This is a genomic window from Paraburkholderia sp. GAS41 (assembly GCF_050436545.1).
In the GTDB taxonomy this organism is placed as follows: domain Bacteria; phylum Pseudomonadota; class Gammaproteobacteria; order Burkholderiales; family Burkholderiaceae; genus Paraburkholderia.
In genome coordinates, this window is record NZ_JBNDMK010000034.1 from 1 (window position 1) to 57,671 (window position 57,671).

The following is a 57,671-nucleotide window of genomic DNA, read 5'->3' on the forward strand; positions in this document are numbered from 1 at the left end:
GCGGGGCTCGACAACGATCTCTTCTACATGGACAAGACCATGATGGTCTTCGGCGATGCGAAGAAGGTGATCGAGGATATGGTGAAGTCGGTCGACTGAGAATGAATTCAGGGCCGCGGAACGCGGCCCTGAAAGCGTCGTGATCTCAGCGCTGTTTCACCTCGACATGCCGTAGAAAATCCGCGAGTCGTCTGCCTTCCCGATCCGGGAACGGTTCGAGTACCTGCAGCTCACGGATTTCTTCAACGTCGAAATTGCGGAACTCTTCGCGCAACTCACACCACGCGCCGATGGTCCAGCGCGCACCCCAATACACGAGCCCGAGCGGCCAGACGCGCCGCTCCGATTGCGCGCCTTTGCGGTCGCGATAGGCAAAGCTCACGACCCGTCTGGCGTCGATGGCGAGATGCAGCGCATCGACCTTCTCCGCAAACTCACCCTTGATGTGAAACGACGGCGCGAAGATCGGCAGCCGGTCGAGGGCCGCGCGCTTGTCGGCGGGCATGGTCGAGGCGATCTTCGCCAGCGCGCCGCGCGCCCCTTTGGCGAAGCTCGCGCCGCCCCACGTTTCGAGCATGCGCGCGCCGGCAGCGAGCGCGGAGAGTTCGTCGATGGTGAAGGTGAGCGGCGGCAGGCTCGCCGAACGGTTCAGACGATAGCCGATGCCCGCTTCCCCTTCGATCGGCACGCCCGACAACTGCAGGTCGCGCACATCCCGGTAGACCGTGCGAGGCGAGATATGCAGCCAGTCGGCAAGTTGTTGCGCGGTCGTCAGACGCCGGCCGCGGAGCAGCTCGGCGATCTGGAACAGGCGGTCGGCACGGCGCGTCATGGTGGGCGTCTGTTGAAGGAAGCGGGAGATTCAGTGTTGTGGCCGGGGGCGCGGTTTCGGGCGCCCCGCGATGGGCTGGGTTGGTGTTCGGCTAGGCCCGCGATCGTCCCGGCCCACGTTCGGCCGGGCCCGAACTCGGGCGGTTTCGCGATCATAGCGCTGTGCGATGTCAACGGGCGCTAAACAGGCGGTGCAGTCCAGTGCGTCGTTGCATTGCGCCGCATCGCACCGTATCGCATTACACCCGCCCCGGCGCGCCCGGCAATGCATCAGGCATTTTTCGGCGAATGCAGTCCGATACGGTTACCTTCGGTATCAGTAAAGAAGCCGATATAGCCGATATCCTGCGGCAGCTCGATGACAGGCCCTTGCACCTTGCCACCGGCCTTCTCGACGCGGGCCAGCACGGCATCCACATTGGGCTGCGCGTTCAGATAAACGACGACGCCGTCGGCGGAAGGTTTGGCCGTGGGGCTGTGAATGACGCAGCCGCCGGTGGCGGGCTCGGCGTACTGGAAGATCCCGATTGGCTGGCCGCCGACATTTTCACGCCGAAGCACGGTGGCAAACGCGGTCTCGTAGAAACGCACGGCGCGCTCGAAGTCGGTGGCGGGGATTTCAAACCAGGAAATGATGTGGCTTGCGGCTTCTGACATGACACTCTCCTTGGGGCTGTGATTGGGCCCGTGATGCCCGAGGTGGCTTCGGGGCGGCCTTGGCGATGCGCCGGCTGGCGTGATCAGGAGTGTGCGGCGGAGCTACTGACAACGTTCTGTCAGTAGCCTTTGTGCTGGCGAAACCGTGTTGCACGCGCGGACTAAGCGCGAGCGCTTAAGGGCGACGAATCGCGCCCGATGGACTCTCGCAATGAAAAAAGGCTGCGGACATGACGCCGCAGCCTCTCGATCAACCAACGTGCAACCGCGCTACATCAAGCCGCCGGCGTATCGTTCGCCGGGCGTTGCCTGACGCTGCCAGCAATCAGGTCGAAGCGGAACAGGCGGCATTCCAGCGCACCGTTGAACAACGGCGTCTTGGTCGATTCGCGCAGGCGCAATTGACCCGGCAGCTTACGATCCGACGTCAGGATGAACGCATACCAGCCGGTGAAGCGCTGTTTCAATGCATCGCCGAGCGACTTGAAGAATTCGCTATCCGGCGCCTCTTCCTGAGCGCGGCGGAAGCTGTCGTCATCGCGGCTTTCACGCCCGGTCTCGCGGAGTTCGCCGCGCGCGTTGCGGCCGCGCACTTCGATCCGCTCACCGTACGGCGGGTTGGCCACCAGAATGCCCGGCGCCGACGACGGCGGCGCCATGCCGCGTGCGTCCACCTGCTTGAGCGAGACCGACGACAGTCCGGCGCGCTCGAAATTCGCGCGTGCCTTGATGAGCATGTCACCGGAAATGTCGCTGCCGAAAATCTGCAGATCGGCACGGGAAGCGCGTGCGGCGTGCTTCGCGTCCAGAGCCGCGGCTTTCAGCGTCTGCCAGGTTTTGGCTTCGTACTGCTTGAGCTTTTCAAAACCGAAGCGGCGCTCCGCACCCGGCGCGATGTTCAGCGCCACTTGCGCTGCTTCCGCGAGGAACGTGCCGCTGCCGCACATCGGATCGTACAGCGGCGTGCCGGCCGTCCAGCCGGTCAGGCGCAGGATGCCCGCCGCGAGGTTCTCGCGCAGCGGCGCAGCACCCTTGTCGAGACGCCAGCCGCGCTTGAAGAGCGGCTCGCCCGAGGTGTCGAGGTACAGCGTGCAGTCGGTGGCGGTAAGAAAGGCAAATACGCGCACATCCGGCGCAGCGGTATCGATGTTCGGGCGCGCGCCGCTCACTTCACGCAGCCGGTCGCAGATCGCATCCTTGACACGCAACGTGGCGAATTCGAGGCTGCGCAGCGGCGACTTGATCGCCGTCACGTCGACGCGCAGCGTCTCATGCGCGGAAAACCACTGCTCCCAACGCTGGTCGAGCGCGAGTGCATAGATGTCCTGTTCGCTGCGATACGGCCGGTGGGCGATTTTCAGCAAGACACGGCTGGCAATGCGCGAATGCAGGTTGGCCGCCATGCCGGCAGCCCAGCCGCCGCGGAGATGCACGCCGCCCGGGACCTGCGCGCCCGCGGTGAACGGCGCACCATTCAGGTGGCGCGCGGCGATTTCGGCGAGTTCGGCAGCCAGCGCGGCTTCCAGGCCGCGAGGGCAGGGGATGAAAAAATCGAAGGACATTGAAGTTGCCGGGAGGCGTTGAATAAGGCGCTATTGTACGCGGTCGGGGTGCGCCGGCCGGGCTTCCCGCGCCAATGCTGGATCAATGGCCTTCGCGCGAGGCATTCACCGGCCACAGAAGATCCAGCGGGCGCCGCCACACCCGGCGCCAGAATGCCCCGCGCAAGGAGCGCACGTGGTTGCGCCGCAGATCGCGTGAGCGCACGGCCATATGGAACGCGAGCGCGAAACTGACGGCCACGTTCAGGATGGCCATGCTGCACACTCCGGCTATGGCCCACCAGAACTCCGGCAAATCCAGCGCGCCGCTGCCCAGCACGCCGAGCGCCACACCGATCGAGCCCGCGCTCAGCGTGACGTGCCGGACCTCGAAGGTGAAGGCGAGCGCGGTCAGGACGGCGGGTACGAGGCCGAGCATTAGGCCGAGGGTGATATTGCCCACCACGCCGGCCACGTTCGAGCGGCAGAAGCGCGCGAGCCGGGCGGCACCCAGGGGGCCGAGCGTGATGCGCAAGCGACGGTTGTAGGCGAGCGCATCGGCGACCCGGTGCAGCACGAACCAGTTGTCGGCCCAGCCGGCGATCAGACTGGACGACCACAGCAGCACCCCGGTCAGCGCCGCATAGAACGGGGTGGGCCCGATCAGCGAGAACGAGTGCAGCGTCGCGTGGGCTTTCTCCGGCGAGATGATGTTGGCGTGAAAGAGCGTGTGCCACAGCAACTGCACACCGAGACACACCGGGAAGACCAGCATCACGTTGCCGAGCACGGCCGCGGCCTGCGTGCGAATGAGCGCGAGCACCGAGCTCACGAAACTGTTCACGCCTTCTGGCGTACCCGCGCCGTCGAGCTCACGCGCGATAGTCGGCGCCGTCATGGCGGGCTGTTTGGTGGCGAGCGAAAAATGCAGGAAGTGCATCAGCAGGAAGCTGGCTGCGTAATTGATGCCGGCGAGCAGGCCTTCCAGCATCGACTGGAGATGCAGGCCGGTGACCGCGAACTTCACGCACACCGTCACCACGGTGACGAGGCCGCCGCCCGCCGCCATGCGCAGCATTTTCAGATACTCGGCGCGGTCACGTGCGATGTAGTGTTCGCCCGTGTCGGCGCTGTATTCGACCACCTTGCGTGCCAGCAAGGAGAAGTTGCTGCGCATCAGGTGCGCGACGCTCTGGCTCGCATGGTTGGCGCTCACCAGTTCGGCGACGAGGCGCGAGCCGGCATGCAGGTCGTCGAAGGCCATCCACGCATCCAGCAGGTGCTCGGCGCGCTGGATGCGCATGCGCATGCGTTCGACCTGAAACACGATGTCGACGCTCACGCCGTTGCGGTACAGATGGTTGAAGACGTTATCCGTGGCGATGCGGCATTCGTCCAGCAGCACACGTAGATAGTTGACCTCATGCAGCAGTTTGCCGGACGGTGCGTTTTCTGCCTCTGCCTCTGCCTCTGACTCTGCCTGTGCATCGGCCTCGGCCTGATGGGCGGTTTCCACAGCCAGCATCGCACGGGTCAGGCGATAGAACGGCTGCTTCTCCATGGCCACGCGCACGTCGGCGTCGCCCAGGCGGCTGCGCACCGTTTGCGATAGTCCCGTCGAGCTGATCTGGCAAGTCAGGTTATGCAGGGCGGCGAGCAGATCGAGCGAGAAGGGCACGCCCTCGCGCGGCTTGCCGGTGTCCGGCTGATACGTGAACAGATCGCGGATGCGCGTGAGCAGATCGGTGGGCAACGCGGCGATCCATTGTGCATCGTGTGCTGTGGTGAACATCAGCGTGAAGATTGCCGACAGGTCGCGTCGGTTCGGGGCGGGCGGAATCAGTGAGGATTCCAGACGTTCGAACAGCGCGCCGAAAAAGGCCGAATGCACCGGCATACCTGCGTCGCACAGCAGGGAAATACCGTCGCTCTCGCGTAGCAGCGCGCGCAGGATGCCGGCCACGTTGGCCTTCCACGCCGGGTTGCGATCCAGCACATGCAGCAGATAGCGCAGACGCTTGTGCTCGGGTTGCCGGCGCGCCTCGTCGACGGACGGCTCCTGCGCCACGGTCTGCACGGCGCCGCTGCGGTGGATCCAGTGCGCCAGTTCGATCAGCCATTCGCTGCGCTCCGCATACGGGGCGTTCTGATCGGCGATGGCCAGCAATGCGTCGAGCTGGTGTCCGCTATTGCGTGAGGCGCGCCACTTTTTTATGAAGGTCTGAATGGAACGGAACATGGCGTGTTCAGTGCGAGGCGAGTCGCGGTCCTGTTGCGGAAGCCCTCAGGATCGCTAAACAGGGAGAATTCCGCAAGCTGGCCGGATGGGACAGGCCGGCTGGGCATCAGCGGATATCGGGTTCGCGAAGCGGGCGCAGCTTGAGTGACGCCAAAAGGTACGGTTGAGGCGCTGATGCAGGCAGCCAGGCTGCCTGCACGGCGACGCTGGCAACCATGCCGACGGATCAGCCGTTCACACCGATCGGCGTGAGACCGAAACTGGCTGCAAGTCCTCCCGCACCATCAAGCGCCGCGCTCGGACCGCTTGGCAGCGGGCAAGGCACGGCAGCCGGCGCCATCCGCGCCGGTACGCCCGAGGCGTTTTTCGCCGGTGTGCCGGTGGGTACTCGCGCAGCCGCGGCGGCCATGGCCTCGATGCTGGCGGCGATCTGCGAGGAGATCTGCTGCACGGCCTGGCGATGACCGTCGACCAGCGCATCGTAGCCCGCCGTCACGGGCGCGCTGATGGTGCTGCGGCAGGTCATGACGGCTTCGCTGCGCACCGCGCGCACGCTCCACACGGCATCGATCAAGGCATGCGAGCCCGGCCACGACTCGAAGCGCTGCACGTTGACGCTGACGCGGTACACCGGCGTGCTTTCCGGATACGCTGTGCCGTAGACGTCGATCGTGCCCAGTTGCTGCGTGAGATCCGACGACAACGCGCGGCGGATCTCGTCGCCCGGCAGCGAGGCCCAGCGTTCCTGCTCGAGGATCTGCACCTGGGTCGATCCGTTCTGTACGACGAGCTGGTTTTTCTGAACCTGCGACGGCACGCCAACCGGCGCCACTTCGATCAGCAGCGCCGACCCGGCAGCGCTGCGCGTGGTGGTGGCCGCATTGTCGGCGCCGAGGGTGTAGAAATGGCTCGGCGGCGACGAAGAGCACGCCGCGAGCGCCAGCAGTCCGGCACATGCGCCGAGGCACGCAGCGGCGCGGGCAAGCCCGCGCGGCGAACGAGGGGGCCGGGCAAACATCATGGTTGATCTCCTGGTTTTCCGCGCAACAGCGATTCCGGATGGCGTTCCAGATAGTCCGACAGCGCATTGAGCGACTGCAACGTATGGGTCAGTTCCTGCAGCGCCTGATGCACATCCGATTGCAGCGGCGAGTCCTGTTGCAGCGTGGCCTCGGCTGTACCGAAGGTCTGCTTGGCGGCCGCCAGCGTATCGCGCGCCTGCGGCACCACCTCGGTGTTCAGGCGGGTGAACAGCTGATCGGCGTTCTTCAGCGAGCTGTTCAGGTTAGCGCCGATCTGGTCGAACGGCACCTGATCGAGTTTCTTCGCGATGTCGGCCACCTGCAGCTGCAACTCGTCGAGCGTGTTCGGGATCGTCGGCAGCTCGAGCGGATCGCTGTGGACATCGACCGTAGCGGGCGCCGCCTTCGGGAAGATGTCGAGCGCGACATACAGCTGGCTCGTAATCAGGTTGCCCGTGCGCAACTGGCCACGCAAACCGCTCTTGACGAGCCGTTGCAGCAGATCCTGCCCGGCGACGCTGCCCGGTTCCGGCGCCGCGTCGCGGAAGCGTTTGCCGAGGCGATCGGGGTACAGGTTCATCGTCACCGGCATGGTGAAGTTGCGGGTCTTCGGATCGTAGTCGATGCCGATGTTGGTCACCTGGCCGAGCACGATGCCGCGGAAGTCGACCGGCGCGCCAATCGACAGCCCGCGCAGCGACTGGTTGAAGTTCATCACCACGCGCAGCGGCACACCGTCCGGCTCGCGGATCGCGTCGGTTTCATCCGAACCGAGGCGGAAGGTCATGTTGTTCGGCGCCTGTGCACCGACCGGCTGCCCAGGCGGTGACTGGAACGACAGGCCGCCCACCAGCACCGTGGCGAGCGATTGCGTATTCAGCTTGAAGCCGCTCGAATCGAGCCGCAGGTCGACGCCGCTCGCATGCCACCAGCGCGTGTTGACGCCGACATACTGGTCGTACGGCGCGGCGACGAACACCTGCATCGTCACGCCGGTGCCGTCCTTGTCGAGCGAGAAGCCCACGACCTGGCCGACCTGCACGCGGCGATAGAAGATCGGCGAGCCGATATCGATCGAGCCGAGCGAATCGCCATGCAACGTGTAGCGGTGACCCTTCTGGTCGCCGGTGATGGGTGGCGGCGTTTCGAGTCCGACGAAATCCTTCTGCGTGTCCTGTGACCGGCCGGCGTCCACGCCGATGTACGCACCCGAGAGCAGCGTGCTGAGGCCCGACACGCCGCTTGCGCCGACCCGCGGACGCACGACCCAGAAGCGCGTGTCCTTGACGGCGAAGTTTTCGGCTTCCTTGGTCAGCTGGACCGCGATCAGCACGTGCGAAAGATCCTTCGACAGCGTGATGTTCTTCACGAGGCCGATGTTGACGTCCTTGTACTTGACCTGGGTTTTGCCGGGTTCGAGCCCTTCCGCGGTGGTGAAGCTGATGCTGATTTCAGGCCCCTTCTCGGTCACCGACTTGATGACGAGCGCAATGCCGATCAGCGCCGCGATCAGCGGGATCACCCAGACCAGCGACGGCAACCAGTGGTTGCGCGGCTCGATCTCGGGATCGGGCAGGTTGGGCGGCAGCGTGGGTCCGTTCGAATCGTTGCGCGGCGCGCTGGGAGCGGGCGTCGGTCCTTGCGGGCTAGTCATGTTTGGGGTCCTGAGAATGTTGGGAGCTGCCTTGCGTGTCTGGCGTGTCTTGCGGGCCGGCCACGCGTTTCGCCTTCTTCCTGACCGTGCCGTCGCCGCCTTCCACGGTGTCCCAGATGAGCCGTGGGTCGAATTGCATCGAGGCGAGCATGGTCAGAATCACCACGGAGCCGAACGCAATGGCGCCGGGTCCCGCCGTGATCACGGCGATCGACTTGAAGCGCACCAGCGCAACCGTCAGCGTGACGACGAACACGTCGAGCATCGACCAGCGGCCGATCCGCTCGACCATGCGGTACAGCTTGGTGCGCTGCATGGGGCGCCAGCGCGAGCGGCGCTGGGCCGTGACGGTGAGGAGCACGAGCACGCTCAGCTTGAGCATCGGCACCATGATGCTGGCAATGAACACGATCACGGCGAGCGGCCAGTCGCCCGAGGTCCAGAAGTACACCACGCCGCTCATGATCGTGTCGTCTTCCGAACCGAGCAGCGACGACGTGTGCATCACCGGCAACAGATTCGCCGGAATATACAGCAAGGCAGCGGCGAGCAATAGCGCCCACGTGCGCATCAGACTGTCCGGATTGCGCCGATGCAGCCGTGCGCCGCAACGCGAGCAATGTTGCGGCGTAATCGAGCGGATACGCGGTTCGACGCGGCCGCAGGCGTGACAGGAAACCAGGCCCGCGCGTAACGCGGTGACGTATTTCATCGTGCGGTCATCCCTGGGGAGGTGCGGAGGGCTGGCCTGCGTTATTCGTGAGCGTCGCGGCGACCGCGGCAGCGGCGCTGTCGGCGGCGGTGCGCGGCAGGGGCCTGGCGCGCCGCGCATGCAACTCGTCGGCCATGTCCCACAAGGTGCGCGGGTCGAACATCACCACCACCGCGAACATCAAGGTGAGTGCGCCGAAGGCAAAGAGCGCCGCTTCGGGGATCACGCGGGCGAGGCTCACCATCTTCACGATGGTGATCAGCACGCCCAGCATGAACACCTCGATCATGCCCCACGGCCGCACGAACTGGATGGCGCGCAAGACCTGGTTGAAGGCCGGCGGCACGTAGCCCGAGCGGATCGGAATCAGCACGTAGAGCAGCGCGACGAGCTCGGTCAGAGGGAACAGCGTGGTGGCGCAGAACACCATGACCGCGACGATCTGCATGTCCTCGTTCCATAGCGCGACGAGCGCACCGAACAGCGTGGTTTGCGAGGTAATGCCGTTGGCGTCGAGTTCGAGAATCGGATAGGCCTGAGCGATCAGAAAGGTGAATAACGCAGCGAGCGTCATGGCACTAATGCCGTCCAGCCGCCGATGCGAGTTGCGATACAGCGTTGCGCCGCAGCGCGGGCAGCGCGCGACCGAGTGGGCGTCGAGCAGGCGCGGCTTCTGGAAAAGGGTGTCGCACTCGTGGCACGCGATCAGGTTGTCATGTTCCATACGGCTGAAGGGCAAACGACGTGAGCGGGGGCGTGCAACGCAGGCTTGCACGGAGGGACTGGCGAAAGCCTGGAGCAATAGTACCAAAGGTCTCCTCCCGTGCGTGCTTTGGTGGGCGCGGTACTCGTCAGACAAGCGCACAGCCTCCTCGAAAGGAAGCGCAGCAGGAATCCAGGAATTCAGGCATCCGGACACTATCGGACATTTTCATGCCCCATTTGTTCAATCGCCATGTTGCGCTGCGTTTCAGAGCGTGAGACGCTTCGCGGAAGTCCGGCTGCCGGCTTTTTCGGCTTGGGGTAGCATGGCGGCCTCGGCATGCGTCGCGGCAGGCCGGCCGTTCCGGCGGCAAGGGCCGCAACGGCGACCACGGCTTCACGCAATTCGCATAGGAGATGGACTGCCGGCTTTGCCGCGGGGTGTCATCCGTTTGCGCTGCTAACCTCTCAGCTTGCGTTGACCTTTTATGGCAAACACCTCAACCTTCGGCGCTCGCGAGTCCTACACGCGAACGGCCATTGCGTTTCACTGGCTGATTGCGCTGCTGATCGTGTGCGGCTTCGGGCTTGGCTGGGTGATGACGGATATCCCGGGCTTTACGCCCGCCAAGCTGCGCTACTTCTCCTGGCATAAGTGGATCGGCGTGACGGTGTTCGCGCTGTCGGTGCTGCGCATCCTCTGGCGCGCGACCCACGGCGCGCCGCCGTTACCGCGCCGCATGGCCGCGTGGCAGCGCGTCGCCGCCCACCTCACGCACGTGCTGCTCTACGTGTTGATGATCGCGATTCCGGTGTCCGGTTATCTCTATAGTTCCGCGGCCAACGTGCCGGTGGTGTATCTGGGGCTCGTGCCCCTGCCGCGCCTGATCGCGCCCGATCCTGTACTCAAGGTCGTGCTGAAGAATATCCACATCACGCTCAACTACACATTGCTCGTCCTGTTCGTCCTGCACGTGGCGGCGGCGCTCAAGCATCAGTGGCTGGACCGCGACGGCCTGCTGTCGCGCATGATCCCTTTCATCAAATAAGGACCAACATGAAGGTTTCGTTTTATCGCTACATGCTGGCGGCGTTCGCTGCCGCATCGCTGAGCGCGGCGGGCAGCGCGCTGGCCCAGGTGGATGTCGCGAAGAGCACGATCACCGCGACCTCGAAGCAGATGAACGTGCCGGTCGACGGCAAGTTCAACAAGTTCACCGCACAGGTCTCGTTTGATCCGGCGAAACCGGCCGAAGGCAGCGCGCAGTTCAGCGTCGACGTGGGCAGCTACGATCTCGGCGACGACAGCTACAACGAACAGGTGCGCGGCAAGGACTGGTTCGACGCGAAGACGTTTCCGCAGGCAACCTTTGTATCGAGTGCGATCGCGCCGGCGTCCGGCAACCAGTTCAAGGTGACCGGCAAGCTGACCATCAAGGGCAAGTCGCAGACGGTGGTGGTGCCTGTCACGGTGACGCAGCAGGGCGCCACGCAGGTCTTCGACGGCTCGCTGCCGATCAAACGCACGCAATTCGATATCGGCACGGGCGAGTGGAAAGACACCTCGGTGGTGGCCGACGATGTCGTCATCAAATTCCATATCGTAGCAGCACACAAGTGACGCGTTCTGCGGTGACCGACACCGCAGCCGCACGCCGAACCCGAACCCGAACCCGCACCGCGCCTCGCGCGGTGTGTTTTCCTGAAAGGAGCATGACATGAAAAAAACTCTACTGATCGCTGCTGCCGCTTTGACTGCCTCTGTTTCGTTCAGCGCCGTGGCGGCTGACACGTATATGCTCGACCCGACGCACACCTATCCGAGCTTCGAGGCGGATCACTTCGGCGGCCTGTCGGTGTGGCGCGGCAAATTCACCAAAAGCTCGGGCACGGTGACGCTCGACCGCGCGGCAAAAACCGGCACCGTCGACGTGACCGTCGACCCTTCTTCGGTCCAGACCGGCAACCCCAAGCTCGACGAGCATTTGCAGTCGGACGCATTCTTCGACGTCACGAAGTATCCGTCAGTGACCTACAAAGGTACGGATATCAAGTTCGACGGCGACAAGCCGGTTGAAGTGGTCGGCAGCCTGACGATGCATGGCGTCACCAAGCCGCTGAACCTGACGGTCGATTCGTTCAAGTGCATGCAGCATCCGGTGCTCAAGCGCGAAGTGTGCGGTGTGGAAGCGAGCGCGCATTTCAACCGCGCGGATTACGGCATGGACTTCGGCAGCAAGTATGGTTTCAGCATGGATACCAAGCTTCATATCCAGGCGGAAGGCATCAAGCAATAAGGCTGGACGATGCGACGCCGCGGCGTTGAGACGCGCGGCGGGCATCGGACTTGCGCGAGGCGCGGATGCAACGCGGGTGCAGAGCGCCGATGCGGAGCGCGGCGGTAAACGACAAAGGCCGGTTCGACTGAACCGGCCTTTGTGCTTTTTACTGCTCGTGACGCTTCGAAGCTACCTCGAACCTCAGACCTGTGCGCCTGCGTTCGGGTCGTTCGGATCGTGGCGTTCCTTCTTGTCCTTCAGCAGATCTTCGCGCTTCACGCCGAGCCACATTGCCAGCGCGGCGGCAACGAACACCGACGAATAGATACCGAACAGAATACCGACGGTCAGTGCCAACGCGAAGTAGTGCAGCGTCGGACCGCCGAACAGGAACATCGACAGCACCATCATCTGCGTACAGCCGTGGGTGATGATGGTTCGCGACATCGTGCTGGTAATCGCGTGGTTGATGACTTCGATCACCGTCATCTTGCGTTCGCGCCGGAAGGTTTCGCGAATCCGGTCGAAGATAACCACGGATTCGTTCACCGAATAGCCGAGCACCGCGAGCACAGCGGCTAGCACGGACAGCGAGAACTCCCATTGGAAGAATGCGAAGAAGCCGAGAATGATCACCACGTCGTGCAGGTTGGCGATCACGCCGGCCACGGCGTACTTCCACTCGAAGCGGAACGACAGATAGATCACGATGCCGGCCACCACGCAGGCGAGCGCGAGCAGGCCGTTGGTGACGAGTTCCTTGCCGACCTGCGGGCCCACGAACTCGACGCGCTGCAGTTGCACCTGGGCGTCTTCACCCTTCAGCGCGCCCATTACCTGATCGCTCTGCTGGGCGGAGGTGAGGCCTGCCTTGACCGGCAGACGGATCAGCACGTCACGCGAGGTGCCGAAATTCTGCACCTGGGCGTCCGGGTAACCGAGTTTCGCGAGCGTGCCGCGTACCGGTTCGAGCGGCACGGTGCCCGGATACTGGACCTCGATCACGGTACCGCCGGTGAACTCCACCGACAGATGCAGCCCACGATGCAGCAGGAAAAACACGGCAGCGATAAACGTCAGCAGCGAGATCGCGTTGAACACCAACGCGCGCTGCATGAGCGGCAAATCTTTGCGAATGCGGAAAAATTCCATGGTCTTGTTCTCCGGGACTCAGCGGGATGAACCCGGTTTCTGCGGCGTGTTGTCGGGGCTGTTGCGACGTCGCACCGTCGGCTTGCCGGCGGCGGCGCGGGTCTGCGCCGTGGCCTTCGGCCGGGCAGAGGCGGCGCTGACGGCGCGTGCCGTGTCGGTGGCGGCGTCTTCGCTGCCGAGATACGCGGCAGCGCCTGCACCTTCGACCGCTGCCGGCTTCCACACCTGGCCGATCGCCAGCGACTTCAGCTTCTTCTTGCCGCCGTACCAGAGGTTCACGAGACCGCGCGAGAAGAACACCGCGGAGAACATCGAGGTCAGAATGCCGATACAGTGCACGATCGCGAAACCGCGGACCGGACCCGAGCCGAACGCGAGCAGCGCCAGACCGGCGATCAGCGTGGTCACGTTCGAGTCGAGAATGGTCGCCCACGCATGCGCGTAGCCGTTCTGGATGGCCAGTTGCGCCGGCGCGCCGTTGCGCAGTTCTTCACGCACCCGCTCGTTGATCAGTACGTTCGCGTCAATGGCCATGCCGAGTGCCAGCGCAATAGCGGCGATACCCGGCAAGGTCAGGGTGGCCTGCAGCATGGATAGCACCGCGACCAGCAACAGCAGGTTGACCGACAGCCCGATCATTGAGATCACGCCGAACAGCATGTAGTACGCGATCATGAAGACGGCGATGGCGGCAAAGCCCCAGATCACCGAGTGGAAGCCCTTCTTGATGTTGTCGGCACCGAGGCTCGGGCCGATCGTGCGTTCCTCGATGATGTCCATCGGCGCCGCCAGCGAACCGGCGCGCAGCAGCAGCGCGAGGTCGGCGGCGCCTTGCGGCGTGGGCTGACCGGTGATCTGGAAGCGGTCGCCCAGTTCAGACTGGATCGTCGCGACGGTCAGCACCTGGCCCTTGCCCTTTTCGAACAGCACCATCGCCATCGGCTTGCCGATGTTGTCGCGCGACACGCTTGCCACGGCACGGCCACCAGCCGAGTCGAGACGGATGTTGACCGACGGACGCTGATGTTCGTCAAAGCCCGCCGAAGCGTCGATGATGCGGTCGCCGGTGAAGATGACCTGCTTTCGCAGCAGCACCGGCACCTGGTTGCCCTCGGTGAACAGTTCGTCACCCGGCGGGACCGGATCCGACGGATTCGGATGGAGGTTCACCGGATCGGCGAGGCGCGCTTCGAGCGTTGCCGTGCGGCCGATGATGTCCTTCGCCTTCGCCGTGTCCTGCACGCCAGGCAGTTCGACCACGATGCGGTCGGAGCCTTGCTGCTGGATCACCGGTTCGGCCACGCCGAGTTCGTTGACCCGGTTATGCAGCGTGGTGATGTTCTGCTTGAGCGCCGCGTCCTCGACGCTTCTCTGCACCGCCGGCGCAAAGGTGCCGACCAGTTGCAAGCCGCCGTCCGGCGCCGTCTGGGTCGCCCACTGGAGTTCGCCGATGCTGCGCGAGAGTTGCTTACTCGCTGCGGCCGCGGTGTCCTTGTCGGCGAAATTGATCACCACCGTCTGGTTGACGCGGTTCACGCCGCCGTCGCGGATGTTGTTGTCGCGCAGCAAGGTACGCGCGTCCGAGGCGTCGGAGTCGAGCTTCTTGTTCAGCGCGCCTGCCATATCCACCTGCAGCAGGAAGTGCACACCGCCGCGCAGGTCGAGGCCGAGGTACATCGGCAGCGCGTGCAGGGCGGTCAGCCAGCGCGGCGACGCGCTTTGCAGGTTCAGGGCGACGATGAAATTAGGATCGGTCGGGTCGCTGTTCAGCGTTTTCGACAGCAGATCCTTCACGCGCAATTGCGTGTCGGTATCCGACAGACGCACGCGAATGTTCGCGTTGGTCGACGAGTTGTCGAACGTCACGTCGGAAGCGGTGATCTGATTGGCAGCCAGCGCGGCTTCGATTTGCGACAGTGTCGACGAATCGAGCTTGACCGTTGCCTTGCCGCTCAACACCTGCACCGCCGGCGCTTCGCCGAAGAAATTGGGCAGGGTGTAGATGAGGCCGATGGCAAGCGCCACGACCATCACGACATATTTCCAGAGGGGGTAGCGATTCATGGAGTGGTCCAACGGGAAGGTTGGCTTGGAAGCGATGCGTCCGGCGATGAGCGCGGGAGGCGCGACGTACCTGTTGGCATGGATGACATGGCAGGCAGGCCGGCTTGAGTTCCGCGAGGCCGCGCCGGACGCGAGAGAGCAGGCCTTACAGCGACTTGATCGTGCCCTTCGGGAGAATCGTCGTGACCGACGCCTTTTGCACGGTGATTTCCGTGCCTTCGGCGATTTCGACGCCGACATACGCGTCGCTAACCTTGGTCACCTTGCCAACGATGCCGCCATTCGTGACTACCTCGTCACCCTTCGCCATGGCGGAGAGCATGTTGCGATGTTCCTTCTGACGCTTCATTTGCGGGCGAATCATGATGAAGTACAGCACGCCGAACATCAGGATCAGCGGCAGGAAGCTCATCAGGCTCGATTCTGCACCACCTGAGCCTTGAGCGAAGGCGTTTGAAATGAACGACACGTTGGTCTCTCCGTTATAACGATCAAAAAAATCAGCCGGTTATTCTACCACCGGCATTTGGTACGACGGCATGGCAAATGGGCTTGCCGATCAAGCGGTTAAAGCCCGCTCGGGTCGTGCCGGAATGTAATTGTAATATTTGAGACGTTAGGCCGACGGACCCTTCTGGGGAATCCGGCGGCGGGGCATATAGTAGGTCTAATTTGCAATCTTCAAGGGGCCCCTCTTCTAAGGGTTTTCGCGGGGTCCCCTAGTTGGCCGGGTCGACACCTCTTGCCCGGTTGGCGTGGAAACGCGTGCGGAAGGCTTCGAATTCGTGTGCCTCGATGGATGCGCGGATTTCGCTCATCAGCTCGAGGTAGTAGTGCAGGTTGTGGATCGTGTTGAGTTGCGCGCCCAGAATTTCGCCGACGCGATGCAAATGATGCAGGTAGCCGCGGGTGAAATGGCGGCAGGTATAGCAGCCGCAGCTTTCGTCCAGCGGCCGCAGCGAGGTCTTGTGGGTCGCGTTGCGGATCTTGATATCGCCAAAGCGCGTAAAGAGCCAGCCGTTGCGGGCGTTACGGGTGGGCATGACGCAGTCGAACATGTCGACGCCGGCCGCCACGCCGGCGACCAGGTCTTCCGGCGTGCCTACGCCCATCAGATAGTGCGGTTTGTCGGCCGGGAGCTTCGGACCGATGTGGTTGAGCACGCGCATCATGTCTTCCTTCGGCTCGCCAACCGACAGGCCGCCGATGGCGAGACCGTGGAAGTCCATCTCGGCCAGACCCGCCAGCGACTCGTCGCGCAGGTCTTCGAACATGCCGCCCTGGACGATCCCGAACAGCGCATTCGGGTTGCCGAGGCCGTTGAATTCGTCGATGGAGCGCTGGGCCCAGCGCATCGACATGCGCATCGAGTCGGCGGCGTCCTGGTGCGAAGTCGGCACGTTGTTGGTGGCGTACGGCGTGCATTCGTCGAACTGCATGACGATGTCCGAATTCAGAACCTTCTGGATCTGCATCGACACTTCAGGCGACAGGAACAGCTTGTCGCCGTTAATCGGCGAGGCGAACGTGACGCCATCTTCGGTGATCTTGCGCAGATCGCCCAGCGAGAACACCTGAAATCCGCCGGAATCGGTCAGGATGGGCTTATTCCAGCCCATGAACCGGTGCAGGCCGCCGTGCGCGCCGATCGTTTCGAGTCCCGGGCGCAGCCACAGGTGAAAGGTGTTGCCGAGGATGATCTGTGCATGCATTTCCTCGAGTTCGCGCGGCTGCACGGCCTTCACCGTACCGTAGGTGCCGACCGGCATGAAGATCGGCGTTTCGACCACGCCGTGGTTCAGCGTGAGGCGGCCGCGACGGGCCTGGCCGTCGGTGGTCAGCAGTTCAAATTTGAGGCCGTTGGCAGGGCGTTCGGCGCTGTTGTCACCGTGATCGGCGCAAGTGGGGCAAGCTGCGCGCGACGCGCTCGTGTCGTGGGTATGACCGTCGGTCATGGGATAACTCCAGTGCCACCGGAGAACAGTCCGGCGCGTCTATCAGCGCCGCCGGGTATGCCACGGCGGCTGGGTAAGGAAATCAGGGCAGCGTCGTCAATCTGCCGCCGCGTCATGCGCAGCGGCTCAGCGGTCGTCGAGCCGCGTCAGCAGCATCGCGTCGCCGTAGCTGAAAAAGCGATAGCGTTCCGCGATCGCATGCCGGTAAGCCGCGCGGATCGTCTCGATGCCCGCGAACGCCGACACCAGCATCAGCAGCGTCGACTTCGGCAAATGGAAATTCGTCACCAGCCGGTCCACCACGCGGAACGGGTAGCCCGGCGTGATGAAAATATCGGTCTCGGCGCTCGTCGCAGCAAGTGCCCGGCCGGTTGCCTCGGCATCGCGAGCGGCGGCTTCGAGCGCGCGCATCGAGGTCGTGCCCACGGCGATCACGCGGTTGCCGCGCGCTTTCGTGGCTGCAATCCGGTCCACCAGCGTCTGCGGCAACTGATACCACTCGCTGTGCATCTTGTGTTCGGCCAGGTTCTCCACGCGCACCGGCTGGAAGGTGCCTGCGCCGACATGCAGCGTCAGCGTCGCGCGCTCCACGCCGGATTCGTCGAGACGGGCCAGTAGCGCATCGTCGAAATGCAGCCCTGCGGTCGGCGCGGCCACCGCGCCCGGATTTTGCGCGAACACCGTCTGGTAGCGGGTTTCGTCGGTCGCGTCGGGATCGTGCTCGATATAGGGCGGCAGCGGCAGACGGCCGAACTGCTCGATCAGCGTCAGGCAGTCTTCGGGGAAGTGCAGCGTGTAAAACGGCTCGACGCGCTCGCCTACCGTCACGTCGAACGCGTTAGCGAGGCGCAGCGTCGTGCCGGGCGTAGGGCTCTTGCTGGCGCGAATCTGCGCGAGCGCCGTGCGCTCGCCGGTCAGCCGTTCGACCAGCACCTCGATCTTGCCGCCACTGGCCTTCTGGCCGAGGAAGCGGGCCTTCAGGACTTTGGTATCGTTGAATACCAGCAGGTCGCCCGGTGCGATGCAGGCGGGCAATTCCGCAAAGCGGCGGTCGGCGAAACGCGCGGGCGTCACCAGGTTGTCCACTTCGAGCAGACGGCTCGCGCTGCGTTCTGGCAACGCGGTTTGCGCGATCAACTCGGGCGGCAGGTCGAAATCGAAATCGGAAAGCGTGAACATGCGGGCTGGCTGGATGCTAGGCGTAAAACGAAACTGAATTGGTCCGAAGCCGGACGGAATTGCACCGAAGCCTCGCGGCGGGCGGCTATGATTGCGGGACGCCGCAGCGGCGCCTCATGGCAGGTCATAGCCGGCGCGCTGCGAGGACGCGAAACCTTTGAAAGCCGATATTGTACTTGCGAAGCAACCCATGCCTTTGTCCGACCGCCGTTTGCCCTCTGCTATTGACGAAGTGAGCGCCGAAGCGAAGCGCCCCGCCGCCCGCGGCAAAGGTGGCGAACTGATCAATTCCGGGCCGGGGAAAGAAGCCAGAGCGGCCAAGGCGACCAAAGCAGACGAGGCGGGCGAGGCGAACAACAAGCCGAAGGCTCCGAAGACAGCCAAGGCAGCGGACAAGGCCGCGCCGGCGCTCACCAAAACGGCCGACAAGCTCGCCAAACTCGGGCTCACGAGCGACATCAATCTGGTGTTGCATCTGCCCATGCGCTACGAGGACGAGACCTCGCTCACGCCGATTGCCCATCTGCTGCCGGGCGGTATCGCGCAGACCGAAGGCGTGGTGTTCGACAACGAGATCGCGTATCGCCCGCGCCGTCAGTTGCTGGTCAAGCTGCGTGACGAAGACGGCGACGAACTCGTGCTGCGCTTTCTGAATTTCTACGGCTCGCAAGTCAAGCAGATGGCGATTGGCGCGCGGCTGCGCGTGCGTGGCGACGTCCGCGGCGGCTTCTTCGGAATGGAGATGGTGCATCCGGCGGTGCGCGTCGTCGACGGCGAGACGCCCCTGCCGCAGGCATTGACACCCGTGTATCCAAGTACGGCGGGCGTGAGCCAGGCTTATCTGCGCAAAGCCATCGACAACGCGCTGTCGCGCACGGCATTGCCCGAGTTGCTGCCGGAACCGGTTGCGCGGGTGTACCTGCAGCCGCTCGGCGTGCCGCCGCTGATGGAGGCGGTGCGCATGCTGCATCATCCGGGCGTGGATTCGGACGAAACCGCGCTGATGGACGGGACGCACCCGGCGTGGGTGCGGATCAAGTTCGAAGAACTGCTGGCCCAGCAAATGTCGCTCAAGCGTGCGCACGACGAGCGCCGCACGCGTGCGGCGCCGAGCATGCCGCGCCGGACGGCGAACGATCCGGCTTCGCTGGTGGCGCGGTTGCTGAAAGCGCTGCCGTTTTCGCTGACCCGCGCGCAGGAGCGGGTAGGCGGCGAGATCGCGCTGGATCTGACCCAGCCTCATCCGATGCAGCGTCTGCTGCAAGGCGACGTCGGCAGCGGCAAGACCATCGTCGCGGCGCTGGCGGCCGCGCAGGCGATCGACGCCGGCTATCAGGCCGCGCTGATGGCGCCCACGGAAATCCTCGCCGAGCAGCACGCGCGCAAGCTACGCGGCTGGCTGGAACCGCTTGGCGTGAGCGTCGCGTGGCTGGCCGGCAGTCTGAAGACCCGAGAAAAGCGCGCCGCGATCGAAGCCGCCGCGCTCGGCACCGCGCAACTCGTGATCGGCACGCACGCGATCATTCAGGATGCCGTGGAGTTCGCGCGTCTTGGCCTCGTGATCGTCGACGAACAACACCGTTTCGGCGTGGCGCAACGGCTCGCGCTACGTGCCAAGGCACGCAACGCGTCGGATGGCGTGAGTGATTTCCAGCCGCATCAGTTGATGATGTCCGCCACGCCGATCCCCCGCACCCTGGCGATGACCTACTACGCGGACCTCGACGTCTCGACCATCGACGAACTGCCTCCCGGCCGCACGCCGATTCTGACCAAGCTGGTGTCCGACGCGCGTCGCGAGGAAGTGACCAGCCGCGTGCGCGAGGCGGCGCTGACGGGGCGCCAGGTTTACTGGGTGTGCCCGCTGATTGAAGAAAGTGAGACGCTGCAGCTTCAGACCGCGGTCGAAACCTACGAAACGCTGGTTGCGGCGTTACCCGAACTGAACGTGGGTCTGGTGCACGGGCGGCTTGCGCCGGCGGAAAAAGCCGCCGTGATGGATGCTTTCACCCGCAACGAGGTGCAGCTGCTGGTCGCGACCACGGTGATCGAGGTCGGCGTCGACGTGCCGAACGCATCGTTGATGGTGATCGAGCACGCGGAGCGCTTCGGTCTCGCGCAGTTGCACCAGTTGCGCGGCCGCGTCGGGCGAGGCAGTGCGGCGTCTGTCTGCGTGCTGCTCTACACCGGGCCCCTGTCGATCACGGCTCGCGCCCGCCTGCAAACCATGCGCGAGACCACCGACGGCTTCGAAATCGCCCGCCGCGATCTTGAAATCCGCGGCCCCGGCGAGTTTCTCGGCGCGCGCCAGTCCGGCGCCGCCATGCTGCGGTTTGCCGACCTCGAACAGGATGGCTGGCTGATCGAACCGGCCCGCGAGGCGGCGGCGCACCTGCTGGAGGCGCATCCGGACGTCGTCACCCAGCATCTGGCCCGTTGGCTCGGGGCGCGTGAGCAATATCTGAAAGCCTGAAACGGCGGTGCCTGGCACGCCGCCGACCGGCAAGAATTCAGGTTCGACACGCTGTGCGGGCATTCCCTGTGCTGGGGGAGGTTGGCGAATTGGCCCCATAGGTGTATAACTGAAACCTATCGAATTCATGCGCTGATTGGTCCCTAATGACGCTCACTGAACTGAAATATATCGTCGCGGTTGCTCGCGAGCGGCATTTTGGCCGCGCGGCTGAGGCGTGTTTCGTCAGCCAGCCAACGCTGTCGGTGGCGATCAAGAAGCTGGAAGACGAACTGAACGTGCAGATTTTCGAGCGCGGCACGAGCGAAGTCAGCGTCACGCCGATCGGCGAGCAAATCGTCACGCAGGCGCAACGGGTGCTGGAACAGACGCTTGCCATCAAGGAAATCGCCAAGCAGGGCAAAGACCCGCTGGTCGGGCCGCTGCGCCTCGGCGTGATCTACACGATCGGACCGTACCTGCTGCCCACGCTGGTCAAGCAGATGATCAAGCGTGTCCCGCAAATGCCGCTGATGCTGCAGGAGAATTACACGCTCAAGCTGATCGAACTGCTCAAGCAGGGCGAAATCGACGTCGCGATCATGGCCTTGCCGTTCCCGGAAACGGGGCTGATGCTGCGTCCGCTCTATGACGAGCCGTTCGTCGTTGCGTTGCCCTCCGGGCATGCGTGGGAACACCGCGCGAAGATCGATCCGGACGACCTCAAGCAGGAAACCATGCTGCTGCTCGGCAGCGGCCATTGCTTCCGCGATCACGTGCTGGGCGTGTGCCCCGAGTTGATGCGCTTCTCGCAGAACGCGGACGGCATCCAGAAGACTTTCGAAGGTTCTTCGCTCGAGACGATTCGCCATATGGTGGCGAGCGGCGTCGGCATCACGGTTTTGCCGCGCATGTCGGTGCAGGAAGTGAAACCGCAGGCGGGCGGCGTCGATTCGGGCCTGCTGAGTTACGTGGCCTTCGACGAACCGGTACCGGATCGCCGCGTCGTGCTGGCCTGGCGCAAGAGTTTCACGCGCATGCCCGCCATCGATGCAATCTGCGATGCCATCAATGCCTGCGACCTAGCTGGCGTGAACATGCTCGATCTGCCCGTCGCGGTGAACTGAGCGCCTTTCGAGGCAAGGCCGGCGCCACCCTGCGCGCTGGCCGGCAGCAGCAAGGGCCGATAGCGTCGGCCCTATCGAATAGATAAAATTAATCAAATACTAATTTTCGATAGCGTTGTTATAGTTTCCTCCATGGATCAACCGATCCCACAGACACGGAGGAAATCATGAACCAGTCCCAAACGCAGTCCATCCAGCGGGTTTCTTCCCAACGCAGCACGCCGGCCGGTGTCGTCGCCAGTTCGATGAGCAACCTGCGCACCGCCGCGTTGTCGTTGCTGGTCGACCGCGCGCTGAGCGCCTGAGTCGTCCGTCGTCCGGGCAGACGCGCTGTGGTCGCATTTCCAATGCACCGCGCGATCGTCGCCAGACCCCCTTCCTCACAAAAAACTACCGACCAGGAATCCACGATGTCCGAAAACAAACTCACGACGGCAGCGGGCGCGCCTGTCGCCGACAACCAGAATTCGATGACCGCCGGCACGCGCGGTCCGGTGGTGTTGCAAGACGTCTGGCTGCTCGAAAAGCTCGCGCACTTCGACCGTGAAGTGATTCCCGAGCGTCGTGTGCACGCCAAAGGCTCCGGCGCATTCGGCACGCTGAAGGTGACGCACGACATCTCGCGTTACACGAAGGCGAAGGTGTTCGCCGAAGTGGGCAAGGAAACGCCCCTCTTCATGCGCTTTTCGACCGTGGCCGGCGAGCGCGGCGCGGCCGATGCGGAGCGCGACGTGCGTGGCTTCTCGATCAAGTTCTACACGGAAGAGGGTAACTGGGACATCGTCGGCAACAACACGCCGGTGTTCTTCATCCGCGATCCGCTCAAGTTCCCGGACTTCATCCACACGCAAAAGCGCGATCCGTACACGAATCTGCGCAGCAACGTGGCGGCGTGGGACTTCTGGTCGCGTCATCCGGAGTCGCTGCATCAGGTGACGATCCTGATGAGCGATCGCGGCATTCCGCAGAACTACCGGCAGATGCACGGTTTCGGCTCCCACACGTTTTCGTTCATCAATGCACAGGACGAGCGCTTCTGGGTCAAGTTCCACTTCAAGTCGATGCAGGGTATCGAGAACTACACCGACGCCGAAGCAGGCCAGGTCGTGGCGCAAGACCGGGAAAGCGCGCAGCGCGATCTGGTCGACAGCATCGACAACGGCAACTTCCCGGCATGGCGTTTCTGCATTCAGGTGATGCCGGAAGCGGATGCCGCGACGTACCGCTACAACCCGTTCGATGTGACCAAGGTGTGGCCGTACAAGGACTACCCGCTGATCGATGTGGGCACGATCGAGCTGAACCGCAATGCGCAGAACTATTTCGCGGATGTCGAGCAGGCCGCGTTCACGCCGGCCAACGTGGTGCCGGGCATCGGCTTCTCGCCGGACCGTCTGTTGCAGGGGCGTCTCTTCTCGTACGGCGATACGCAGCGCTATCGCCTCGGGATCAACCATCACCAGATTCCGGTGAACGCGTCGCGTGTGCAGGGTCGGCGTTCGTTCCATCGCGACGGCGGGATGCGCACGGACGGCAACCTTGGCGCCACGCCGAACTACGAACCGAACCGCTTCGGCGATTTCGCGCAGGACCGTAACGCAGCAGAGCCGCCGCTCGCGGCAGGCGCTGTCGACCGTTATGAGCATCGTGAAGACGGCGACTACTACAGCCAGCCGGCCGCGCTGTTCCGGCTGTTCGATGCGGCGCAACGCGAACGCTTCTTCGGCAACATCGCACGTCATATCAACGGTGTGCCGCAAGACATCCTCGCGCGTCAGCTCGAGCATTTCCGCCGCATCGATCCGGCGTACGCAGAAGGGGTGATCGCCGCGTTGGCGACACTGAATGAGAAGGCGCAGTAGGTATCGGTCGATTCACGACGCCGGCCAGCGAGGCCGGCGCGTGCAGCAGGCGCGGGTGGTTGAAGCAGGCCACCTGGCCTTGTTCAATGATGACGGCGGGCGCAAGAGCGTCTCGCCGGTTTGAAGACAAAGCGAAGGAGAACGATCATGGTCCATATGTTGAGTATCGGCAGTGCGCGGGTTGCACGTGACGCACGCGTGGTGTTCGGCGGCAACTTTTCGCGCAAGCTGGTAGGCCTCGCCATTCTGACGAGCGGCTATGCATTGATTGCATCGCACGCGCTGCAACACCTGGCGGGGCACTGAAACTGACGCTGAGCGTGACCGGCAAAGCCTGATTTTCCACGTTTGTAAGATAAACTGACAGGCGTTCGCAGGCTCAAGGTTTGCGCATCAGCGCGCCATGCCCTGCCTGCCGCTTCGTATCACTCTTCAAAGGAGTCGTCATGGCCAGAAAAGCACCCGTACAACACGTCAACATCGGTATCAGCGACAAGGATCGCAAGAAGATCGCAGACGGCCTGTCGCATCTGCTCGCCGACACGTACACGCTGTACCTGAAGACCCATAACTTCCACTGGAACGTCACGGGTCCGATGTTCAACACGTTGCATCTGATGTTCGAAACGCAGTACAACGAACTCGCGCTGGCTGTCGATTCGATCGCGGAGCGTATTCGTGCGCTGGGTGTGCATGCGCCGGGCAGCTACAAGGAGTTTGCGAAGCTGTCGTCGATCCCGGAAGCGGACGGCGTGCCCGGAGCAGAAGACATGATCCGCCAGCTGGTGGAAGGCCAGGAAGCCGTGGTGCGCACCGCGCGCGGCATTTTCCCGGCAACGGAAGCGGCCAACGACGAACCGACGGCCGATCTGCTGACGCAACGCATGCAGACGCACGAAAAAACCGCATGGATGCTCCGCTCGATGCTGGCTTGAGCGCTCATGTGATGAAGATCTGGGCCTCCCCGAGTGGGAGGCTTTGTTTTTTGCGCGCCGGACTTTCGCGCCGGACTTCGTATTGATGCGCCCGGTGACCGTGCCACGCGCCTGCGTGGCCCGCCTCGCGCGCATACCTTAAAATGTCGTCACCGCCCGCCCTTGACGACGCCTGCCCATGTTCGCCCGACTTCCCCTGTTTCTGCGCCTCGTCCGTATGGACAAGCCGATCGGCAGCCTGCTGCTGCTATGGCCGACGCTCAACGCGCTGTGGATCGCGTCGGATGGACATCCTCCGCTGTCGCTGCTGGTCATCTTCACACTGGGCACGATCCTGATGCGCTCGGCCGGTTGCGCGGTCAACGACTACGCCGACCGCGATTTCGACCGCTACGTAAAGCGCACCGAGAACCGGCCCATCACGTCCGGCAAGATCAAGGCGTGGGAAGCGCTGGTGCTCGCCGCCGCGCTCGCACTGGTGTCGTTTCTGCTGATTTTGCCGCTCAATGCGCTGACCAGGGAGCTGTCGGTGGCGGCGCTGTTCGTGGCGGGCTCGTATCCCTTCACCAAGCGTTTCTTTGCGATTCCGCAGGCGTATCTGGGCATCGCGTTTGGTTTCGGTATTCCGATGGCCTTTGCCGCCGTCCAGGATCATGTGCCGATGCTCGCGTGGCTGATGCTGCTCGCCAACGTGTTCTGGTCGGTGGCGTACGACACGGCCTACGCCATGGTCGACCGCGACGACGACATCAAGATCGGCATCCGCACCTCGGCGCTGACCTTCGGCCGTTACGACGTCTTCGCGATCATGCTGTGCTATGCGCTCATGCTGGGCCTCTACCTGCGCATCGGTCTGACGCTCGGGTTTGGCCCACTGTACTGGCTGGGCTGGATCGCGGCCGCGGGCTGCGCGATTTACCACTACACGTTGATCCGCACGCGCGACCGCATGGCGTGTTTCGCCGCCTTCCGGCATAACAACTGGCTGGGTGGCGCGCTGTTTGCGGGGATTGCGGCGCATTACGCCGCCGCATCGTTCTGAGCCTGGCGAAGCAGTCTTACTGCTTGCCGAACTCGTCCCCCATTTCCTTCGCGCGGGCATCGGCCGCCAGCACGCCGCGCACGATCGCATCCTTGATACTGCTCGCGTCGAACGAAGCAAGCGCGGCTGCTGTGGTGCCGCCTTTCGACGTTACCCGTTCGCGCAAGATGCCCGGCGCTTCGTCGGATTGCGCGGCCAGTTGCGCGGCGCCGGTGAAGGTCGCCACCGCCAGCGCGCGGCCCTGTGCCTCATCCATGCCGAGCTGGCGCGCGGCTTCCTGCAGCGCCTCGATGAAGTAGAACACGTAGGCCGGCCCGCTGCCTGAAATGGCGGTGACGGCGTCGATCTTCGCTTCGTCGTCGAACCAGACGGTCTCGCCCACGGCGCCCAATACCTCGGTGGCGAGTGCGCGGTCTGCCGCGTCGACACTGCCCGTTGCCGTCAGACCCGCCACGCCCATGCCGATCAGCGCGGGGGTGTTGGGCATCACGCGCACGATGCGCTGATGGCCATTGAGCCAGCGCGACAGGTCGGCGGTGCGAATCCCGGCAACGATGCTGATGACCACCTGCCTGTCGCCCAGATGCGGCGCCAGTCCTTCCGCGACAGCCTTGAGAATCTGCGGTTTCACGGCCAGCACGATCGCGTCGAACGGTGCGAGTGCGGCATCCGCGGTGACGCCGGTGCGAACGCCGAACTGCTGCTCGTTGCGCTTGCGGGCGTCTTCATTGGGATCGATCGCGTACAGGTCGACCGGCGCGACGCCGTGTTTGATCAGACCGCCAATGATTGCAGCAGCCATATTGCCGCCGCCGATGAAGGCAATTTTCATGATGTTCCGGGAGAGGTCAGTTGGAGTAGTCGCGATTGCCGAAAATCGCCGTGCCGACGCGCACGATGGTGGCGCCTTCGAGCACCGCGGCTTCGAGATCGCCCGACATGCCCATCGACAGCGTGTCCAGTTCGAGTCCGTCGGCGCGCAGGCGCTCGAACAGTTCGCGCAGCTGGCGATGCGGCACGCGTTGTTCTTCGACGGTCTCGGCCGGTTCGGGAATCGACATCAGACCGCGCAGGCGCAGTTGCGGCAAGGCGGCGATCGCGTGCGCGACTTCGGCAGCCTCGGCCGGCGTCACGCCGGCTTTCGATGCCTCGCCGCTCACGTTCACCTGCAGGCACACGTTCAATGGCGGCAAATGCGCCGGGCGCTGTTCGGCGAGCCGTTGCGCAATCTTCAGCCTGTCGACGGAATGCACCCAGTCGAAATTCTCTGCGACCGGGCGGGTTTTATTCGACTGCAGCGGTCCGATGAAATGCCATTCGAGCGACGCGCGCAGGTCGGCCAGGGCCTCGATCTTCGCGAGCGACTCCTGCACGTAGTTCTCACCGAACAGGCGTTGACCGGCGGCGTGCGCGGCGCGGACATCGTCAGCGGGAAACGTCTTCGAGACGGCCAGCAGGGTCACCGAGTGTGGGTCGCGTGCGGCGGTTTGCTCGGCGAGGGCAATACGCTGCGAAACCGCATGGAGGTTGTGTGAGAGATCGGGCATGAGACGTCAGAAAAAGCTGCGCAGGGGCGATATTCGGGATTATACGGACCCCTGCCGCGCAGCCTCGTTCATCATGCGTAAAGCATATGTTCGACGAGTTCGATCCAGTGCGCCACCGGCGTCGACGTGCCGCTTTGCAGGTGTGCAATGCAGCCGACGTTGGCCGAGACGATCACCTGCGGTTCCTGCGCCAGCAGCTTGTCGAGCTTCTGATTGCGCAAGGCGTACGAGAGCGTAGGCTGCGTCAGGGAATAGGTTCCGGCCGAGCCGCAGCACAGATGGCTGTCGGCGGGCAGGCGGACTTCAATACCGAGCGCCGCCAGCACATGCTCGACCTGGCCGCGCAACTGCTGGCCGTGCTGCAGCGTGCAGGGCGGATGGAACGCCACGGTATGCACGGCGCGGCGGCGCGTCACGGCGACCAGCGCCTCTTCGAACTCGGGCAGGATCTCGGAGATATCGCGCGTCAGCGCGGCAACCCGCTGCGCCTTTTCGGCATACACCGGATCGTTGCGCAGCAGGTGCGCGTATTCCTTGACTGTCGCGCCGCACCCGGAGGCGTTCATCACGATCGCCTCCACGCCCTGTTCGATATACGGCCACCACGCGTCGATATTGGCGCGGATATCGTCGAGCGCCTCGTCGTTGTAGCCCAGATGCAGACGGATCGCGCCGCAACAGCCGGCCTCGGACGCGACGATCGTCTCGACGCCGAGCGCATCGAGCACGCGTGCGGTGGCGATGTTGACGTTGGGCATCATCGCCGGTTGCGCGCAACCGGCGAGCATCAGCATCTTGCGTTCGTGCTTCGCAACCGGCCATTCGAGCGGGCGCTGGCGCGCCGGCACCTTGTCGCGCAGTTTCTTCGGCAAGAACGCGCGCACGTGCTGACCGAGACGCATGGCAGGCGTGAACAGCGCGCTGTTGGGCACAAAGCTGGCCAGCACTCGGCGCAGCAGCCGCTGTCCGAACGGGCGGGTAACCTTCTCTTCGGTGATCTTGCGGCCGATTTCCACCAGCCGCCCGTACTGCACGCCTGACGGGCAGGTGGTTTCGCAATTGCGGCAGGTCAGACAGCGATCCAGGTGAGTCTGGGTGCTGCGCGTCACCTCGGCGCCTTCGACCATCTGCTTGATCAGGTAGATGCGCCCACGCGGGCCGTCGAGCTCGTCGCCCAGCAACTGATAGGTCGGGCAGGTGGCCGTACAGAAGCCGCAATGCACGCATTTGCGCAGAATGTCGTCGGCTTCGGCGCCGTCGGCGGTGTGGCGGATGAATTCCGCGAGGTTGGTTTGCATCGCGCCGCTCAGAAGTCGGGATACAGCCGGCCGCGATTGAAAACGCGGGCTGGGTCGAAAGCGGCCTTCAGGCCACGGTGGATTTTCATCAACGGAGCGGGCAAGGGGGTGAACACGCCGGCGCTGCGGTCATAGCCCACGCCTGTGCGGAAGATGGTGGCATGACCGCCAGCCTGTTTGGCGCTGATGCGCACGGTTTGCGCGTCGGTGTCGGTGATCCACCAGCGTTGGCCGCCGCCCCATTCCATCAACTGGGCGCCCGGCAGTTGCAGCGGTTCGGCGATCGACGGCAGCGCGAGGCGCCACAGGGCGCTCCTGGGTCCAATGGCCGCGAAGAACGGGTCGGTCTGCTCGCGCAGGCCAGCCCAGAAGCGTTCGGCTTCGACGGCATCCACCACCTCGCCGCCCAGCGCCGAGCGTGCCGATTTGACGGCCGCTTCGGCACCGCCGAGGCGCACCGCCAGGGTGCCGTGACGCCACGCGCTAGCGGTGATCGGCAGCGGGCGGCCGCCCCATTCGTTGAGCTTGCGCACGGCGTCCGTGCCGTTCATGTCGAATTTGAGCGTGGCTTCCGACTTCGGGAACGGCAGCACCTTCACCGACAGTTCGAGCATCAGGCCGAGCGTGCCGAGCGAGCCCGCCAGCAGACGCGAGACGTCATAGCCGGCGACGTTTTTCACCACCTGGCCGCCGAAGTGGAGCACTTGCCCCTGGCCGTTCATGATGACCGCGCCCAGCACAAAGTCGCGCGCAGCCCCGGCGGACGGACGGCGCGGACCAGCGATACCAGCCGCGATGCAACCGCCGAGTGTCGCGCTCGGGCCGAAATGGGGCGGTTCGAAGGCCAGCATCTGGGCATGGTTGGCCAGCGCTGCCTCGATTTCCAGCAACGGGGTGCCGGCGCGGGCAGTGATGACCAGCTCGGCCGGATCGTAGGCAATGATGCCGCGATGCGCGCGCGTGTCGAGGATGTCTCCCTCCAGCGTCTGACCGTACCAGTCCTTGGTGCCGCCGCCGCGGATGCGTAGCGGGCGGCCTTCGGCGGTGGCCGAACGGACGCGTTCGGACCATACGGCGACGATGTCGTCCTCTTCCATGGTGTCCTGCTTCGTTGTGTTTCGCTCGATTGTACCTGGCAGGGGCGTGCTGACAACCCGGAGCGGACCCGCACCGCGTTATCCGTGGCTGGCGCGGTTTGGCAGGTGAGGAAGGCGGCGCTGCGGGTGACGCTGCGGAGGGGCGAGCTACCGCTCCTTGCCGCGAACACGCCGCCGGAAGGTGCTCCCGAAGCCCGTCTAGAACCTCGGCAAGTCCGGATGCGGCAACAATCCGCCGCGCACGTGCATCTTGCCGTACTCGGCGCAGCGTGCCCGCGTGGGGATGCCCTTGTCCGGGTTCAGCAGGCCCGGCGGGTCGAAGGCCCGCTTGACGGCGTGAAACGCATCGCGTTCTTCGGGCGAAAACTGCACGCACATCGAATTGATCTTCTCGATCCCAACGCCGTGCTCGCCCGTCACCGTGCCGCCCAGTTCGACGCAAGCCTCGAGGATGTCCGAGCCGAACGCCTCGGCCCGGTGCCACTCATCCAGATCGTTGCCGTTGAACAGGATCAGCGGATGCATGTTGCCGTCGCCGGCATGGAAAACGTTGATGCAACGCAGCTGGTATTTCTTCTCCATCCCCTCGATACGCGCCAGCAGCGGCCCGATACTGCGGCGCGGCACCGTGCCGTCCATACAGTAGTAATCCGGCGAGATGCGGCCCGCGGCGGGAAAGGCATTCTTGCGCCCGGACCAGAAGCGCAGGCGTTCCTGCTCGGAGCGCGATATCTGGATCCGGGTGGCGCCGTGTTCGCGCAGCACGGCGGTCATGCGGACGATTTCGTCGGCCACTTCTTCGGGCGTGCCGTCCGATTCGCACAGCAGGATGGCGGCGGCGTCGAGGTCGTAACCGGCGTTGACGAACTCCTCGACGGCGCGCGTCGCGGGCTTGTCCATCATCTCCAGACCGGCTGGAATGATGCCCGCGGCGATGATGCTGGCGACTGCGTCGCCGCCTTTTACGACATCGTCGAAACTCGCCATCACAACTTGCGCGGTCTGCGGTTTCGGGATCAGCTTGACGGTCACTTCGGTGACGATAGCGAACATGCCCTCGCTGCCGATCAGCACCGCCAGCAAATCAAGGCCCGGCGCGTCGGGCGCAAGTGAGCCGAATTCGACCACTTCGCCTTCCATCGTGATGGCCCGCACCCGCAGCACGTTGTGCACGGTCAGCCCGTATTTCAGGCAGTGCACGCCGCCGGAATTCTCGGACACGTTGCCACCGATCGTGCAGGCAATCTGCGAGGAAGGATCAGGGGCGTAGTAGAGCCCATAGGGCGCAGCGGCCTCGGAGATCGCGAGATTGCGCACGCCGGGCTGAACCGTTGCGGTACGTGCGTACGAATCCACTTCGACGATCTTTCTGAAGCGCGCCAGCGAGACCACCACGCCATGGCGGATCGGCATCGCGCCGCCCGACAGGCCGGTGCCGGCACCGCGCGGCACGATGGGCACATCGAGCCGATGACAGATCTGCACGATGCGCTGCACCTGGGATTCGGTCTCCGGCAGGGCAACGGCCAGCGGCAGCCGCCGGTAAGCGGCGAGACCGTCGCACTCGTAGGCGACCGTGTCTTCCTCGCGGTATAGCAGGCAATGAGTCGGCAGTACGGCCATCAGCGCCTGCACGACCTCGCGTTGGCGCTGCGCGAGCACTTCAGCCGACAGCTCGGCGGGTGCATTCATGGTTCCTCTCCTCGTACTCCGTTGCGCCGGTCGCGCGGTCGTGCCGCGCGAGCTTTGACAGGTGTCAGCGGGCGCGGCCTAAGCTGCCCACGAGAAAATCTTGCCGGGGTTCATCAGATTGCGCGGGTCGAGTGCATGCTTGATCGAGCGCATGGTGTCGACGGCGACCTCGCCATGTTCTTCCAGCATGAAGCCCATCTTGTGCAGGCCGACACCGTGTTCGCCGGTGCAGGTGCCGTCCATGCGCAGCGCGCGCTGGACGATGCGCTGGTTGAGCCGCTCGGCTTCTGCGAGCTCTTCGGGCTTGTCCGGATCGATCAGGATCGCGACGTGGAAATTGCCGTCGCCGACATGGCCGACGATCGGGCAGGGCAGCGGCGAGGCCAGCAGATCCTGTTCAGTCTCGACCACGCATTGCGCGAGCCGCGAGATCGGCACGCAGACGTCGGTGGTGACTGCGCGGCAGCCGGGCTTCAGTTGCAGCATCGCGAAATAGGCGTTATGTCGCGCGTTCCAGAGACGGCTGCGATCTTCAGGGCGGGTGGCCCACTCGAAACCCTCGCCGGAATGTTGCGCGGCGATCTCCTGCACGGTTTCGGCCTGTTCCTTGACGCCGAACTCGGTGCCGTGAAATTCGAAGAAGAGCGTGGGCGCTTCGCGCAGCGTGAGATGGGAATGACAGTTGATGGAGCGGATGGCGAGCGCGTCGACGAACTCCACGCGTGCAATCGGCACGCCCATCTGAATGGTCTCGATGACGGCGCGCACGGCATCGCCCATGGACGGAAACGCGCACACCGCCGCCGAGACGGCTTCCGGTTGCGGATAAAGCCGCAAGGTGATTTCGGTGATGACGCCTAGCGTGCCTTCCGAGCCGACAAAGAGCCGCGTCAGGTCATACCCGGCCGACGACTTGCGGGCCCGCGTGCCGGTCTTGATGACGCGGCCGTCCGCCAGCACGACCGTGAGGCCGAGCACGTTCTCGCGCATCGTGCCGTAGCGGACGGCGTTGGTGCCCGAAGCGCGCGTCGCCGCCATGCCGCCAATGCTCGCATCGGCACCTGGGTCGATCGGGAAAAAGAGGCCTGTGTCACGCAGCGCTTCGTTTAACTGCTTGCGTGAGATGCCTGGTTCGACGGTAACGGTGAGGTCTTCCGCGTTGATGGACAGCACCTGATTCATCCCGGACAGATCGACTGACACGCCTCCCTGTACCGCCAGCAGATGCCCTTCCAGCGACGAGCCGTTGCCATAGGGAATCACTGGCACGTCGTGCTGCCCACAGAGCCTGACGAGGGTCTGCACGTCTTCCGTATTGCGCGCGAATACGACGGCGTCAGGCAATTGTGGATCGAACGGCGATTCGTCGCGGCCATGATGGGCGCGCACCGCTTCGGCGATCGAGACGCGCTCACCGAAGGCGGATTTGAGCGAGGTGAGCAACTCGGCGGGGAACGGACGGCGCAAGGGCGCCGGCGGCGCGGGATGATTCACACGTGTCTCCTGATGACGGGCATGGCGTCTGTCTGTAGCTTCTGATTCATTTTACGCCGATCGTCCGGCGGCCGGCGCGTGGCCCGCAGGCCGATCCTATAATGGCGGCGTTACGGGTGAAGGCACGCGGACGGCGCGTAGGAGTGCGCGGGGTTCAGGTGCGCGATGAGCGCAGCGGGCGCGGAACACTCGCATTTCAACACTGAAAGGACGGTATATACCATGGGCAACCGCTTGACCAAGATCGCCACGCGCACCGGCGACGACGGCACCACGGGTCTTGGCGACGGCCGCCGGGTGCGCAAGGATGACGCCCGGATCGCGGCAATCGGCGAGGTGGACGAGCTCAACTCCAACCTTGGTGTGCTGCTATGCGAAACCCTGCCGGACAACGTACGGGAAGCACTCACGGCGATTCAGCACGACCTCTTCGATCTGGGCGGCGAACTGTGCATTCCCGGCCACACGATGATTACGGACAAGCATCTCGGCCAGCTCGACGGCTGGCTCGCCGATTACAATGCGACGCTGCCGCCGCTCAAGGAGTTCATTTTGCCCGGCGGTTCACGGGCGGCTGCGCTAGCGCATGTGTGCCGGACGGTGTGCCGGCGCGCCGAGCGTGCCATTGTGGCGCTGGGCCAGACCGAGACCATCAACGCGGCGCCGCGCCAATATGTCAACCGCCTGTCCGATCTGCTGTTCGTGCTGGCGCGTGTGCTGAATCGTGCGGACGGCGGCAGCGATGTGCTCTGGCAGCACCAGCGCGGCACGAAGTAAGGCGTCCGTTCAGGCGCGGCATCGCCGCGTCAGCCGACAGCCAGCGTGACCGGCTTGCCGATCCGGCTCATTATTTCGACCAGCGTGTCGATCGTGAATTTGGCGGTTTTCTTGTTGACCACGTCGGATACGCGCGGGCGCGACACCATGAGAATCTCGGCCGCCTCGGCCTGCTTCAGATGGTGCTCGTCGATCCAGCTGGACAGTTCGGTCATCAACTGTTCCTTCAGCAGGCGCGTGTCGTTGATCTGTTTCTGTGACGCCGCGTGCAGCCGCGCCGCTTCCTCAGCGGGAAAGCCGAGGTGCAGGAACAGGTTGTCTCCCGGCTTGGTTACGTGACGGATTTTTGTGTCGATCGTCATTCCTATGCCTTTCTTTCGTTGACTATGGCGCGATACCGCACCTCTGCAATTTCACAGTCATGCCGGCTGGTGACCTGAGTTTTTTTCTGGAAGCAGTGCAGCACATAAATGGCTTCCACGAACTTCGCCACGTACATCACCCGGTAAATGCCGTTACTCATCCTTGATGCGGATTTCACGTGTACCTGGCCCGATCGCTGCGAAGGGCTTCCAGTCGTCCGGATCTAGACCTGCCTGGATTTTGCCCAGTTGAAAGCCGGCTTGCCGACACGGCTCTTCGGGAAATGCCAGCAGATCTTGGAAGCTGGAGCCCACCCAGCGGATTTCTTTCTCGTGCCCCATGAGTCCCTTGCATGTATAAAATCTCATACCGATCTCCCGGGAAAGGCAATACTTTTCCGATCCCGCCATGGGCAACCAGGTTACCGGGTCGAGGCGCGCGCCACCATTCGTCCCTTCGGCTAACTAAATGATTTGTCGCGGCAACCGGTGACAAGAAACGAGGACGAAAAAAGCCCGGCTCACCGAGCCGGGCCTGCGTTGCCACCGGAGACTATCGCGCAGCGGTGCCGCTCAATTCCCGCTGCCGCGCGCCACACGGCGCTGTTTGACCGCGTCGGCCAGACCTTCCAGCACGGCGACACTTTCGTCCCAGCCGATGCACGCATCGGTCACACTCTGGCCGTAAGTCAGCTCGCAACCTTCCTGCAAGTCCTGACGGCCGGCGACGAGGTGCGACTCCACCATCACGCCGATGATCCGCTCGTCGCCGCCGGCGATCTGGCGGCCAATGTCCGCGCACACCGGAATCTGGTTCTCGTGCTTCTTCGAGCTATTGGCATGACTCGCGTCGATCATGAGGCGTGCCGCGAGCCCCGCCTTGCTGATGTCGGCGCAAGCCGCGTTGACGCTGTCCGCATCGTAGTTGGGCGTCTTGCCGCCGCGCAAAATGATGTGGCAGTCCTCATTGCCCGCGGTCGAGACGATCGCCGAGTGGCCGCCCTTCGTCACCGACAGGAAATGGTGCGGTTGCGACGCGGCCTTGATGGCGTCGACGGCGATCTTCACGTTGCCGTCCGTGCCGTTCTTGAAGCCCACCGGACACGAGAGGCCCGACGCCAGTTCGCGGTGCACCTGCGACTCGGTCGTACGTGCGCCGATTGCACCCCACGAGATCAGATCGGCGATGTATTGCGGGCTGATCATGTCGAGGTATTCGGTACCGGCCGGCAGGCCGAGTTCGTTGATGCGCAACAGCAGTTCCCGCGCCGTGCGCAGACCTTCGTTGATCTTGAAGCTGTTGTCCATGTGCGGGTCGTTGATGAGACCCTTCCAGCCCACCGTCGTGCGCGGCTTTTCGAAGTACACCCGCATCACGATTTCGAGCTCGCCCGCGAAGCGCTTGCGCTGTTCGACGAGGCGTCCGGCGTATTCGAGCGCCGCCTTGGTATCGTGGATCGAGCACGGCCCGACGATGACGATCAAGCGGTCTTCCATGCCGTGCAGGATGCGGTGCATCGACTGGCGCGAATGGTAGATCAGGTCCGACACCGTTTCATCGCAGGCGAATTCGCGGATCAGATGGGCGGGCGGCGTGAGTTCTTTCAATTCTCGAATACGGACATCGTCGGTGTTATGCGGGGGCATGGTGGTTCTCCAGGAATAGTTTCGTAGCGTGTTCGGTGTTCGCGCAGGGCGAAAAAAAACCGCCAGACTCGCTGGCGGTTTTTCGGGAATTTCGGGTGCCTTACGTGCACTAACACCCCTCTCGATCCGCCAGCGGTCTGAGATGCCAGAAAAAATAAAAATAAAACTTGGCGGACATGGCGAAAGTGAGGACGTAGGTCTTAAAAGGTGAGTGACTTTATAACCCGAGCAGTCTCGGCTGACAACATGGGAACGGCGAAAATGCGGATAATCCGCATACTTCGTGCAAAAAATGCACGAAGTATGCATTCAGGTGGCAATCAGGCCGTACCGCCGACGGTCATCTTCTCGATGCGCAGCGTCGGCTGGCCGACGCCCACGGGCACGCTCTGACCTTCCTTACCGCACACGCCGACGCCCGAATCGAGCGACATATCGTTGCCGATCATGGTGACGTACTTGAGCGATTCCGGGCCGCTGCCGATCAGCGTCGCACCCTTGACCGGGTAGGTGATCTTGCCGTTTTCGATCATGTAGGCCTCGGAGGCCGAGAACACGAACTTGCCGTTGGTTATGTCCACCTGGCCGCCGCCGAAGTTCACCGCATACAGGCCGTTCTTGACCGAGCCGATGATTTCCTGCGGATTCTTGTCGCCATTCAACATGTAGGTGTTGGTCATGCGCGGCATCGGCAGGGCGGCGTACGATTCGCGGCGCGCGTTGCCGGTCACCGGCATTTTCATCAGACGGGCGTTCAGCGTGTCCTGGATGTAACCCTTCAGAATGCCGTCCTCGATCAGCGTGGTGCACTGGGTCGGATTGCCTTCGTCGTCGATATTGAGCGAGCCGCGACGATTCGGCAGGGTGCCGTCGTCGACCACGGTGACGCCCTTGGCGGCAACCTGCTCGCCGATGCGCCCCGCGAACGCCGACGAGCCCTTGCGATTGAAGTCGCCTTCGAGGCCGTGACCGATTGCCTCGTGCAGCAGCACGCCGGGCCAGCCCGGTCCGAGCACTACGGTCATCGCACCGGCCGGGGCCGGGCGCGCGTCGAGGTTGACCAGCGCGGCATGCACTGCGTCGTCGACGTACTTCGACAGCACGGCGTCGGTGAAATAGCCGTAGTCGAAGCGGCCACCGCCGCCGCCACTGCCGATCTCGCGGCGGCCATTCTGCTCGGCGATCACCGTGACCGACACGCGCACCAGCGGCCGGATGTCAGCGGCCATCGCGCCGTCGCTGCGCGCAACCAGCACGACGTCGTATTCGCCGGCAAGCCCCGCCATCACCTGGGTGATGCGCGGATCGCGGCTGCGCGCCATCTGTTCGACGCGCTCGAGCAGCTTGACCTTGGCGGTCGCGTCGAGCGAATGCAGCGGATCGGACGGCAGATACAGGTCGCGCCCGGCGATGCCGGTCAGCGTGGAAGCCACCTTGATCTTCTGCTTGCCGCCGCCGGCCTTGGCGATCGAGCGGGTGGCGAGCGCCGCCTGGCGGATGGCCTCGGGCGACAGATCGTCCGAGTAGGCGAACGCAGTCCGGTCACCGGACACGGCACGCACGCCGACTCCCTGGTCGATGCTGAAGCTGCCTGATTTCACAATGCCTTCTTCCAGGCTCCACGCTTCGCTACGGGTGGCCTGGAAGTACAGGTCCGCGTAGTCGATGCGGTGCGTGAAGATTTCGGCGAGCGTGCGGGTAAGCACGGCTTCGTCGAGGCCGTAAGGCGTGAGGAGCACGTCCTTGGCGGTGGCGAGATTGCGGATACCGGGTTCGATGATATTCATGCGAGGTATGTTCTGCTCGATACAAGGTGGTTCGGACGGCGCACGCGCATCACGTATATGGGTGGGCGGCGTCGTACTTTCAATGTCAGATTCAGCTTTAGCTCGTTAGCACGCGGTGGCGCCACGCCGGCAGGCTTTGGCGGACCTCGTCGATGCGTGCGCGCTGCAGATTGCCGGCGACGACTCCGGCGCCTTCCTCGTGAACCGCGGCGACCTCGCCCCACGGGTCGATCAGCATGCTGTGTCCCCACGTGCGGCGGCCGTTCTCATGCGTGCCGCCTTGCGCCGCGGCGAGCACGTAGCACTGGTTTTCGACGGCTCGGGCACGCAGCAGCATTTCCCAGTGGGCGCGGCCGGTCGCATACGTGAAGGCCGACGGCACCACGATCAGCGCGCAATCGCCCATACGGCGATACAGCTCCGGAAAGCGCAAATCGTAGCAGACCGACAGGCCGACCCGCCCGAACGGCGCGTCAAAGGTGCGAACCTCGGCACCGGGACGAATGGTGCGCGCCTCGTCGAACGATTCGTCACCCTTTTCGAAATTGAACAGATGGATCTTGTCGTAACGAGCCGCTTCTTCGCCTTGCGGGTTGAATACGAGCGTGGTGTTGAGGACCCGGTTGGCTTCCGGCGCAGTCAACGGCAGCGTGCCGCCGATCACCCAGACGCGATGGCGGCGCGCCGCATCCGCGAGAAAGCGCTGGATCGGGCCGTCGCCATGGGGTTCGCGCACGCTGAGTTTGTCGGTGTCCTTGAAACCCATGAAACAGAAGTATTCGGGCAGCAGGACGAGTTGCGCGCCGTCGGACGCGGCTTCGGCGATCAGGCGCTCCGCCTCGGCCAGGTTGCGCTCGCGATCCGGCGTGCTCACCATTTGCAGGGCGGCGACGCGGAAGGTCGGATCAGGGGATGTTGAGTGGGCGTGGTGTTCGCTCATGAGCGTTTCGAAAGACTCCCGGCAGTGAGCAGGCTGGCGTGGAGTACAGACGCCGCCTGGGTCGATCAAGGCTGTACCGCTGCCGGTCCGGCGCCACGAGTATCGTCAGACGGTACTCACTACGAGGTTCATTGCGCTTCGACGGTCGAAGCCGGCAGGTCCATCTTACCGCGATCGCCGTGCACCCGCTCGACATGCGGTTTCGACCACGAACCGGTGATGGCGTAGTCCAGCGCGAACGCCTTCGAAATCGACTTCGACAGCGCGAAATCGGCGACCAGCGCGGCCAGCCCGATCAGCGGATTGATCACCGTGGCGGCGACCACACCGGCGCCAGCGCTGATCGTGGGCACGACGTGCACATGCAGGTCCTGGGATTCCTGCGCGAGGTCGACCGAGCCCGACATCTCGGCGCGAGCCGGCGCGGTGACCAGCTTGAAGTCTTCCGTGCGGCCGATGCCGTCGTTGATCTGACCGCTGCCCTTGACGCTCTCGAACGGCAGTCCTTCGCCGATCACATCGCGGAAATTCAAAGTCGCAAAACGCGCGAGGCTTTGCAGGCTCAGCACGCCCAGCAGTTTGGCGACGCCCGGATCGACCTTGAGGATCTGGCCGTGCTGCAGGTCCACCGCCAGATTGCCGTTCAGCGTCGGATAGTCGATGTGGGTCGGGCCGCCGAGCCAGACCACCTTGCCCGACAGCGTCCCGCTGCCGCCCTTGAGCGTGCGCGGCTTGCCGGCCCGCTCGAGCAGGGCGCCGGCATCCTTGATATCGAGCTTGAAATCGAACACGGTGCGCTTTTGCGGCTCTTCGTCGGCGTTGGCGCCGAGTTGCGTGGCGGTGCGCCAGTTCGCCGTCGCGGTCAGCGTGGCGTCCGGGTTGCTGATGTTGAGCTTGTCCAGTTGCCAGACCGGCACGCCGTCTTCCTCGAAGTTGTGCGCGTCGACTTCCAGGCTGCCTATATTGTGGTCGCGCACGATCAGCTCGTTCACCACCAGATCGATTGACGGCATGTTCTGCGCGGGCGCCGACATGGCCTGGCCGAGCAGATCGTTTTCCGTGGCCGAGGGAATCACCAGCCGGGCGAGGCGGGCCTGCAGCGTGCCCGGCGAGCCCTTGACCGGGCCGGGCAGCCACGCGACGTGTCCGGAAACCTGATTCGAGGCGATATTGGCCTGCCAGTTGCCCTTGTCACGCGACGCACCGACGATCACGCTTTCCCAGTGACGCTTGAGCAGCGTCAGGGTGTTGACGTGCACGGCAAAGCGGTTCGGCAGAAACTGCGTGAGCGTGGGGTTGGGCGCGCTGGCCGCCGCTGCTGCCGCTCCCGCGGGCGCAGCAGCGGCTTCCTTGCTGCGCATCTGGGTGACGAACGCGCGCCATTGGTCGGCGTCGAAGGTGTCGATGTCGACTGCGGCGGTGACCCCTTCGGAGGGCAGTTCAGCAGGCTTGTTGACGCCAACCGCGCCGGCCACCACCGCGGGCGGTTGGCCCGGCGTGTGACGCAGCAAGTAGGTCGCGGCGATCGGGCCGAACTGCAGATCGGCGCGCTGCAAGCCGGTGTCGCTTGCCGAAGCGGCGGGCTTGAGGCTGAAGTGCAGCGGCATCGGCTGGCCGACCGGCTTGTTGAACGGCGCGGGGAAATCGAGCGCGAGGCCGCTCAGGTCTGAATTCGCAGTGATGTCGGGCAAGCGTCCTTTCGCGCCGTTCACGCTCAGATCGTACGGCGCGCTGCCGCTCATGCGCGTGAGCACCTGTGCGGCCGGACCGCGCAGATTCAGGCCGCGCGCGGCATCGACGGCGATGTGGCCGTTCAGGTCGAGCGCATAGGTGCCGTTGTTCTGCACCCCGCCTTTCGCGTGGACATCCCCGCCGAGGAACTGGCCGCTCAGCCGGTCGAACTGCGCAGTGTGTTCGGTAAAGTGAACCTTGCCGTTGAGCTGCGACAACGGCGGCACGTTGTCCATGGCGAGGCGGTCGTTCTGGAAGCCCAGCGCACCTTCGACAGCGATATGCGGCTTCGGCGTACGCGGCACGGTCAGCTTGAGCGCGAGCGACGCGGGCCCTTCGGCCTGGACCTTCTCGCCGACGTGCTTCGAGAGGCCGCCGAGCGCGCTCGCGTTGACGTAGTCGATCATGTCGGCAAGCGGTCCGTGGCCGTCGCCGTTGATCACGAGAGGCGACGCCTTGGTGCCGAGATCGTCGATCTTGCCGCCGACCTTGGTCAGCGCGACGCGCTTGTAGTGAGCGCGTTCGACGTCGAAGCGCAGCACGTTCTCTTTCAGCTCGAAGCTGCCGTCGATACCGTCCAGCGCCGGCCACACGTTCGGCGTGACGCCGTCCTTCATCAGGCGCGGCGGGAAGGGCGACGGGTCGAATTTGGCGCCCTTGAACGGCGCGACGATATGAAACACGCCGGCGGTCGGGTCGCGCGAATAGGGGAATTTGGTGAGGTCGCCATGCACCTCGATGACCGCGCCGCGCGACATGCCGGCCTGCAGCCCGTGACCGAGGTAATTGCGCAGCTTCTCGCTGATGCTGGTGGGCAGGTAGCGCACGATGCGCGTGACCTGGGCGTGATCGAACTGCGCCTTCAGGTCGAGCGAGCCGCGTCCATGGCCCGCATTGCTGTAGTTGGCCGTGACCGTCGCCGCGGTGTCCGCGTTGGCCACGCGCAGGTCGGGGACGGTGATCGCAAACGCCTTGTGCTGCTCGCCTGGCGCGGTTGTCGGCTGCACGGTCCAGCTGCCGTGGCCCTGCAGGCGGTCGAATTTGAGGCGCGGGTCGTCGAACACGCCCGGCAAGGTGAGCGCCACATTGTTGGTGTCGATGGTCATCGAGCCGTGGGTTTCGTCGGCATCGACGCTGCCCCACAGGTTCTCGACGCCAGGCAAACCGGCCCGCGGATGGCCTAGCGGGGTGAGTCCCGGCGGCGGTTCCTGGGCCGCCACGCTAATGCCCTGCAGGTCTGCCTTGAGACGGTAGCGCACGATCGGCTCGGTGCCGGTGGCGTTATGTTCGACAGCGGCTTCGCCCGAGCTCGGCTTGGCCCGCTCGACTTCGATGACGTAGTTCGCCACCAGTCCGCGCGGATTGAAACGCAGCAGCCCATTGAGCAGGCGCCCCGGCAGCGGCAGCGCGCGGCTGAATTCAGCGAGGATCCCGAGATCGACGTGGTCGCCGGCCACGCTGATCAACTGGCCGTGTTGCAGCGATGGCCTGCGGTAGTGCGCGGTCAGGGTCGTCAGGGCGAGCGTGCGGGTGACCGGCGTGCCGTCTTCGAGCGGTGGCTGGCCGAGTTCGGCGTGCATATGGTTCAGTTGCAGCGTGTAGTCGCCAGACTCCGCCACTTCAACTTTCCACGAGAAATTCGCCACCGGCACGTCGAGCCGCGGCTGGGTCGGACGCACGCGCATCGAGACATCCGTGCCGGCCAGTTCGCCGCTGGCGGATTTCATCCGGCCTCGAGCAAACTCGATCCAGATGGCGTTGTCGATCCGGCCCGCGAAGGTCTCGATCGGGAAATCCATGTAGTGGGCCAGCGCCGGCAGGTCGACCGGGCCGGTGGACACGTACGCCTGGCCGGTCCAGTTGATCGGCTTGCCGATCGCCGACAGCGGCATGTGCCTGAATTGCGCGCGGAAATCGAGCGGACCGTGCAGCACCTTGCCGTCCGGCGGCGCTTGCAGCGCGAGGTGATGGTTGTAGCCGTCATTGAGGATGGCGAGGCGAATGTTCTGCAGCGCCAGTTCGGGCGCGTCGTGACGCGCGTCCATCCAGCGCAGGGTGCCGCCGCGCAGCACGATGGCCTGCTGACGCAACAGCCACGTGGTGAAAGTGTCGTTGCCCGTATGCGTGCTTGGCATCATGACGCCGGCGACCGAGAGCGAACCGTCGCCGCTGCGCGCAATGAGTACGTCGGGCTGATCGACGATCAGGCTGGAAAGAATGGGTCTGAGTTGCCAAAGCGAGCGCCACGAAACCGTCGCGGTGGCATGCGGGATATTGAGCCCGATCTTGCCGTCACGGTCGCGAATGGTCAGATTGGTGACGTCGATGCCGGGCTGGAAACCCGTCCAGTGCGGCGCCAGTTTGCCAATGGTGAGCTGCGCGTGGATTTTTTCGGAGACGAGCGCTTCGATGCGCGGCCGGAACGCGTCGACACGCGGCAGCACGCCATAGCGCAGTCCCATGAAGAGGACCGCCGCGATGAAGTAGACGACCAGCGCGATTGCCGCCACGACCCGCAAGGTGTGACGCAGCACCACATGGTGGTCGCCGCTCACTGGCCTGACTTGTCCCGGTTCGTGTGGCGCGGCGGATTCGTTTCGCTCGGACATGCTGCGGCGGGGGTGGGCGTATGGTAGTTTTGCGGTCTGACGACGAAATGTAACACACGGGCCAGCCGCGACGAATAACCTTCAGAGCCCGTGTTCACGCCGTCTCGCGACCTGCTCGACGCGGCGGATGGCGCCGTGATGAGACGAACGAAGCAACCAGCGATCCAGACCTTTGATGACCGACGCCACACTCCTGAGTTCCAGCTATTCACACTACGCGGCGCGCGCGCTGGCGGCCCGTCCTGAACTTGCGGAGCGGATCGCCGCGCTGGCGGCGCAGCCGCTGACCCGGGCGCAGATCGAGGCCCGCTTCGATGCGTTGTGCGCGGCGCACGCGGGCGCCGCCGGTGCTCCATTGAACGAGGACGGTCTCAAACGGGCGCTGCGCGAGTTACGCACGGAGGTCTTTTGCGCCGTGATGGAGCGCGACCTGGCGCGGCACGCGGAAGTAGCCGAAGTGACCGGCGCGATGACCGATCTGGCTGAAGTGACCATTCAGCGCGCGCTGGCGGTGCTGTCCGCGGACCTCGAAGTGTTGTACGGCGAGCCACGCGGCCCGGAAGGTGAACGGCTGACGCTCGGCGTGGTCGGCATGGGCAAACTGGGCGGGCGCGAGCTCAACGTGTCCTCGGATATCGACCTGATCTTCGTCTACGAAGAGGATGGCGAGACCGCCGGCGGCCAGCGTTCGCCCATTGCGACCCAGGATTTCTTTACCCGGCTAGGCAAACGGCTGATCGCGGCGCTGGCCGAAGTGACCGCCGACGGCTATGTGTTTCGCGTCGATATGCGACTGCGGCCAAACGGCGACTCGGGGCCGCTCGTGTGCAGCCTCGGCATGCTCGAAGAATATTTTTACGTGCAAGGTCGCGAGTGGGAGCGCTATGCCTGGATCAAGGGGCGGCTCGTGTCCGAAGCCGACAGCGACGCGGCGCGCCGCCTCTCGAAGCAGCTCGATGCAATCGTCACGCCGTTCATCTACCGCCGCTACCTGGACTTCGGCGTGATTGGCGCAATCCGCGCGTTGCATTTGCAGATTCGCCAGGAGGCGCAGCGCCGCGCCTCGATGCGGCCCGACAAGGCCGACGACATCAAGCTCGGGCGCGGCGGCATTCGCGAGATCGAATTCAGCGCGCAGGTGTTTCAGCTGATCCGCGGTGGCCAGGATGCCGGGTTCCGCGTGCGGCCTACGCTCGCCGTGCTGCGTCACGCCGCGGCGCATGGGCTGCTCGCGCCGACCGTGTGCGTGAAGCTCTCGCAGGCATACCGATTTTTGCGCGAACTCGAACACCGCCTGCAATATCGCAATGATGCGCAGACTCACGCCATGCCGGTCGACCCCGAAGAGCGCGCGGCGTTGGCGCATGCCATGGGTTTTGACGACTACGCGGCGCTGATGACGCGACTCGACGCGCACCGTGAACTGGTCGAACAGCAGTTCGACCAGATCTTTGCCGACAAGGTCTCCGGTCGCGATGGTTGCGGCGCGCCGGAAGACGGCGCGGCGGCGTGGGTGTGGAGCAGCGCGCTGGCCGACGACAGCGCCGACGAAGCGCTGCAGGCGCGGCTCGTCGAACTGGGCATCGCCGAGCCGGCCGAACTGCTGGCGCGCCTGCGTGCCTTATGGCAGTCGTCGCGCTACGCGGGACTCGCCGAGCGTAGCCGGCAGCGCTTCGATATCGTGGCACAGCGCGCGCTCGAAGCCGCGCGCACGCTCGAGCCGGCCGCGCGCCGCGGCGACACGGTGGCGCGCCTGTTCGACCTGCTCGAGGCCGTGAGCCGGCGCGGCGCCTATCTGGCGCTGCTCACCGAGTATCCGCAAGCGTTGCATCGGGTGCTCTCGGTGCTGGGCGCATCGCACTGGGCGGCTGGCTATCTGATTCGCCATCCGCAACTGCTCGACGAACTGCTGGACGACGAGGCGATTGCCAGCCCGTTCGATTGGGCGGAGTTCAAGCGCACGCTGCACTTACGCCTCGCCGCGGCCGACGGCGTGGAACAGCAGATGGATCTGCTGCGCCATGCTCACCAGGCCGAGGTGTTCCGCATTCTGCTAATCGATCTGGCGGGCAAGCTGAGCGTCGAGCACGTGAGCGACCAGCTCTCGGCGCTCGCCGACGCCGTGCTCGACGTCACGCTCGAAGCCGTCTGGAACCAGCTGGCCCGGCGTCACCGCGAGGTGCCGCGCTTTGCGGTCATCGCGTACGGGAAGCTGGGCGGCAAGGAGCTGGGCTATGCCTCGGACCTCGACCTGATCTTCCTGTACGACGATCCTGACGACAATGCAGCGGAAATCTACGCCATGTACACCCGGCGCCTGATCACCTGTCTGACGATGGCCACGGGCGCGGGCACCTTGTTCGACGTCGACCTGCGGCTGCGGCCGAATGGCGAGTCGGGCCTGCTCGTCACCGATCTGGATGCGTTCAGGCGTTATCAGTTGCGCGAAGGCGACGCGGCGAATACCGCGTGGGTCTGGGAACACCAGGCGCTGTCGCGGGCACGCTATTGCGCGGGCGATGCCGAGATCGGCGCGAAGTTCGAAGCGATCCGCGAGCAGGTGCTGACCACGCCGCGCGAGGCCGCACCGCTTGCGCGCGAGATCGTCGACATGCGCGAGCGTGTGGAAGCGGGACATCCCAACCGGACGCAACTGTTCGATCTGAAGCACGATCGCGGCGGGATGGTGGATATCGAGTTCACGGTTCAATACTGGGTGCTGCTGCACGCTGCCCGCGATCCGGAGTTGATCCGCAATACCGGCAATATCGCCTTGCTGCGCGAGGTGTCGCGCTTCGGGATGATGAGCGAGGAGGAGGCCGAGACGGTGGGCGCGGCGTATCGCACTTACCGCAAGCTGCAGCACAAGCTCAGACTCGACGGGATGGAGAAGGCGCGCGTCGAACCGGCCACCGTCGAGGCGGAACGCCTGGCGGTGCTGGCGTTGTGGCAGCGGGTGTTTGGGTGACGGCGGGCTGTCCCGCTTACGCCGCCAGCATTTCCCTGGCGTGCTTGCGGGTGGTGGCGGTGATCTCCAGGCCGCCGAGCATGCGCGCCACCTCTTCGACGCGGCTCGCCTTGTCGAGCGAGGTCACGCTGCTGACCGTGCCGCCTTTGCCGTTCGCGGCCTTCGCCACCTGGAAGTGGTGATCGCCCCGCGCGGCGACCTGCGGCAAATGGGTCACGCACAGCACCTGGCGGGCGCGTCCGAGTTGATGCAGCAATCGCCCGACCACCTCCGCGACCGCGCCGCCAATGCCGGTGTCCACTTCGTCGAATATTAAGGTGGGCGTGGGGCTGGCGGCACTGGCGATCACGGCGAGCGCGAGGCTGATCCGCGCCAGTTCGCCGCCCGAAGCGACTTTCGCCAGCGGCCGCAGCGGCACGCCGGCATGGCCCGCCACCCGGAATTCGACCTGTTCGAGCCCATGCGCGCCGCCTTCCGGCAGTGCCACGAGGGCGACTTCGAAACTGCCGCCTTTCATCGACAGTTCCTGCATGCCGGTCGTGACCGCCGAGCCCAAAGCCTTGGCGGCCTTGGTGCGCGCCTTGGAGAGCTGTCTCGCCTCGGCGAGATAGACTTCCTTCGCTTTGGCTTCAGCGGCGTGCAGGCTGTCCAGGTCGGTGGCGGCGTCGAGCGCGGCCAGTTGCGCGCGACGCGCGGCATGTTCCTCGGGCAGCGTCTGCGGCTGCAAACGGAATTTGCGGGCAGCCGAGTGCAGGGCGTCGACGCGCTTCTCGATCTGCGCGAGGCGCTCCGGATCGAGTTCGAGCCGCTGCGCATAGTGGCTCAGCGAATACGCGGCTTCCTGCAACTGGATCTCAGCGGGTTCGAGGGCGGCGAGGGCGTCGTTCAACGCCGGATCGATCTCCGCAAGGTCGCGCACTTTTGAGACGATCGAGGCGAGATGCGTAATCATCGCCTCGTCGGACTCGGACAGCGCGGCGAGCGCACCCTGCACGCCGTCGATCAGGTTGGCTGAATGCGACAGGCGGTTGTGTTCGGCGTTGACCTCTTCCCATTCGCCCGGTTGCGGGGCGAGCTTGTCGAGTTCGGCCAACTGCCAGGCGAGGCGTTCGCGCTCGAGTTGCAGTTCGCGGTCGCGGGTCCTGGCGAGTTCGATCGCCTGTACCTTGTCGCGCCAGGTGCGCCAGGCGCGGCTCACGACGCCGGCCCTCTCGATCAATCCGGCGTGGGTATCGAACAGTTCGCGCTGGGCGTCAAGGCGCATCAGCAACTGGTGCGCATGTTGGCCGTGGATGTCCACCAGCATTTCGCCCACTTCGCGCAATTGCGCGAGCGTGGCCGCGGTGCCGTTGATGAAGGCCCGCGAGCGGCCGTTCGCGTCGACTACGCGCCGCAACATGACCGTGCTGCCGTGCGGGTCGTCGGCCGCCGCACCGCCCGGCGAGCCGAGGGCCTGCTCATCGAGCCACTGCTCGACTTGCGCATGGGTTTCGAATTCCGCCGTGATGTCGGCACGGGCTTCGCCGGTGCGCACGACGCTGGCGTCGGCGCGGGCGCCGAGCGCCAATGCGAGGGCGTCGATCAGGATCGACTTGCCGGCGCCTGTTTCACCTGAAAAAACCGTAAAGCCGCTGTCGAATTCAAGGTCGAGCGCGGCGACGATGACGAAGTCGCGTATCGAAAGGTGGCGAAGCATGGAGGCGTCTGGTGGGCGTGGGTTACCGGCTGGGGCGATCCGCTCAGGGCTTGATGTCGTCTTCGTGCGACGGGTATTCGTTCCAGTGAAGCTTCTTGCGCAACGTCGCGAAGTAGCTATAGCCGACCGGATGCAGCAACGGCACGGTATGGCGCGAGCGGCGCACTTCGATGGTGTCGTTGTGTTCGAGCGCAGTGAACGACTGCATGTCGAAATTGACGTTCACGTCCCGGCCCGCGACGATCTGGATGCTGACCTTCGAGTCGTCCGGCAGCACGATGGGCCGGTTCGACAGCGCGTGCGGCGCGATCGGCACCAGCACGATGCCTTGCAACTGCGGATGCAGGATCGGCCCGGCCGACGACAGCGCGTACGCGGTCGAGCCGGTGGGTGTGGCGACGATCAGCCCGTCCGAGCGCTGGTTGTACATGAAGCGCCCGTCGACCGAGACGTGCAGTTCCGCCATCCCCGAGAAGCCGCTACGGTTCACCACCACGTCGTTGAACGCGAGCGCGTGGTAGATCGGGCTGCCGTCGCGCATGATGCGCGCCTCGAGCAGCGTACGTTCCTCGCGCTCGAAGTGCCCGCCGAGCATCTGCGGGACGATGACCTGCATGTCGGAAATCGGGATGTCGGTGATAAAACCGACCCGGCCGTGGTTGATGCCGATCAACGGAGTCCGGTAGGGCGCGAGCTGGCGGCCAATGCCGAGCATCGTGCCGTCACCGCCGAGCACCACGGCCACGTCGGCGCGCGCGCCGATCTCCGCGGGACGCAGGGCCGGGTAATCAGTCACGCCGATCTCCGCGGCGGTGTCCGCTTCGAACACCACGTCGAAGCCGCGCTTCGCGATGCACGAGGCGAGCGCGGTCAGCGGCTCGCCGATACCTGGCGTATTGTTGCGCCCGACGAGCGCGACGGTCTTGAACTGGCTGGTAACTTGCATGCCGGCATTACACCATAGGTGGGGGCTGAAAAGAACCGTCCGGCGCCACACAGGCGCCGGCGCGGGGCGGGGGCGCAAGATGCTGGCGAGGATTGTCGCTAGAATGGTCAAGCGCTGATGACAGGGGGCACGCGGGGACTGCACCGAACGCACGGGCGCGGATCTGCGCGGAGCGCCGCGCCGCCGGTCTTGCTGTGCGGACGGTCCCACACGGAACGAGGGCTGATATTGTTAGCGCTCGCGGTTGTTGCGTCATTAAGCTAAAATTTTCGGTCATGCTAGATCCCCGCGCACAAACCCTCCTCAAAACGCTGATCGAGCGCTACATCGCCGAAGGTCAGCCGGTCGGTTCGCGCACGTTGTCCCGCTATTCCGGTCTGGAATTGAGTCCGGCAACCATCCGCAATGTGATGTCCGATCTGGAGGAGCTGGGGCTCGTCATCAGCCCGCATACCTCGGCGGGACGAATTCCCACGCCGCGTGGCTACCGCCTCTTCGTCGACACCATGCTCACCGTCGAGTCCGCCGCGGACGAAGAAGCCGTTACCCGTACCGTCAAGACCACCCTGCAGGCGGGCGAGCCGCAGAAGATCGTCGCGGCTGCGGCGAGCGTGCTGTCCAATCTGTCGCAGTTCGCGGGCGTCGTGCTGACGCCGAGGCGCAGCCACGTGTTCAAGCAGATCGAGTTCATGCGCCTGTCGGACAAGCGCATCCTGCTGATCATCGTCACGCCCGAGGGCGACGTGCAGAACCGCATCATGGCGACGCAGCGTGACTTTTCGCCGTCGCAACTGGTGGAGGCGTCCAACTACATCAACGCTCACTTCGCCGGTCTCTCGTTCGACGAGGTCCGCCGGCGCCTGCGCGATGAGATCGACGAACTGCGCGGCGACATGACCACGCTGATGCACGCTGCCGTCACCGCCAGCACCGACGAGGCGGACACCGGTGAGACCGTGCTGATCTCCGGCGAGCGCAAACTGCTCGAAGTGGCCGACCTGTCTTCCGACATGGCGCGGCTGCGCAAGCTGTTCGATGTATTCGACCAAAAGACCAGCCTCCTTCAGTTGCTCGACGTGTCGAGTCACGCCCAGGGCGTGCAGATTTTCATTGGCGGCGAGTCGAACCTCGTGCCGATTGAAGAAATGAGCGTGGTGACCGCGCCCTACGAAGTGAACGGCAAGATCGTCGGCACGCTCGGCGTGATCGGACCGACGCGGATGGCTTACAACCGGGTGATCCCGATTGTGGACATCACGGCACGGCTGCTCTCGCTCACGCTTAGTCAGCAATAACCTCCATCCGCTACGGACGGCGGCGCCCCATGGGGATGCTCGCCGCTGACCTTCGCGCAACGCCCGGAACCGTGTGCTCATGATGCGGGGTGCCGCCGGGCTTGCCAATCGGCCGAATGGCCAGGTATCGGCGGCGGATCGCGCCGCTATAATGGTTTCCACCTGAAACGTTCTTTCGCCGCAAGCGGCGCATCCTGTTGCCTATGCGTTTCGATCTCGAGCGGCCATCTCAACCGGCCACAGCCCACCGTGTGGCGGTGTTGCTGATTAATCTGGGCACGCCTGACGCTCCAACGCCGAAGGCCGTGCGGCGCTATCTCGCGCAGTTTCTGTCGGACGCTCGGGTAGTCGAGATTCCCGCCGTCATCTGGCAGGTCATTCTGCGGCTGGTGATCCTGCCTTTTCGCGGGCGTTCGTCGGCGCGGAAATATGCCGCGGTGTGGACGGCGGAAGGCTCGCCGCTGCGCGTTTTCACGGAGAAGCAGGTGGAAGGGCTGCGGCATCTGCTGCAGGCGAACGATTACACGGTGCTCGTCGACTACGCCATGCGTTACGGTGTGCCGGGCATTCCGGACATGCTGAATCAGCTCAAGCTGGCCGGCGCCGAACGTGTGCTGCTGGTGCCGATGTATCCGCAATACTCGTCGTCGACCACTGCCACGGCCTTCGACGCCGCGTTTTCCGCGTTGGCGCGCATGCGCAACCAGCTGGAAATTCGCACCATCCGTCAATATGCCGACCATCCCGCCTACATTGCGGCACTGGCTGCGCAGGTGCATCAGTACTGGCACGCTCATGGGCGCCCGGATTTCGCGGCGGGCGACAAGCTGGTGTTGAGTTTCCACGGCGTTCCCAAGCGCACGCTCGACCTGGGCGACCCTTATCACGAGCAATGTCAGCTCACGGGAGCACTGCTGATGCAGGCACTTGAACTGACATCGGTCGAATGTCGCATTACGTTCCAGTCGCGCTTCGGCAAGGCGGAGTGGCTGCAGCCGTACACCGCGCCGACGCTCAAGGAACTGGGCGCCGCGGGTGTGCGCCGGGCCGACGTGTTCTGTCCGGGTTTTACGGCCGATTGCCTCGAAACGATCGAGGAAATCGGCATGGAGGTCCGCGACGAGTTCGTGCATGCCGGCGGCAAGGAGTTTCACCGCATTCCTTGCCTGAATGCCTCGCATGCGTGGATTGCCGCGCTGGGTGAAATCGTCGCGCAGAATCTGCAGGGGTGGCCGGTGCAGGCGCCATCCGTGCAAGGCGTAGTGGAGGCGTGAGCGCTCGAAGCGCGAGACTGAGCAATGAACTACAGAATCTCAACAGAACCGGGTGCGCGTCTGCGCATCGACAAGTGGCTGTGGGCCGCGCGCTTCTTCAAGACGCGCTCATTGGCGGCGGATGCGGTCGAAAAAGGCCGCGTGCGTATCGGCGGGGCTGCGGTCAAGCCGGCAAAGGACGTGCGGGTCGGCGATCTCGTTGAGATCGAGATCGAAAGGATAATCTGGCAGGTGGAAGTGCTGGGCGTGTGCGACGTGCGCGGACCGGCCAGCGTGGCGCAGACGCTTTACGCGGAGACCGGGGACAGCAAGATAAAGCGGCAGGTGGAGCAGGAACGGCGCAAGACGTATCGCGAGCCGGCCGCCGCGTTGCATGGGCGCCCAACCAAGCGCGACCGACGCATTATCGACAAACTTTCAGGTGGGGATTGAACAGTTGTTCCATGGTGGCGTGTACGCCGCCATACTCGGTCGTGCTGTCGTTCACTGCCCCGGACATACAGATGGTCGTGGTTCCCGCAATGAGCACCAAAGCGACCACGGATATTGCGAAGGTCAGTTTCACGGTACTCCCCCGAAAGGATGCTGAACGAATGCGGTAGGCTTATTGAAGTGGCATACACCGGGCTAGGGTAAACGTGCCTTTCCCGATCAGTCTTTGCAGTTTAGGTCAGTCCGCAACCCCACTCAATCTCATTCTGATGAAGTCAGAGTAATGGTTGTAACGAGGCATTTCTCCCGCACTGCTGCGGTGCAGAAAGGTCGTTTTGGCCGCTTGAAATCGTGCTTTAGGTCCCCAACTTAACGAACGAAGAGCGATCGCGTGTGTCGTGTTTTTACAACGCTTAAATGAGCCTGTAAGGACACAATGCCGCCACCCTTGGCTTTAACTTTTTTACGACTTTCAGCGACATGGAAAACACGCAAGAGAACCCGACGAGCCAGAATCCCACGCCCGCCGAAGAAGCCGCGCGCCAGGCCGCCGAGGCCGCCGCGGTGCAACCGGACGTCAACCCGGTTGAAGGTGCCCCGGACGCGAGCGCGCCGGCAGGCGTCGAAGCGGCCCTGACCGAGGCGCAGGTGAGGATTGCCGAGCTGCAGGAGAGCTTCCTGCGTGCGAAGGCCGAGACCGAAAACGTGCGCCGCCGCGCGCAGGAAGACGTCACCAAGGCCCACAAGTTTGCGATCGAAAGCTTTGCCGAGCACCTCTTGCCGGTGGTCGACAGTCTCGAGGCGGCCGTTGCGCACTCGTCCGACGACCTGCAGAAGGTCCGCGAAGGCGTCGAGCTGACCTTGCGTCAATTGAACGGTGCGCTCGAGAAGGGGCGCGTCGTCGCGATCAATCCCCCGGCCGGCGAGAAGTTCGATCCGCATCGTCATCAGGCCATTTCGATGGTGCCGGCCGAGCAGGAGCCGAATACGGTCGTTTCCGTGCTGCAAAAGGGCTTCGTGATTGCCGAGCGCGTGCTGCGTCCGGCGCTCGTCACAGTCGCGCAGCCGAAGTAAGCGCGCTCTCGCTGAATAGTCTCCCAGGCCGACACCGTTATCATGGCCAGCCTTTCTGTCGACGTCACGGCTTTTGCCGCGTTCGAAATGCAGGAGTTGAGCGCCCAGTCGTTCGACACTGCGCTCGAAGCGGCCGGCGACGAGCTGGCGGTGGTGTTCTTCTGGGGGCTCGACTGCTTTAACTGTGAAATAGCAAAGAAGGCGATGCTGGCGCAGCCCGAGGCGATTCGCTCGCTCGGGCTCAAATGGTTTCACAGCAACGTCTATGAGCACCGCGAGCTGGGGCGTCGCTTCCTGCTGCACGGCGTGCCGACCTGGTACTTCTTTCACCGTGGCAAGCGGCTTGGCCGGGCAACTGGCTGGCACGGCCTCGGACAGTTCCAGGCAGCCGTAGCGGCCGTGCGGGAAAAAGTCCGGGCAAAGACGGCCGGCAGCGGAACCGCGGGCAACAGCGTCACAGGCCGAAGCAATCCCGAACCAGCCGGCGATTGAAAAAAATTAAAGACCGCATAGTGTTCGAGGTCTTGAAAACGATGCGGACGCACTTATGTTGAGTGCAGGTATGAATTGAAGGCGGGTTGCCTTGCCGTCAGATGGGCACAAGGCACCCTACCGCAGCGATCAAAATCAGGAGAATAGTGAAAATGGGCAAAATCATCGGCATCGACCTCGGCACGACCAACTCGTGCGTGGCGATCATGGAAGGCAATTCGGTTAAGGTGATCGAGAACTCGGAAGGTGCGCGCACCACGCCGTCGATCATCGCTTACATGGAAGACGGCGAAATTCTCGTCGGCGCGCCTGCGAAACGTCAGTCGGTCACGAACCCGCGCAACACGCTGTACGCGGTCAAGCGCCTGATCGGCCGCCGTTTCGAAGAGAAAGAAGTGCAGAAAGACATCGCCCTGATGCCCTACAAGATCATCAAGGCTGATAACGGCGACGCGTGGATCGAAGTGCGCGATCAGAAGCTTGCTCCGCCGCAGATCTCGGCGGAAACGCTGCGCAAGATGAAGAAGACCGCTGAAGACTACCTCGGCGAGCCGGTCACGGAAGCCGTGATTACGGTTCCCGCGTACTTCAACGACAGCCAGCGTCAAGCTACGAAAGACGCCGGTCGCATTGCCGGTCTGGAAGTCAAGCGCATCATTAACGAACCGACCGCAGCCGCGCTCGCGTTCGGCCTCGACAAGGCAGAAAAGGGCGATCGCAAGATTGCCGTGTATGACCTCGGCGGCGGTACGTTCGACGTGTCGATCATCGAAATCGCCGACGTTGACGGCGAAATGCAGTTCGAAGTGCTCTCGACGAACGGCGATACGTTCCTCGGCGGTGAAGACTTCGACCAGCGCATCATCGATTACATCATCGGCGAGTTCAAGAAAGAGCAGGGCGTCGATCTGTCGAAGGACGTGCTGGCGCTGCAACGCCTGAAGGAATCGGCGGAAAAGGCGAAGATCGAACTGTCGTCTAGCCAGCAGACCGAAATCAACCTGCCGTACATCACGGCAGACGCGTCGGGTCCGAAGCACTTGAACCTGAAAATTACGCGTGCGAAGCTCGAAGCGCTGGTGGAAGAGCTGATCGAACGCACCATCGAGCCGTGCCGTCTGGCTATCAAGGACGCAGGCGTGAAGGTTGGCGAAATCGACGACGTGATTCTGGTCGGCGGTATGACGCGTATGCCGAAGGTGCAGGACAAGGTCAAGGAATTCTTCGGCAAGGAACCGCGCCGTGACGTGAACCCGGACGAAGCCGTGGCCGTGGGCGCCGCGATCCAGGGCCAGGTGCTGTCTGGCGACCGCAAGGACGTTCTGCTGCTCGACGTGACCCCGCTGTCGCTCGGCATCGAAACGCTTGGCGGCGTGATGACCAAGATGATCAACAAGAACACCACGATCCCGACGAAGCACGCGCAAGTGTATTCGACGGCGGACGACAATCAGGGTGCCGTCACGATCAAGGTGTTCCAGGGCGAACGCGAAATGGCAGCCGGCAACAAGCTGCTGGGCGAGTTCAACCTTGAAGGCATTCCGCCGGCACCGCGCGGCGTGCCGCAGATCGAAGTGAGTTTCGACATCGACGCGAACGGCATTCTGCACGTCGGCGCGAAAGACAAGGCAACCGGCAAGGAAAACCGCATCACCATCAAGGCGAACTCGGGTCTGTCGGAAGCCGAAATCGAAAAGATGGTGAAGGACGCGGAAGCGAACGCAGAAGAAGATCACAAGCTGCGCGAACTGGCCGATGCCCGCAACCAGGGCGACGCGCTGGTCCACAGCACGAAGAAGGCGCTCACCGAATACGGCGACAAGCTGGAAGCGGCTGAGAAGGAAAAGATCGAAGCAGCGCTGAAGGACCTCGAAGAGACGCTGAAGAGCGGTTCGAGCGACAAGGCGGCGATCGAAGCCAAGATCGAAGTGGTGGCGACGGCCTCGCAGAAGCTCGGCGAAAAGATGTACGCCGACATGCAGGCAGCCCAAGGCGCGGCGGGTGCAGAGGCAGGTGCTGCGGGCGCGGCCGGTGGTGCATCGGCCGGTGGCGCGAGCCAGCCGGAAGACGACGTCGTGGACGCCGAGTTCAAGGAAGTGAAGAAAGACTAAAGCCAGGTCGCCATTTGACCGTAAGCCGCTCGCAGCAGTGCGTGCGGCCCGGCTGCAAAACGGTGATGCGCCCGTGTCTGGGCGCATGAACCTGCAAAGCGGTTATCGCGCCTGGTGAGCCTTTTGGGCTCTCCGGGCACATTTGTTTTATGGAGGGCGTTGCTCAAGCCGTGTAAACGGCGGGCGAGCAGCGGCCGGACGAGTCGCGAGACTCCAGCATTCAAGAGGAGCCGCCGTGCCTTGCTGCGCGGAGGGCGTTGAACCGATATGGCGAAACGGGATTACTACGAGGTTTTGGGCGTCGCAAAGAACGCGAGCGACGAGGAAATCAAGAAGGCTTATCGCAAGCTTGCGATGAAGCATCACCCCGACCGCAATCCGGGCAACAAGGACGCGGAAGAGCATTTCAAAGAGGTGAAGGAAGCCTATGAAATGCTGTCGGACTCGCAGAAGCGTGCCGCGTACGACCAGTACGGCCATGCCGGTGTCGACCCGAACATGGGTGGTGCGGGCGCGCAGGGCTTCGGCGGATTTGCCGATGCATTCGGCGATATTTTCGGCGACATCTTCGGCCAGGCGGCCGGCGGCGCCGCGCGCGGCGGTGGCCGTGCGGGTCCGCAGGTGTATCGCGGCGCCGATCTGCGCTACAGCATGGAAATCACGCTGGAGCAGGCCGCGCACGGTTACGACACGCAGATTCGCGTGCCGAGCTGGGCATCGTGTGAAATCTGTCACGGTTCGGGCGCGAAGCCCGGCACCAAGCCCGAAACCTGCCCGACCTGTAATGGCTCGGGTTCGGTGCGGATGTCGCAGGGCTTTTTCAGCATCCAGCAGACCTGCCCGAAGTGTCATGGCACCGGCAGTCACATTCCTGACCCGTGCGTAAACTGCCACGGCGCGGGCAAGGTGAAGGAAACCAAGACGCTGGAAGTGAAGATTCCGGCGGGCATCGACGACGGCATGCGCATCCGTTCGGCCGGCAATGGTGAGCCGGGTATCAACGGCGGTCCGTCAGGCGACCTGTACGTCGAAATTCATATCAAGCAGCACTCGGTATTCGAGCGCGACGGCGACGATCTGCATTGCCAGATGCCCATTCCGTTTACCACGGCAGCATTGGGCGGCGAGATCGAAGTGCCGACGCTGGCGGGTCGCGCAAGCTTTACGGTGCCCGAAGGCACCCAGTCGGGCAAGACGTTCCGTCTGCGCGGCAAGGGCATCAAGGGGCTGCGTTCGAGCATTGCCGGCGATCTGTACGTGCATGTCCAGGTCGAGACGCCGGTCAAGCTCACCGAACCGCAGCGCGAGTTGCTGCAGCAGTTCGAGAAGTCGCTGGTTGAGGGCGGGGCGCGTCATAGCCCGCAAAGCAAGAGCTGGTTCGATCGCGTGAAGAGTTTCTTCGATTAATGGCGGTTTGAAGTTGGCGGCAGGCAAGATGGTCGATAATCGCGGCGCCGTGTTCGCGTTGCTCGACGATTGCGGCGCGACAGCGGCGCGGCGCTCGAGCCGCCTGTACACGCAATTTGTGCACGAAAGGGTCTGCGCCGATGCGGCGCAGCTCGATGCGGTGTGCGACGCGGTGGCGGACGACCTGGGTCGCGGTCTGCATGCGGTGATGCTGGGCGATTACGAGTTTGGCCGCCAGCTTGTGCTGGAGCGGGGGGACGGGGCGTCGTCATTGAGCGTTTCCCAAGGGGGCGCGCTTTCATCCTCGAGCCGGCAGCAGGTTTCACAGTTGGATAAAACGCAGCGTGGCGATGCCGCGCTGCGTTTTTTATTGTTCGAGCGATGCGCGCGGCTCTCCCGCGACGAAGCCGATGCGTGGCTGACACAATGCGACGGCGGGGCGGCGCAACCGTCGGTGGCAGGGACCGCGCGGGTGCATGCAAGCGTCGATCTGGCGGAATTCGAAGCGGCGATCGAGGCGATTCATGAGGCGCATCGAGCCGGCGATTCGTATCAGGTCAACTACACCTACCGGCTCGGGTTCGGCGTGTTCGGCAGCCCGGTGGCGCTGTATCGCCGTCTGCGGGCACGGCAGCCCGTGCCATACGGCGCATTGATTGCATTACCCGGCGAGCGCTGGGTGCTCTCGTGTTCGCCGGAGCTGTTTGTCGAGAAAGCGGGGGCCACATTGCGTGCGCGGCCGATGAAGGGCACGGCGCCGCGGGCACCGGACGATCCGGTTGCCGATCGTCACGCGGCGGAGTTTCTTGCCCACGACCCCAAGAACCGCGCTGAAAACGTCATGATCGTGGATCTGTTGCGCAACGATCTGTCGCGCGTCGCCGAGACCGGCTCGGTCAAGGTTCCGGCGCTGTTCTCGGTCGAGCCTTATGCGTCCGTGTGGCAGATGACATCGACTGTGGAGGCGCGGCTGCGCGCGCAGACCTCGTTCGCCGACGTGCTGCGCGCGCTGTTCCCATGCGGATCGATTACCGGTGCGCCGAAGCATCGCACGATGCAGTTGATCGAGACGCTCGAGAGCACGCCGCGCGGACTGTACACGGGTGCGATCGGCTGGCTCGATGCGGCAAGCGGCGTCAAGAGTGTCCCGACCGGTTCGGCGACCGAGAGCACTACGACCGCCTCAGCGGCCGCAACTGCGCCTGTTACCGCATCCGCACCCGCTTCACGCGTGCCCGATCCGGCGGCCACTGGAAATTCTGCGCCCTCCGAGCAAGATACCTTTGGCGATTTCTGCCTCTCCGTCGCGATTCGCACGCTCACGCTCGAGGCGCCCTCAGATGGAATGCCCGAGCGCCACGGCAGCATGGGCGTGGGGGCGGGCATCGTGCTGGACAGCGTCGCTGCTGACGAATATGCGGAGTGCCAATTGAAAGCGCGTTTTCTGACCGAGGCCGATCCCGGTTTCGAGCTATTCGAAACCCTGTACGCGACCCGCGAGGCTGGCGTTCGGCATCTCGCTCGCCACCTGGGGCGGCTGGCGGCGAGCGCCGCGTGGTTCGGCTTCAGATTCGACGAAGAGGCATTGCG

47 protein-coding genes and 1 pseudogene (1 of these 48 running past the window's edge) are annotated in these 57,671 nt (G+C 64.1%); 21 read left to right on the top strand and 27 right to left on the bottom strand.

All coding sequences use genetic code 11. The annotated features are described in order from the left end of the window. Positions 1-99 (top strand): NAD(P)(+) transhydrogenase (Re/Si-specific) subunit beta (locus tag P3T43_RS31955; protein WP_429285053.1); only part of this gene is annotated, 99 nt, incomplete at its 5' end. 46 nt (positions 100-145) lie between these two features. Here P3T43_RS31955 and P3T43_RS31960 read toward each other — a convergent pair. From P3T43_RS31960 to P3T43_RS31995, 8 genes are all read right to left on the bottom strand, one after another. Further along, on the bottom strand, positions 146-832 hold the full coding sequence (locus tag P3T43_RS31960) for a helix-turn-helix transcriptional regulator (RefSeq protein ID WP_429284997.1): 687 nt from the start codon (positions 830-832) through the stop codon (positions 146-148). 269 nt (positions 833-1,101) lie between these two features. Next, on the bottom strand, positions 1,102-1,488 hold the full coding sequence (locus tag P3T43_RS31965) for a VOC family protein (RefSeq protein ID WP_429284998.1): 387 nt from the start codon (positions 1,486-1,488) through the stop codon (positions 1,102-1,104). Between the two features lie 275 nt (positions 1,489-1,763). Continuing rightward, entirely contained in the window at positions 1,764-3,050 is a 1,287-nt protein-coding gene (locus P3T43_RS31970) for a THUMP domain-containing class I SAM-dependent RNA methyltransferase (protein WP_429284999.1), read from the bottom strand. 82 nt (positions 3,051-3,132) lie between these two features. After that, entirely contained in the window at positions 3,133-5,268 is a 2,136-nt protein-coding gene (locus P3T43_RS31975; protein ID WP_429285000.1) for a site-specific recombinase, read from the bottom strand. A gap of 226 nt (positions 5,269-5,494) precedes the next feature. Next, positions 5,495-6,289: a PqiC family protein gene (locus tag P3T43_RS31980; protein WP_429285001.1), complete on the bottom strand. Its 795-nt coding sequence runs from the start codon at positions 6,287-6,289 to the stop codon at positions 5,495-5,497. After that, on the bottom strand, positions 6,286-7,944 hold the full coding sequence (locus tag P3T43_RS31985; RefSeq protein ID WP_429285002.1) for an intermembrane transport protein PqiB: 1,659 nt from the start codon (positions 7,942-7,944) through the stop codon (positions 6,286-6,288). The genes P3T43_RS31980 and P3T43_RS31985 overlap by 4 nt, the downstream gene beginning before the upstream one ends. Further along, positions 7,937-8,656, bottom strand: a complete 720-nt coding sequence (locus tag P3T43_RS31990; RefSeq protein WP_429285003.1) for a paraquat-inducible protein A — start codon at positions 8,654-8,656, stop codon at positions 7,937-7,939. The genes P3T43_RS31985 and P3T43_RS31990 overlap by 8 nt, the downstream gene beginning before the upstream one ends. Before the next feature lie 7 nt (positions 8,657-8,663). Continuing rightward, entirely contained in the window at positions 8,664-9,380 is a 717-nt protein-coding gene (locus P3T43_RS31995) for a paraquat-inducible protein A (protein WP_429285004.1), read from the bottom strand. 466 nt (positions 9,381-9,846) lie between these two features. On the opposite strand from P3T43_RS31995, the gene P3T43_RS32000 reads away from it, so the two are divergent. The 3 genes from P3T43_RS32000 to P3T43_RS32010 all read left to right on the top strand — a co-directional run bounded on the left by P3T43_RS32000 (position 9,847) and on the right by P3T43_RS32010 (position 11,655). Further along, entirely contained in the window at positions 9,847-10,407 is a 561-nt protein-coding gene (locus tag P3T43_RS32000; protein WP_429285005.1) for a cytochrome b, read from the top strand. A gap of 8 nt (positions 10,408-10,415) precedes the next feature. After that, on the top strand, positions 10,416-10,979 hold the full coding sequence (locus P3T43_RS32005; protein WP_429285006.1) for a YceI family protein: 564 nt from the start codon (positions 10,416-10,418) through the stop codon (positions 10,977-10,979). Between the two features lie 97 nt (positions 10,980-11,076). Next, a complete protein-coding gene (locus tag P3T43_RS32010; RefSeq protein WP_429285007.1) occupies positions 11,077-11,655 on the top strand; it encodes a YceI family protein in 579 nt (192 codons plus the stop codon). A gap of 183 nt (positions 11,656-11,838) precedes the next feature. Here the strand turns inward: P3T43_RS32010 and secF are convergent, their stop codons facing one another. From secF to queA, 5 genes are all read right to left on the bottom strand, one after another. Continuing rightward, a complete protein-coding gene (gene secF / locus P3T43_RS32015) occupies positions 11,839-12,789 on the bottom strand; it encodes a protein translocase subunit SecF (RefSeq protein WP_429285008.1) in 951 nt (316 codons plus the stop codon). Between the two features lie 18 nt (positions 12,790-12,807). Continuing rightward, complete coding sequence (gene secD / locus P3T43_RS32020) at positions 12,808-14,853, bottom strand: protein translocase subunit SecD (protein ID WP_429285009.1); 2,046 nt, start codon at positions 14,851-14,853, stop codon at positions 12,808-12,810. 145 nt (positions 14,854-14,998) lie between these two features. After that, positions 14,999-15,322: a preprotein translocase subunit YajC gene (yajC, locus tag P3T43_RS32025; RefSeq protein WP_074302395.1), complete on the bottom strand. Its 324-nt coding sequence runs from the start codon at positions 15,320-15,322 to the stop codon at positions 14,999-15,001. Between the two features lie 250 nt (positions 15,323-15,572). Further along, a complete protein-coding gene (gene tgt, locus P3T43_RS32030; RefSeq protein ID WP_429285010.1) occupies positions 15,573-16,808 on the bottom strand; it encodes a tRNA guanosine(34) transglycosylase Tgt in 1,236 nt (411 codons plus the stop codon). A 126-nt stretch (positions 16,809-16,934) separates the two neighbouring features. Beyond that, positions 16,935-17,987: a tRNA preQ1(34) S-adenosylmethionine ribosyltransferase-isomerase QueA gene (gene queA, locus P3T43_RS32035; protein ID WP_429285011.1), complete on the bottom strand. Its 1,053-nt coding sequence runs from the start codon at positions 17,985-17,987 to the stop codon at positions 16,935-16,937. Between the two features lie 190 nt (positions 17,988-18,177). Between queA and recG the strand changes: the two genes are divergently transcribed. The 7 genes from recG (at position 18,178) to ubiA (ending at position 25,405) form a co-directional block, all read left to right on the top strand. Further along, complete coding sequence (gene recG, locus P3T43_RS32040; protein WP_429285012.1) at positions 18,178-20,460, top strand: ATP-dependent DNA helicase RecG; 2,283 nt, start codon at positions 18,178-18,180, stop codon at positions 20,458-20,460. A gap of 146 nt (positions 20,461-20,606) precedes the next feature. Beyond that, on the top strand, positions 20,607-21,566 hold the full coding sequence (locus tag P3T43_RS32045; RefSeq protein WP_429285013.1) for a LysR substrate-binding domain-containing protein: 960 nt from the start codon (positions 20,607-20,609) through the stop codon (positions 21,564-21,566). Between the two features lie 167 nt (positions 21,567-21,733). Then, positions 21,734-21,871, top strand: coding sequence for a hypothetical protein (locus tag P3T43_RS32050; protein ID WP_429285014.1), 138 nt, complete (start codon positions 21,734-21,736; stop codon positions 21,869-21,871). Positions 21,872-21,976: 105 nt separating this feature from the next. After that, positions 21,977-23,428 carry a catalase gene (locus P3T43_RS32055; RefSeq protein WP_429285015.1) on the top strand — a complete coding sequence of 484 codons (1,452 nt, stop codon included), beginning with the start codon at positions 21,977-21,979 and terminating at the stop codon, positions 23,426-23,428. Positions 23,429-23,575: 147 nt separating this feature from the next. After that, positions 23,576-23,734, top strand: a complete 159-nt coding sequence (locus tag P3T43_RS32060; RefSeq protein ID WP_429285016.1) for a hypothetical protein — start codon at positions 23,576-23,578, stop codon at positions 23,732-23,734. Between the two features lie 140 nt (positions 23,735-23,874). Further along, positions 23,875-24,363, top strand: coding sequence for a Dps family protein (locus P3T43_RS32065; protein WP_429285017.1), 489 nt, complete (start codon positions 23,875-23,877; stop codon positions 24,361-24,363). Between the two features lie 178 nt (positions 24,364-24,541). Further along, positions 24,542-25,405 carry a 4-hydroxybenzoate octaprenyltransferase gene (gene ubiA, locus P3T43_RS32070; RefSeq protein ID WP_429285018.1) on the top strand — a complete coding sequence of 288 codons (864 nt, stop codon included), beginning with the start codon at positions 24,542-24,544 and terminating at the stop codon, positions 25,403-25,405. A 16-nt stretch (positions 25,406-25,421) separates the two neighbouring features. On the opposite strand, the gene proC is transcribed toward ubiA, so the two are convergent. The 6 genes from proC to P3T43_RS32100 all read right to left on the bottom strand — a co-directional run bounded on the left by proC (position 25,422) and on the right by P3T43_RS32100 (position 32,533). Further along, positions 25,422-26,237 (bottom strand): pyrroline-5-carboxylate reductase, encoded by an 816-nt coding sequence (gene proC, locus P3T43_RS32075; protein WP_429285019.1) that lies wholly within the window; start codon positions 26,235-26,237, stop codon positions 25,422-25,424. Between the two features lie 16 nt (positions 26,238-26,253). Further along, positions 26,254-26,952 carry a YggS family pyridoxal phosphate-dependent enzyme gene (locus P3T43_RS32080; protein ID WP_429285020.1) on the bottom strand — a complete coding sequence of 233 codons (699 nt, stop codon included), beginning with the start codon at positions 26,950-26,952 and terminating at the stop codon, positions 26,254-26,256. Between the two features lie 71 nt (positions 26,953-27,023). Then, entirely contained in the window at positions 27,024-28,250 is a 1,227-nt protein-coding gene (glcF, locus tag P3T43_RS32085; protein WP_429285021.1) for a glycolate oxidase subunit GlcF, read from the bottom strand. Between the two features lie 8 nt (positions 28,251-28,258). Continuing rightward, positions 28,259-29,347 carry a glycolate oxidase subunit GlcE gene (gene glcE, locus P3T43_RS32090; protein WP_429285022.1) on the bottom strand — a complete coding sequence of 363 codons (1,089 nt, stop codon included), beginning with the start codon at positions 29,345-29,347 and terminating at the stop codon, positions 28,259-28,261. A gap of 198 nt (positions 29,348-29,545) precedes the next feature. Next, the gene (locus P3T43_RS32095) at positions 29,546-31,039 is read right to left on the bottom strand and encodes an FAD-linked oxidase C-terminal domain-containing protein (RefSeq protein ID WP_429285023.1); all 1,494 of its coding nucleotides are present in this window, start codon (positions 31,037-31,039) and stop codon (positions 29,546-29,548) included. A gap of 78 nt (positions 31,040-31,117) precedes the next feature. Then, a complete protein-coding gene (locus P3T43_RS32100; RefSeq protein WP_429285024.1) occupies positions 31,118-32,533 on the bottom strand; it encodes an FAD-binding oxidoreductase in 1,416 nt (471 codons plus the stop codon). 222 nt (positions 32,534-32,755) lie between these two features. Between P3T43_RS32100 and P3T43_RS32105 the strand changes: the two genes are divergently transcribed. After that, the gene (locus tag P3T43_RS32105) at positions 32,756-33,310 is read left to right on the top strand and encodes a cob(I)yrinic acid a,c-diamide adenosyltransferase (protein WP_429285025.1); all 555 of its coding nucleotides are present in this window, start codon (positions 32,756-32,758) and stop codon (positions 33,308-33,310) included. A gap of 29 nt (positions 33,311-33,339) precedes the next feature. Here the strand turns inward: P3T43_RS32105 and P3T43_RS32110 are convergent, their stop codons facing one another. The 6 genes and pseudogenes from P3T43_RS32110 to P3T43_RS32135 all read right to left on the bottom strand — a co-directional run bounded on the left by P3T43_RS32110 (position 33,340) and on the right by P3T43_RS32135 (position 42,386). Next, positions 33,340-33,672 (bottom strand): helix-turn-helix domain-containing protein, encoded by a 333-nt coding sequence (locus tag P3T43_RS32110; protein WP_429285026.1) that lies wholly within the window; start codon positions 33,670-33,672, stop codon positions 33,340-33,342. Positions 33,673-33,674: 2 nt separating this feature from the next. Next, positions 33,675-34,014, bottom strand: a pseudogene (locus P3T43_RS32115) (type II toxin-antitoxin system RelE/ParE family toxin). A 231-nt stretch (positions 34,015-34,245) separates the two neighbouring features. Further along, the gene (aroG, locus tag P3T43_RS32120) at positions 34,246-35,319 is read right to left on the bottom strand and encodes a 3-deoxy-7-phosphoheptulonate synthase AroG (protein WP_429285027.1); all 1,074 of its coding nucleotides are present in this window, start codon (positions 35,317-35,319) and stop codon (positions 34,246-34,248) included. A 320-nt stretch (positions 35,320-35,639) separates the two neighbouring features. Further along, positions 35,640-37,106 carry a metalloprotease TldD gene (gene tldD, locus P3T43_RS32125; RefSeq protein WP_429285028.1) on the bottom strand — a complete coding sequence of 489 codons (1,467 nt, stop codon included), beginning with the start codon at positions 37,104-37,106 and terminating at the stop codon, positions 35,640-35,642. A 97-nt stretch (positions 37,107-37,203) separates the two neighbouring features. Next, a complete protein-coding gene (locus tag P3T43_RS32130; RefSeq protein ID WP_429285029.1) occupies positions 37,204-38,046 on the bottom strand; it encodes a carbon-nitrogen hydrolase family protein in 843 nt (280 codons plus the stop codon). 128 nt (positions 38,047-38,174) lie between these two features. Continuing rightward, positions 38,175-42,386, bottom strand: coding sequence for a YhdP family protein (locus P3T43_RS32135; protein WP_429285030.1), 4,212 nt, complete (start codon positions 42,384-42,386; stop codon positions 38,175-38,177). A 175-nt stretch (positions 42,387-42,561) separates the two neighbouring features. On the opposite strand from P3T43_RS32135, the gene glnE reads away from it, so the two are divergent. After that, positions 42,562-45,354: a bifunctional [glutamate--ammonia ligase]-adenylyl-L-tyrosine phosphorylase/[glutamate--ammonia-ligase] adenylyltransferase gene (glnE, locus tag P3T43_RS32140; protein ID WP_429285031.1), complete on the top strand. Its 2,793-nt coding sequence runs from the start codon at positions 42,562-42,564 to the stop codon at positions 45,352-45,354. A 16-nt stretch (positions 45,355-45,370) separates the two neighbouring features. Here the strand turns inward: glnE and recN are convergent, their stop codons facing one another. Continuing rightward, the gene (gene recN, locus P3T43_RS32145; RefSeq protein ID WP_429285032.1) at positions 45,371-47,050 is read right to left on the bottom strand and encodes a DNA repair protein RecN; all 1,680 of its coding nucleotides are present in this window, start codon (positions 47,048-47,050) and stop codon (positions 45,371-45,373) included. 43 nt (positions 47,051-47,093) lie between these two features. Continuing rightward, on the bottom strand, positions 47,094-47,996 hold the full coding sequence (locus tag P3T43_RS32150) for an NAD kinase (protein WP_429285033.1): 903 nt from the start codon (positions 47,994-47,996) through the stop codon (positions 47,094-47,096). 275 nt (positions 47,997-48,271) lie between these two features. Here P3T43_RS32150 and hrcA point away from each other — a divergent pair, with 275 nt between their 5' ends. The 8 genes from hrcA to P3T43_RS32190 form a co-directional block, all read left to right on the top strand. Next, positions 48,272-49,291 carry a heat-inducible transcriptional repressor HrcA gene (gene hrcA, locus P3T43_RS32155; protein WP_429285034.1) on the top strand — a complete coding sequence of 340 codons (1,020 nt, stop codon included), beginning with the start codon at positions 48,272-48,274 and terminating at the stop codon, positions 49,289-49,291. A 203-nt stretch (positions 49,292-49,494) separates the two neighbouring features. Further along, a complete protein-coding gene (gene hemH / locus P3T43_RS32160) occupies positions 49,495-50,565 on the top strand; it encodes a ferrochelatase (RefSeq protein WP_429285035.1) in 1,071 nt (356 codons plus the stop codon). Between the two features lie 24 nt (positions 50,566-50,589). Then, complete coding sequence (locus tag P3T43_RS32165) at positions 50,590-50,997, top strand: RNA-binding S4 domain-containing protein (RefSeq protein ID WP_429285036.1); 408 nt, start codon at positions 50,590-50,592, stop codon at positions 50,995-50,997. 480 nt (positions 50,998-51,477) lie between these two features. Next, on the top strand, positions 51,478-52,071 hold the full coding sequence (gene grpE / locus P3T43_RS32170; protein WP_429285037.1) for a nucleotide exchange factor GrpE: 594 nt from the start codon (positions 51,478-51,480) through the stop codon (positions 52,069-52,071). A 42-nt stretch (positions 52,072-52,113) separates the two neighbouring features. After that, on the top strand, positions 52,114-52,563 hold the full coding sequence (locus P3T43_RS32175) for a thioredoxin family protein (RefSeq protein ID WP_429285038.1): 450 nt from the start codon (positions 52,114-52,116) through the stop codon (positions 52,561-52,563). Between the two features lie 152 nt (positions 52,564-52,715). Then, positions 52,716-54,674: a molecular chaperone DnaK gene (gene dnaK, locus P3T43_RS32180; RefSeq protein WP_429285039.1), complete on the top strand. Its 1,959-nt coding sequence runs from the start codon at positions 52,716-52,718 to the stop codon at positions 54,672-54,674. A 267-nt stretch (positions 54,675-54,941) separates the two neighbouring features. Further along, positions 54,942-56,081, top strand: a complete 1,140-nt coding sequence (gene dnaJ, locus P3T43_RS32185; RefSeq protein WP_429285040.1) for a molecular chaperone DnaJ — start codon at positions 54,942-54,944, stop codon at positions 56,079-56,081. Positions 56,082-56,109: 28 nt separating this feature from the next. Then, on the top strand, positions 56,110-57,671 hold the 5' portion of the coding sequence (locus P3T43_RS32190; RefSeq protein ID WP_429285041.1) for a chorismate-binding protein. The gene runs 517 nt beyond the window's last position; the window shows 1,562 of its 2,079 coding nt (coding positions 1-1,562); the start codon lies at positions 56,110-56,112; its stop codon lies beyond the right edge, outside the window.

Bases quoted from the DNA above. Each gene is read 5' to 3' on its own strand.
- P3T43_RS31990 (WP_429285003.1), bottom strand. From the start codon at position 8,656: ATGAAATACGTCACCGCGTTACGCGCGGGCCTGGTTTCCTGTCACGCC.
- P3T43_RS31960 (WP_429284997.1), bottom strand. From the start codon at position 832: ATGACGCGCCGTGCCGACCGCCTGTTCCAGATCGCCGAGCTGCTCCGC.
- hrcA (WP_429285034.1), top strand. From the start codon at position 48,272: ATGCTAGATCCCCGCGCACAAACCCTCCTCAAAACGCTGATCGAGCGC.
- P3T43_RS32150 (WP_429285033.1), bottom strand. From the start codon at position 47,996: ATGCAAGTTACCAGCCAGTTCAAGACCGTCGCGCTCGTCGGGCGCAAC.
- dnaK (WP_429285039.1), top strand. From the start codon at position 52,716: ATGGGCAAAATCATCGGCATCGACCTCGGCACGACCAACTCGTGCGTG.
- secD (WP_429285009.1), bottom strand. From the start codon at position 14,853: ATGAATCGCTACCCCCTCTGGAAATATGTCGTGATGGTCGTGGCGCTT.
- aroG (WP_429285027.1), bottom strand. From the start codon at position 35,319: ATGCCCCCGCATAACACCGACGATGTCCGTATTCGAGAATTGAAAGAA.
- P3T43_RS32165 (WP_429285036.1), top strand. From the start codon at position 50,590: ATGAACTACAGAATCTCAACAGAACCGGGTGCGCGTCTGCGCATCGAC.
- P3T43_RS32095 (WP_429285023.1), bottom strand. From the start codon at position 31,039: ATGAATGCACCCGCCGAGCTGTCGGCTGAAGTGCTCGCGCAGCGCCAA.
- P3T43_RS32045 (WP_429285013.1), top strand. From the start codon at position 20,607: ATGACGCTCACTGAACTGAAATATATCGTCGCGGTTGCTCGCGAGCGG.
- recN (WP_429285032.1), bottom strand. From the start codon at position 47,050: ATGCTTCGCCACCTTTCGATACGCGACTTCGTCATCGTCGCCGCGCTC.
- tgt (WP_429285010.1), bottom strand. From the start codon at position 16,808: ATGACCGACGGTCATACCCACGACACGAGCGCGTCGCGCGCAGCTTGC.
- ubiA (WP_429285018.1), top strand. From the start codon at position 24,542: ATGTTCGCCCGACTTCCCCTGTTTCTGCGCCTCGTCCGTATGGACAAG.
- grpE (WP_429285037.1), top strand. From the start codon at position 51,478: ATGGAAAACACGCAAGAGAACCCGACGAGCCAGAATCCCACGCCCGCC.
- P3T43_RS31980 (WP_429285001.1), bottom strand. From the start codon at position 6,289: ATGATGTTTGCCCGGCCCCCTCGTTCGCCGCGCGGGCTTGCCCGCGCC.
- P3T43_RS32010 (WP_429285007.1), top strand. From the start codon at position 11,077: ATGAAAAAAACTCTACTGATCGCTGCTGCCGCTTTGACTGCCTCTGTT.
- glnE (WP_429285031.1), top strand. From the start codon at position 42,562: ATGACCGACGCCACACTCCTGAGTTCCAGCTATTCACACTACGCGGCG.
- P3T43_RS31985 (WP_429285002.1), bottom strand. From the start codon at position 7,944: ATGACTAGCCCGCAAGGACCGACGCCCGCTCCCAGCGCGCCGCGCAAC.
- P3T43_RS32110 (WP_429285026.1), bottom strand. From the start codon at position 33,672: ATGACGATCGACACAAAAATCCGTCACGTAACCAAGCCGGGAGACAAC.
- P3T43_RS32000 (WP_429285005.1), top strand. From the start codon at position 9,847: ATGGCAAACACCTCAACCTTCGGCGCTCGCGAGTCCTACACGCGAACG.
- P3T43_RS32080 (WP_429285020.1), bottom strand. From the start codon at position 26,952: ATGCCCGATCTCTCACACAACCTCCATGCGGTTTCGCAGCGTATTGCC.
- P3T43_RS31970 (WP_429284999.1), bottom strand. From the start codon at position 3,050: ATGTCCTTCGATTTTTTCATCCCCTGCCCTCGCGGCCTGGAAGCCGCG.
- glcF (WP_429285021.1), bottom strand. From the start codon at position 28,250: ATGCAAACCAACCTCGCGGAATTCATCCGCCACACCGCCGACGGCGCC.
- P3T43_RS32050 (WP_429285014.1), top strand. From the start codon at position 21,734: ATGAACCAGTCCCAAACGCAGTCCATCCAGCGGGTTTCTTCCCAACGC.
- queA (WP_429285011.1), bottom strand. From the start codon at position 17,987: ATGTTCACGCTTTCCGATTTCGATTTCGACCTGCCGCCCGAGTTGATC.
- P3T43_RS32005 (WP_429285006.1), top strand. From the start codon at position 10,416: ATGAAGGTTTCGTTTTATCGCTACATGCTGGCGGCGTTCGCTGCCGCA.
- P3T43_RS32135 (WP_429285030.1), bottom strand. From the start codon at position 42,386: ATGTCCGAGCGAAACGAATCCGCCGCGCCACACGAACCGGGACAAGTC.
- P3T43_RS32065 (WP_429285017.1), top strand. From the start codon at position 23,875: ATGGCCAGAAAAGCACCCGTACAACACGTCAACATCGGTATCAGCGAC.
- secF (WP_429285008.1), bottom strand. From the start codon at position 12,789: ATGGAATTTTTCCGCATTCGCAAAGATTTGCCGCTCATGCAGCGCGCG.
- P3T43_RS32055 (WP_429285015.1), top strand. From the start codon at position 21,977: ATGTCCGAAAACAAACTCACGACGGCAGCGGGCGCGCCTGTCGCCGAC.
- P3T43_RS31965 (WP_429284998.1), bottom strand. From the start codon at position 1,488: ATGTCAGAAGCCGCAAGCCACATCATTTCCTGGTTTGAAATCCCCGCC.
- glcE (WP_429285022.1), bottom strand. From the start codon at position 29,347: ATGGAAGAGGACGACATCGTCGCCGTATGGTCCGAACGCGTCCGTTCG.
- proC (WP_429285019.1), bottom strand. From the start codon at position 26,237: ATGAAAATTGCCTTCATCGGCGGCGGCAATATGGCTGCTGCAATCATT.
- P3T43_RS32105 (WP_429285025.1), top strand. From the start codon at position 32,756: ATGGGCAACCGCTTGACCAAGATCGCCACGCGCACCGGCGACGACGGC.
- P3T43_RS31975 (WP_429285000.1), bottom strand. From the start codon at position 5,268: ATGTTCCGTTCCATTCAGACCTTCATAAAAAAGTGGCGCGCCTCACGC.
- P3T43_RS31995 (WP_429285004.1), bottom strand. From the start codon at position 9,380: ATGGAACATGACAACCTGATCGCGTGCCACGAGTGCGACACCCTTTTC.
- tldD (WP_429285028.1), bottom strand. From the start codon at position 37,106: ATGAATATCATCGAACCCGGTATCCGCAATCTCGCCACCGCCAAGGAC.
- P3T43_RS32130 (WP_429285029.1), bottom strand. From the start codon at position 38,046: ATGAGCGAACACCACGCCCACTCAACATCCCCTGATCCGACCTTCCGC.
- P3T43_RS32060 (WP_429285016.1), top strand. From the start codon at position 23,576: ATGGTCCATATGTTGAGTATCGGCAGTGCGCGGGTTGCACGTGACGCA.
- P3T43_RS32175 (WP_429285038.1), top strand. From the start codon at position 52,114: ATGGCCAGCCTTTCTGTCGACGTCACGGCTTTTGCCGCGTTCGAAATG.
- dnaJ (WP_429285040.1), top strand. From the start codon at position 54,942: ATGGCGAAACGGGATTACTACGAGGTTTTGGGCGTCGCAAAGAACGCG.
- hemH (WP_429285035.1), top strand. From the start codon at position 49,495: ATGCGTTTCGATCTCGAGCGGCCATCTCAACCGGCCACAGCCCACCGT.
- recG (WP_429285012.1), top strand. From the start codon at position 18,178: ATGCCTTTGTCCGACCGCCGTTTGCCCTCTGCTATTGACGAAGTGAGC.